Source organism: Rahnella sp. JUb53 (assembly GCF_004346065.1).
Classification (GTDB): domain Bacteria; phylum Pseudomonadota; class Gammaproteobacteria; order Enterobacterales; family Enterobacteriaceae; genus Rahnella; species Rahnella variigena.
Window position 1 is genome coordinate 807400 of sequence record NZ_SLYT01000001.1, and the last position, 57671, is coordinate 865070.

Below are 57671 nucleotides of genomic sequence, written 5' to 3' on the forward strand. Positions count from 1 at the left end.
TGCGGGTGGGATGTTGTCTGACCGTCTCGGTGGTATCCGCGTGACGCTGGTGAACTACATTGTGATGGCGATTTTCGCGGGCCTGCTGTTCCTGACCCTGCCGGTTGGCGGCGTGGGCGGTAACTTCCCGGCGTTCTTCGCCGTATTCATGGTGCTGTTCCTGACGGCCGGTCTGGGCAGTGGTTCCACCTACCAGATGATTGCGGTGATCTTCCGTAAACTGACTACCGATCAGGCTAAAGCACGCGGTACCAGTGATGATGAAGCATTGCGTGAAGCGGTGACGGATACTGCTGCGGCGCTCGGTTTTATCTCTTCAATCGGCGCGATTGGCGGGTTCTTTATTCCTAAAGCGTTCGGTACTTCACTGGCAATGACCGGTTCACCGGCTGGCGCGATGAAAGTCTTCCTGGTGTTTTACGTGGTCTGTGCGCTGATCACCTGGCTGGTGTACTGGCGCAAACTGAACAAAGGTTTTGCGACCAAACAAAGCAATAAGTAATCGCACTTTGCTAAATGACGGAAGGGGCTTCGGCCCCTTTTTTATATTCTGGACAACTGTAAATACTGAACCTAATCAGGTATAAGCCATAACGATTCAGACTTTTTAAAAACGGCGCAGGGCGTTATAAATAACGGGATAAATCATTTCTGATAAGGATCCGCGATGAATACTGCCCACCTTGTAGACCCCGAGCTGCGCCCGTTGCTGGCGGATATGCCGGAGCGCGAGCTCGAAGCCTCCGCTTTGCCCGCCATGCGTGAGCAGCGTCAGGCCGCGGCTCTGGAAAGTCTGTCACAGGATGACGGTCTGCCGGTGACGGTGACTCAACATCACATTTCAGGCGACGAAGATGCACCGGCGGTGCGTGTGCTGGTGATTTCGCCGCAACATGAGCGCAAAGGGCGGATGGGCATCCTGCATATTCACGGCGGGGGATATGTACTTGGCAGTCCGGAACAGTCGACGCCGCTGACGCGTCCGACGGCGGCGCAGCAGGATTGCGTGATTGTCTCGGTAGATTATCGTCTTGCGCCGGAAACACCTTTCCCCGGCCCGCTGGAAGACTGCTATGCCGCGCTGGTCTGGATGACCGCACAGGCAGATGAACTTGGCATCGACTCTGCGCATATCGGTGTCATGGGCGACAGCGCGGGTGCCGGTCTGGCAGCGTCGCTGGCATTGCTGACCCGCGACCGTGGTGGCCCAAAGCTGGCGTTTCAGAATCTGATGTACCCGATGCTCGACGACCGTACCGTCACCGCTCCCAACCCCAATCCGGTCACCGGCGAGTTTTCGTGGACGCGTCAGGATAACCGTTTTGGCTGGCACGCGTATCTCGGGCATGAAGCGGGTTTGCCGCATGTTTCATATTATGCAGCCGCTGCCCGCGCGGAAGATCTCAGCGGATTGCCTGCGGCCTGGATTGGCGTCGGTTCGATTGATTTATTCCTGGATGAGAATATTGAGTATGCCCGCCGGTTAATCCGCGCTGGCGTGCCGGCAGAATTCAGCATTTATCCGGGCGGATTCCACGGTTTCAACGGCGACCCGGCGTATGCTCTGGCCCGCCGTGCCCGCAAACAGCGTCAGGATGCTTTAGCCGGGTTTAATCCGCTGCGTCATACCCATGACTTTGGCTTATAATAGGCAACACTCAATCAGGCAAAACTACCAGCTGAATCAGACACTAAATTGGATATCAAACAACTTATCTATCTCTGTAACCTCGAGCGCGAACGGCATTTTGGCAGGGCGGCGGAAGCCAGCTTTGTCAGCCAGCCGACGCTGTCGATGCGTCTCAAGAACCTCGAAAAAGAACTCGACCTTAATCTGATCAATCGCGGTAATAACTTTGAAGGTTTTACCGCTGAAGGGCTGCGCGTCCTCAGCTGGGCACGCGAAATCGTCGCCGTCTATGAAGGGCTGAAACTGGAAGTCGAATCGCTGAAACAGGGTATGAGCGGTACCTTGCGTATCGGCGTCATGCCGCAATGCAGCGTGTCACTGGCGCAACTGATCAAAGCCGTCAGCGAAGCGCATCCGGGGCTGGATTACCGGGTTTCGGAAGTCAGCGCCGATCAGCTGATCGAAGCGCTGAGCAGTCATTCGGTAGATGTGGGGATCGGTTTCTTTGAGTTCTCGACGCTAAATGAGCTGCGTTTCCAGCTGGTGCCGCTCGACGATGGCGGTGTTGACGTGGTGTATCACCCGGACCATTTCCCGCAGTTGCAGGACATTGAACTGATGACTGCTGAACAGGCGGTTGCATTGCCGTTATGCCTGTCTGAACCGAGCCGTTATTTCCGTCGTTATCTGGATAATTTCTTCCGCCAGTCCGGGCTGGAATTGCATCCGACGCTGGAAAGCACCTCGATTTTCCAGCTGATGCAGGGCGTGTTTGTTGGCATCGGTTGTGCGCTGGTACCGCGCGGGCATCTGATTGATGAAATGCATCCTGCGCTGAAGCGTTGTCCGCTGGATATCACGCCGATGAGCCGTCACGCCGCGCTGGTGGTCGCCGAAGGGGGAAGGGCAACGCCGCTGGCTCAGCACTTCTTCACGGCAGCGGGTGTCTGGCTGGCGCAGCAGGCGCTTAACAAGTCATCAAATATGGCGCAATAAAGACGTTCTCTCCGGTATTCCTATTGATGTCATCAAACTTTAAGCCCAAGATTTGCCGCAATACTTATGTGAAATGGATGGAGTAAGACATGAAAACTTTGAAAGCGGTTGTTCTGGCGATGGCCTCTGCGGGTATTTTGCTTTCGGCAGGCGCACAGGCCTCAAATAATCTTCTCGGACAACTGCAGCAGGCTGCCAGCGACGGACTGAATGGCACCAGCAAAACCGGTTCAACGGGTACCACCTCTTCGCTGACCTCCCTGCTCAGCGGCGGCGACAGCGCACTGACCTCGACCAGCGCGAACAACGTCGCTGGTGTATTGCAGTATTGTGTGAAGAACAATGTGCTTTCCAAAGCCAGCACTGAAAACGTGAAAGACCAGCTTCTTAATAAACTTGGCATTGAGACAGCAGCGGGTGCTGAAAGTCAGGATTACCAGCAAGGGCTGGGCGGTTTACTGAAAACCGGTAAAGATCAGAGTGTGGATCTGAATAATCTCGGCAGCGGCCTGACGCAGGTGAAAGAGAAAGTAAAAACTAAAGCGTGTGATGTGGTGCTGAAGCAGGCGAAATCATTTATTTGATTGCAGAGGCCGCTGCAATGGCGGCTTTTAACTTAAACTTCAACTTCAACTTCAAGGTCGTGGGCGTCGGCCCACACCGACCAGAGACCCGGTAACGCGCGGGCCTCTGGACTCCGCGCTTTTTCACTGCGCGCTCCGCTGGCGCAAGGGACATGTTCTGCGGCATTGATGAGTGGCGCAAATCCAGGTGCTGCGCACTACCTTCTCTCGGTCTTCGAGCCACGGGTCTCGAAGCCGCTCCGTTCAGCTGGATTTTGAGCACGCCATTGAACTCTCTAAAACAGAGAAATTTTGTTTTTTGAATTTAAGATCCTGCGGGCGATTCAGAAAGCTTGCTGAATGAGAGGTTGCAGACCATAGGCTGCAATCCCGAAACGAAGGAACCGCGCAGCGGCAAGATTTCCAGCCTGTCGCTGCGGTTGCTGAAACATAGCCAGCGCGCGGATCACATGTTTGAAAAAGCGAGGGGAGTTCAGAGGGGAAAAGCCTTTCCCCTCTGGTCGGTTTCGGCACGAAAGGCCGTGTGATAACCGTTATTGAGAAACCGAAATTTACTCAATTCTATTTAAAGCTTTTAAAGCTTTTAAAGCTTTTAAAGCTTTTAAAGCCATTTAAAGGGATCCAAAGGGAACCCCTTTCACTCCGCATAAACCTTCTCTTTACTCTCACACAAATCTTCAATCAGACAACTCCCGCACCGCGGCTTGCGCGCAATACAGGTGTAGCGACCATGCAGGATCAGCCAGTGATGGCAGTCGAGCTTGAACTCGGCGGGCACCACTTTCAGTAATTTATCTTCGACGTCATCGACAGTTTTCCCCGGCGCGAACTTCGTCCGGTTGCAGACGCGGAAAATGTGCGTATCGACGGCGATGGTCGGCCAGCCAAAAGCGGTGTTCAGTACCACGTTGGCGGTTTTACGGCCTACGCCCGGCAGGGCTTCCAGAGCAGCGCGATCTTCCGGCACTTCGCCGTTGTGCTTTTCCAGCAGGATACGACAGGTTTTGATCACGTTTTCGGCTTTAGCATTAAACAGGCCGATGGTCTTGATGTATTCCTTTACGCCGTCCACGCCAAGCGCCAGAACGGATGCAGGGGTGTTGGCGACCGGATATAACTTTGCCGTCGCCTTGTTCACGCTGACATCCGTGGCTTGCGCGGAAAGCAGAACCGAAATCAGCAGCTCGAACGGGGTGGTGTACACCAGCTCGGTCGTCGGATGGGGATTGTTATCCCGCAAACGGCTGAGAATTTCGATGCGCTTTTCCTTATTCATGAACACTTCCCTTTAGCAGACTTTCTTCAGCCGCGACATGCTGCACGGCTTTGCGCGCTTTCATGCGCTGATCAATCAGGTATTTGGCGGCCAGCAGCAGGCCGAGGCCGATAAACGCGCCCGGCGGTAACATCGCCAGCAGGAACGGGTTGTCCAGATGCAGCACTTCCACGCGCAGCACTTTCGCCCAGCTGCCGAGCAGCAGATCTGCGCCGTTGAACAGCACACCGCTGCCGAGAATTTCACGCATCGAACCGAGCACAAACATCGCACAGGTCGCGCCCAGACCGGTCATCGCACCGTCAAGGGCAGCCAGATGGACAGGGCTGCTGGCCGCGCAGGCTTCGGCGCGTCCGACCACAATACAGTTGGTGACGATAAGCGGAATAAAGATCCCCAGCGCCTGATACAGACCGAACGCGTATGCATTGATCAGCATCTGCACGGTACTCACCACCGAGGCAATAATCAGTACGTAAATCGGGATACGGATTTCATCCGGGATCCACTTGCGAAACGCGGAAATCATGGCGTTGGTACAGGTAAGCACCAGCGTGGTCGCCAGACCTAAACCCAGGGCGTTGGTGGCGGTGGACGTCACGGCCAGCAGCGGACAAAGTCCCAGCAGCTGAACCAGCGAGGAGTTATTGGTCCACAGACCCTGAACGATTATCTTTTTGGCTTCACTCATCACGGGCTCCACAAGGGGTGAGGTGGGAAAGCTGAGACGGTACCGTCCCGATAAATAATGCAGTGCGTTTTACAGAACGCACAACGGCGCGCGGCGTGATCGTCGCACCCGTGAACTGATCAAACATACCGCCATCTTTCTTCACCGCCCAGCGTTCGTCGGTGGGACCGTTAATGGTCTGATTGGCAAAATGTTTGATCCAGTCGGAAATGCGCACTTCGATTTTGTCACCCAGTCCCGGCGTTTCATGCTGTTCCAGCACGCGGGAACCGTAGACTTTGCCATGAAAATCAGCGGCAACCAGTAACTGAATCGCACCGGAATAGCCGTCAGGCGCGGTGGTTTCTACCACAGCCGCCACCGGCTGACCGTTTTTACGCGCCAGATACATGCGGTGCGGGGTGGCAGTGCCGAGAGATTCATCGGTGACGTTGTAACATTCATTCTGCATGTCGTTATCGTACACACTGGCCGGGATCACCTGGTCAAACAGGGATTTTTGCTGTAACAGCGCCTGATGTTCAATCGTCGGCTTGGTCATCAGATTGACCAGCGCCGTCATGCCGGTCATCAGTGCGCCAAAGAAAGCCAGGATCAGGCCGTGGCGTCGCATTGTAGCTAACATAATTCTTCCTCAGCGATGCCCGTAAACACGTGGTTGTGTGTAGTGATCGATCAATGGCACGGTGATATTCGCCAGTAAAACTGCAAAGGCGATGCCATCCGGATAACCGCCGTAACTGCGGATCAGCCATACCAGCAAACCAATCAGCGCACCAAAAATCAGGCGGCCTTTCGGGGTGGTAGATGCCGTAACCGGGTCGGTCGCGATAAAGAACGCGCCCAGCATGGTCGCACCGGAGAACAGCCCGACCAGCGGCGAGGAATAGCTTTCTGGTGCCAGACCCCACGCGATACCCGCGCAGAAGGCCAGCATACCCAGCATGGCAACCGGAATATGCCAGCTGATGATTTTGCGCCACATCAGGAACAGGCCACCGGCCAGAAAACCGAGGTTAATCCACTGCCAGCCCAGACCGGCCAGTGTGCCGCTGAACAGGGGGGTTCCGAGGATCTGATCGGCGGTATGGCCGGAACGCAGACCGGTTTTAAACGCATCCAGCGGTGTCGCCTGCGTCACGCCATCAACGTTCATATTCAGCTGATACGCGGTCAGATCCTGACTGTTATGGCCGGTGAAAATGGTCAGCAGCGTGTCGGTGAATCCGACGTGGTGATGCTGTAAAACATCCGGCGGCAGCCAGGTGGTCATCTGCACCGGGAACGAAATCAGCAAAACAACGTAACCTACCATTGCCGGGTTAAACGGATTCTGACCCAGACCGCCATAAAGCTGTTTGGCAATGATGATGGCGAAAATCGTGCCGAGAACCACCATCCACCACGGACCCAGCGGCGGCAGGCTGACGCCCAGCAAAACCGCAGTCAGCAGGGCGCTGTTATCGCCCAGTCGTTTTTTCACCGGCTGTTTGCGCAGCTGCAATACAGCGCCTTCCGCCAGCAGGGCAATCACGATAGCCAGCGTCAGCTGAACCAGCGTGCCGTAGCCAAAAAACCAGACCTGAGCGATCAGGCCGGGAATACACGCCAGAATTACCATCATCATGATGGTGCTGGTGTTCTGGCGGTTATGCGTAAAAGGTGAACTTGCGATCCTGAAGGCCATTTATTCCTCGTTCGACATTGTCTGAGCGGCTTTACGGGCCTTAACTCGTGCGATCGCAGCAGCCACAGCGGCTTTGCGTGGATCGCTTTCTTGTTGTGATGTTTCTTTTTCTTCCGGTTCAGCGTCCTGCGCTTCACTCAGTGCAGCAGCTTTTTTGGCTTTAGCCCGGGCAATAGCCGCGGCAACAGCGGCCTTGCGTTTATCGTCTGCGGACGGCTCGGCAGGTGACGCTGTCACGTTTTCTTCACCATTTGCAGGTTGTGCCGCAGCGGCCTTTTTGGCTTTCACACGGGCAATGGCTGCGGCGACAGCGGCTTTGCGGTCATCCTCGGCCGTCGCCTGCGGGGCAACGGCCAGTTCGCTTTCTTTCGCTTCGACCACAACGCCGCTGTTTCCGGCTTTCTTCGCTTTAACACGGGCGATAGCCGCAGCCACGGCGGCTTTGCGATCGTCTTCCGCAGAAGGCGGAGTCTCAGGCACCGGCTCAGAAGCCACCGGGATTTCCTGCTCAGCGGCGGCTTTTTTCGCTTTCGCACGAGCAATAGCCGCAGCAAGCGCCGCTTTACGCGGATCGGCTTCGGCAGGCTGCTCTGCCGCTGTTTCAGCAGATGGCGCTTCTGTTGCCGGTGCTTCGTCCAGTTTCACTGCCGCTTTCTGGTGTTTCTCTTCACGCGCTAACTTCTCGCGTTCCATGCGCGCCTGTTTGGCTTCAAAACGTGCCTTGGCTTCGGTGGCGCGGGCAGTTTCTGCATCGATGGCGCGGATTTCGGCCTTTTCCTGACGGTAATACTGCACCAGCGGAATATTGCTCGGGCAGACGTACGCACAGGCACCGCATTCGATACAGTCGAAGAGATTATGCTTACGTGCTTTCTCGTGTTCTTCGCCTTTGCTGAACCAGTAAAGCTGTTGCGGCAGTAAACCAGCCGGACAGGATTCGGCGCAAAGGCTGCAACGGATACAGGCTTCTTCTGGTTCCGGCTCACCCAGTTCGGACTGAGAGGGTGCCAGCAGGCAGTTGGAAATTTTGACCACGGGGACATTGAGCGATGGCAGGGTGAAGCCCATCAGCGGGCCGCCCATAATCACCATCTTTTTGTCGCCCTGCGGCTGCAATGCGCCTTCACGCATCAGATGTTCAATCGGTGTGCCCAGACGCGCCCAGACGTTGCCCGGTTTTGCCATCGCTTCGCCGGTCAGCGTCACCACACGTTCGATCAGTGGTTCGCCGTCGATAATCGCGCGTTTGATAGCAAATACGGTGCCGACGTTTTGCATCAGCACGCCGATGGAAGACGAGTGATGGCCTTTCGGCACTTCAAGGCCGGTCAGGATTTTGGTCAGCTGTTTGGCACCACCGGAAGGGTATTTGGTCGGGATTACCCGCAGTTCAATGCGCACACCTTCGGCCTGTTCGGCTTTAATGGCGAGTTTAAAGGCGGTAATGGCTTCCGGTTTGTTGTCTTCGATACCGATCAGCACGCGTTCCGGTTGCAGCATGTGGCACAGAATACGCGTCCCTTCGAGGATTTCCGCTGCGTGCTCCTGCATCAGCCGGTCATCGGCGGTGATGTACGGCTCACATTCGGCAGCATTGAGAATCAGCGTGCGGGTAGACGTCAGGCCGCCTGCCAGTTTGCTGGCGGTCGGGAAACCTGCGCCGCCCAGTCCGGCGATACCGGCCTGACTGATGCGCTGATTCAGTTCGTCAGCAGAAAGCCGGCGATAATCGGCAATGAATTCACGCTCGCACCAGGTGTCCTGGCCGTCGGCTTCAATCAGCACACACAGTTCTTTCAGGCCGGAAGGGTGCGCGGTGATATGCGGCTCGATGGCGGTGATCATGCCGGATGTCGGCGCATGAACCGGCACGGTGCGGCCACGACCTGTGGTCAGCGGCTGACCTTTTAATACGCGGTCGCCAGCTTTCACGCACAGCTCGCCTTCAGGGCCAAGGTGTTGCTGAAGAGGAATGATAAAGCGCTCAGGCAGCGGCACGTTGCGCAGCGGAACGTGGCTCGACTGAGTCTTCATTTCCGGCGGATGAATACCGCCATCGAAGTCCCAGACTTTGTCTTTTTTGAGCGCGGCAAACAGATTAAACATGTTACTCCGCATGGATGACCTGAACCGGAATGGACTGTAAATCCCATTTCCAGTTTGCGGTGGTGGTTTTTATTGGCAGCATTTCGATGCAGTCCGTCGGGCACGGTGCGACGCACAGGTCACAGCCGGTGCATAAATCGGTAATCACGGTATGCACGGCGCGGGTGGCACCGACAATGGCATCAACCGGACAAGCCTGAATGCACTTGGTGCAGCCGATACAGTTGCTCTCGTCGATGTAGGCGACTTTGCGTACTGGTACCGCCGCAGCGGCATCTTCGCCCATTGGCTGGGGTTCGACGTTAAGCAGGGTCGCCAGTTTGAGCATTACCGCTTCGCCGCCAGGCACGCATTTGTTGATGTTATCGCCATTGGCAACCGCTTCAGCGTAAGGCTTACAGCCGGGATAGCCGCATTGCGCGCACTGGCTTTGCGGCAGAATATCGTCGATCTGATCGACAACCGGATTGCCTTCGACCGCAAAACGACGTGAGGCGTAGCCCAGCAGCAGGCCAAAAACCAGCGCCAGAGCGGTCAGCGCGCCAATCGCTTCCCATAATTCAAACATCAGAATTTCACCAGACCTGTGAAGCCCATAAAGGCTAATGACATCAGGCCAGCCGTGACCAGCGCAATCGAAGAACCTTTGAACGGAGCAGGGACGTCAGCCACCACCAGACGTTCACGAATGGCGGCGAACAGCACCATCACCAGCGAGAAACCGAGCGATGCGGCAAATCCATACAGCGCGGACTGCATAAAGTTGAACTGCTGGTTGATGTTCAGCAGCGCCACGCCGAGCACGGCGCAGTTGGTGGTAATCAGCGGCAGGAAGATACCCAGCAGACGATACAGTGACGGACTGGTTTTACGCACTACCATTTCGGTGAACTGCACCACAACTGCGATCACCAGAATAAAGGCCATGGTGCGCAGATACACCAGTCCCAGCGGCATCAGTATGAAAGTGTTGACGATCCACGAGCAGATATTCGACAGGGTGATGACGAACGTGGTCGCCAGCCCCATACCAATAGCGGATTCCAGTTTCTTGGAAACGCCCATAAACGGGCACAGGCCAAGAAACTTAACCAGTACGAAGTTATTTACCAGCACAGTGCCGACAAAAAGTAATAAATAAGAGGTCATGACAATTGCCCGGACATAATAAACATTAAAAACCTCAGGGTTATTCCGTGAAGGTTTCTTTTACCCGCAATGAGCGCTTAAAATAAGGCACAAAGACGGCGGCGGCCAATAAAGGTAACAATAAGTTACGCACGGCCAAATCATCAGTAACTGGCGAGAATGCAAAGGCTTTTACCGCCAGAAGCACCGTACATAATAACCAGATAATATACATTTTCGGTAAGGCTCTTGCGCGCTTACAGAATTGCCACAATACCGCGACGGTAAATGCCCCCATCGCCAGCGTGGTCACCACGGAGAAATACCATTGCAGGGTAAATGCCTGCGAGTTGGTGAATAAGTATTCACGCGATTCCGGCACAAATAATGCCATTGAAAACAGAAACAGCATTAATACGACGCTCAGCAGCGTCACAATCAGATACGCCATCGGGGCCAGTAACCACCCGCCAATACGTTTATAGCCCGGATTATTCGACATAAAAGCTTTTCTCACGCTGGTTTCGCCATCAAATCAGCACAGGGAGAGTTCCCCGACCTTCAAGGCGCAGTAGCTTAACCTGAGTTCGCGTCAGCCCATATCGTATTTATGTGATCAATACCTTAATCCTTCACGCCGTCTTTGCGTTGGCTGTCTTCACTCGCCCCGGTCACATACTTTTGTATGCTCCCGGGGACTTACTCAGTTGCCGCCTTGATACAGCCTGAATGTTTCAGGTATTAAAATCGGGGAGGTTTAATGCACCGGCACCAGAATTTCGGTGGCGACGATCACCACGATCAGACCGACCAGTACGGGAACGGAGGTGCGTTTAACCACTTCGAAAGGCGAGATTTTTGCCATGCCGGCCACGGCTACCACGACGCCGGAAACCGGTGAAATAGTGCGGCCGAGGTTAGACGCCTGCAACATCGGGATGACCAGGTATTCCGGGTTGATGCCCATTTTTGCCGCCAGTTTCGGGATGAGTTCGACGAAGGCATAGAACGAGGCATTACCGGAACCGGTTGTCATGGCGGCAAGCACGGTGATCACCACCAGAACCAGCATCATCACAATGCTGCCTGAACCAAAGTTTTGCGCCAGTCCGATCAGGCTGCTGATGAATCCGACGGTGCTCAGTCCTTGTGCGAATACGCCGGCTGCGACCAGCAGCATCACCACGTTGGCGAACGCATCCGCCATGCCGCGATAAGCGACGTCCAGACCGGCGAAGACGGCTTTGCCGTTACGGTTACGCAGCGTTTCTATAATGGCGGTCAGCAACATACAAATGACCAGAATAGTGATGATATGCAGATTCGGGCCCCATTTACCGTCGAAAATCAGCACACCGATAATCGGCGTGAAAGGCAAAATGGCATAGAAAGCAGGGGCATTCGTTTCGACCACGTCGTCTGCATTGGAATCAACGGCATCTACCTGCGCGGTGGTATCGCGTTTATCCAGATAGCGTTGCCAGAAGAAGTGCGCGACCGCCATTGCCACAATGGCCGCTATGGAAATCGGCAGGGTGACTTTAAAGGCGAAATCCACCAGCGGCATATTCGCGGCCTGCGCGGCCAGCACGACATCACCTGAAGTCGGAGAAAGAATAATTGCCGCAGGGGAAGCACAAATCGCCGCCGCCGCACCGCGACTGATGCCGACGTTAACCATAATCGGGAACAGGGTAGCCATCAGCAACACGCCCAGACCGGTCGCCGAAGACACTGCCAGAGACATCAGGCACGCCAGAATATAAGCCGCAACCATCAGGATGTAAGGCGAGTTGATCATCTGTAACGGACGCGACGCCAGTTTGACGACCACATCATTAGCGCCGATATGGGTCATATAGGCCGCGAAACCGCACAGCATCATGATCATCATGCCGAGATCGCCACCACGGCTCATCAGCAGAATTTTGACGTATTCGACGATATCCGTCGCGTTCCAGCCGGTACTCTTAGTGCCTTCCGGCAGGATACTGTGACCCATGATTGCGCTGATAATCAGCAGCAACAAACCACCGACCATCAGGACGCCGGTGGGTGAATAGCCTTTGATGATATAGCGCCCGACAAACACGGCGACCACCAGTCCGATCAGTAATTCCAGCATGATTGTATTCCCCGAGATTAAATGTGGATCCAAGTGAAAGGCGGGAACTTTGCCGAAATAACGGTAAGGGCGTAATGACGCTCATCAATTATGGGTGATGAAAGGCGGGGGATATTTAAATTTGTGATGATTGATGGGGATCACGGGGGGCGTACAAAACAATCTTCAACTTCAACTTCAACTTCAACTTCAAGTTCAAGGTCAACACCGTGGGCGTCGGCCCACACCGACCAGAGACCCGGTAACGCGCGGGCCTCTGGACTCCGCGCTTTTTTCACTGCGCGCTGTCGCAGATACGACGGACATGTTCCGGCGCATTGGTGAGTGGCGCAAAATGTCATCGCTGCGCGATCCCCGAATTTCAGGCTTCGAGCCTAAGGTCTCGAACCGTTCATTCGGCGCCATTTTTGAGCACGCCAATCAACCTTTTTAAAAGATGAAAAACAATCCCGCTTTTGAATTTAAGATCGTGTGGGCGATTCAGAAAGCTTGCTGAATGAGAGGTTGCAGACCCAAGGCTGCAATCCCGAAATGAAGGAACCGCGCAGCGGCAAGATTTCCAGCCTGTCGCTGCGATACCTGAAACATAGCCAGCGAGCCGAGCGCGCAGTGAAAGAGCCGGAGATTCCTAAGAGGCGCGGCGATAGGCGCCTCTTAGGGCCCGTTTGGGTGGCAACCCAAGGTGTTGACCTAGACCTAGACCTTAAGGCCAGTTCGGATGGCTAACCCAAAATCAAAGCTTCGGGATTTCCCGATAAAACCCGACTCCGATGAGGCGTCCAAACAGGAATGGTATAAATTTCCGCCCGCGCAACCACATTTCCAGCCGTGAAGGGGCACGCTTCCTTTGTTTCTGTCCTGCTTTACTGATCATAATCTGTAACGCCTGCGTCGCCCATGTCGGGAACGTCCGGCGGCGCTGGATGCGCTTCAAATGCCGCAGCGTAAGACGTCCGGCTTTCAGCGGTTCGGTGATGATATTCGCCGTCGCCACCGCATCCTGAATCGCCAGATTCACCCCGACGCCGCCAATCGGTGACATCGCATGGGCTGCGTCGCCGATGCACAGCAGCCCCGGTTTTGCCCACTCTTTCAGGCGGTCAATGCGGATCACCAGCAGGCGCACGTCGTCCCAGCTGAGAATATCGTCGGCTAAACGCGGGCGCTCAAACGGTGACACTTCCGCCAGCAGGTCGAGAAAAGGTGCGATGCCTTGTGCTTTGAGTCCATCCAGGCTGTCTTTCGGGATCGAATAACCGCACTGCCAGTAATCGCCACGGTCGATCATGATGAAGTTTTTCTTCGGGCCGCGATGCCCCATCGACCACTGCGGATCGTCTGGGCGCTTGTTGATTTTCAGCCACAGTACGTCACGCGGTGCACCATAACGGCGGATTTCCATCCCGGCCTGTTCACGCACGATGGAATTACGGCCATCACAACCCACCACTAAATCAGCGTCGAAATGCTGCGTTTCGCCGTTCACTTCTGCAAGAACGCCGGAAACCTGACATTTATCTTCCCGCAACGACAGCACCTGCGCGTTGTGGATCAGATGAAAGTTCGGCAGTTGTGCGGCCTTGCTGGCGATGAAATTAAGGAAATCCCACTGCGGCATAAACGCGATGAATTTGCACTGAGTGGGTAAATGGCTGAAATCTGCCAGCGTGGTTTCTTTGCCGTTGATTTCGCCGTACAGCTTTTCTGCACGCTGATGCGGCAGGGCGAGGAATTCATCAAGAAACCCCAGCCGCCAGATGATGTCGAGCGTTGAAGGATGGATTGTGTCGCCACGAAAATCACGCAAAAAGTCGCTGTGTTTTTCCAGCACGGTGACGTCAATTCCCTTACGTGCCAGAAGATATCCCAGCATTAATCCTGCGGGACCGCCGCCGACGATGCAGCAGGACGCTGCTGCTGCGGACTTTGTATTCGGTGCCATTACAACCTGCCTGACGGTATGAATTTACATGATAACAATTATCATTTGCGCCGATGTGCGTCAATTCATCCAGTGCTACATAGCAGAACATTTCATGCACAGCGTTGTAACAAAGTTTTTTTTGCCAGAGCCGTGGCAATGGGGCGGATTTTAAATTCCACTTCAACTTCAACTTCAACTTCAACTTCAACTTCAAGGTCAAGGTCAAGGTCGTGGGCGTCGGCCCACACCGACCAGAGACCCGGTAACGCGCGGGCCTCTGGACTCCGCGCTTTTTTCACTGCGCGCTGTCGCGGGTATGACGGACATATTCTGGTGCATTGGTGAGTGGCGCAAAATGTCATCGCTGCGCGATCCCCGAATTTCAGGTGTACTCGGCCTACGGCCTCGCCCTTCGGGCCGTCACTTCGTGACGTTGTCTCGCTCCGCTCGGCTCGAGCCTTGGGTCTCGAACCGTTCATTCGGTGCCATTTTTGATCACGCCAATCAACCTTTTTAAAAGATGAAAAACAATCCCGCTTTTGAATTTAAGATCGTGCGGGCGATTCAGAAATCTTGCTGAACGGAGCGGCTTCGAGACCTATGGCTCGAAGACCGAGAGAAGGAACCGCGCAGCGGCAAGATTTCCAGCCTGTCGCTGCGATACCTGAAACATAGCCACCGAGCGGAGCGCGCAGTGAAAGAGCCGGAGATTCCTAAGAGGCGCGGCGATAGGCGCCTCTTAGGGCCAGTTTGGGTGGCAACCCAAGGTGTTGAATTTGGTTTTGAAGTCGAAGTCGAAGTGAATTTAAAAACCGCCCCTTTGCAGCGGCCGCTGCACAAAAAATGGCATTAAGCGGCTTTTGCCTCAGAAAGCCGCATCAACCGGAACCCAACACCCACGCCAACAATCAGCATCAGACTGATAAACCCGGTAATCCCGTACCATCCGTACGCATGCCAGAAAAATCCGCCCAGCGTCCCGGCGACGCTCGACCCCGCGTAGTAGCTGAACAGATATAAAGACGAAGCCTGACCTTTAGCACGACGCGCACGACGGCCAATCCAGCCGCTGGCCACAGAGTGCGCAGCGAAGAACCCGCCGGTGACCAGGATCATGCCGATGAAAATCAGCCATACCGGAGAGAAGGCGGTGATCAAAATCCCCAGCAGCATGATGGCTGTCGAGCCGATCAGCACCGGGCCGCGACCATAGACACCGGTCAGTACGCCTGCCTTGGGCGAACTGTAAGTCCCCATCAGATAGACGATGGAAAGTATCCCGACAATCGCCTGACTCAGGTTATAAGGCGATGAAAGCAGACGATAACCGATGTAGTTGAACATGGTCACGAAACTGCCCATCAGCAGGAAACCTTCGGCGAAAAGTAACGGTAATCCGCTGTCACGCCAGTGCAGCTTAAAGTTGATCAGCAGTTTGCGGGGCTTGAGCGAGCTTGCGCGAAAATGCTTAGAAGGCGGCAGAATGCGCCAGAACATAATCGCGGCGGCGAGGGCGAAGAAACCGACGACCGCGACGGCGATACGCCAGGAAAAAAAATCGGTCAGCACGCCGCTGACTAAACGGCCACTCATGCCGCCGATCGAGTTCCCGCTGATGTATAAACCCATCGAGAAGGCGACCACGCTCGGGTGAATTTCCTCACTCAGATAAGTCATTGCTACCGCTGCCACACCGCTGAGCGATAAACCGATCAGCGCGCGCATGATGAGAATGCCGTCCCAGCTCTGCATAAAGGAACAAACCAGCGTGCAGCCTGCGGCGAGCAGTAACGCCACCACCATCACTGATTTTCGCCCGACGGCGTCAGAAACCGGCCCGGTAAACAACAGTCCGATTGCCATCAGACCGGTCGATAACGACAGCGACAGGCTGCTGGTGGCCGGTGAAACCCCGAAATCATGAGACAACACCGGCAAAATTGGCTGCACGCAATACAGCAACGCAAATGTCGCCAGACCCGCAGAAAACAGAGCCAGCGTAACGCGGATAAATTGCGGTGTACCACGTTTGATAAAAGGAGTTTTCAGACCGGAGCGGGCGACAGGCGAGTCAGGATTTAATTCGTCGTCATTAACATAATCTTGAGCAGGTGCAGCGGAAATCCGCCGGGAGGTTTTCACTGGAAATCCTTAATACGATGGGCTGTAAAACTAAATTTTAAAATGTATGAAAATTTTAACAGCGGTCGTTGTATTGTCTAATATATTAATCAATCGAAAACGATATGTTTAAAGTATCAATCAGGAACAACCGGACATCGTTATGAGTCACATTGAGCTGCGTCATTTACGTTATTTCATCGCAGTTGCGGATGAACTGCATTTTGGCCGGGCGGCGGAGCGTTTGCACATTTCCCAGCCGCCGCTGAGCCAGCAAATTCAGGCGCTGGAAGCGCATGTCGGCGCGGCGCTGTTTTACCGCAGTAACCGCAGCGTGCGCCTGACGCAGGCGGGTCAGGTGTTTCTGTCAGAAGCGCGCCAGATTTTACAACGTGTGGATGAGGCCTCGGCGCAGGCGGCGCGTATTCACCGCGGGGAATCCGGTAATCTGACACTCGGGCTGACGTCTTCGGCGCCGTTTTTACGCCGGGTTTCAAGTACGTTGCATCGGTTTCGCCTGACGTATCCTGACGTGAATATCCGCATCGAACAGCTCAACAGCAAACAGCAAATCGAACCGCTGCTGGAAGGAAAACTGGATCTGGGGATGATGCGCAACGGCGAGCTGCCGCCGGAGCTGGAACATCATCTGGTACTGACTGAACCCCTGATTGCGGTAGTCCATAAAGACCATCCGCTTAACGCGCTGGCCGAGGGCGAACTGACGTTTCAGCATCTGGCCGATCAGCCCTTTGTGTTCTTCTCTAAAGATGTCGGTACGTCGCTGTACGACGATATTCTCGGGCAACTTAAAGCGCAGGGCATTACGCCGTTTATCACCCAGGAAGTCGGGGAACCTCTGACGATTATCGGCCTGGTGGCGGCAGGGCTGGGCGTATCGATTTTACCGGCGTCTTATTTGCGGATTCAGGTGGAGGGCGTGCGCTATCTGCGCTTTGGCAATTTGCATGGCACAACGCAATTATGGCTGGTGAATCATGCGACACGTCCTCTTACGGCAGCGACCCGCGCGTTTATGGCATTGTTGCTCCACGATGACTGACGGACTTCTTGTACAGAACATGCTGTTTTTCCAGTCAATTCTGAGGGTCTTTTCACGCAATTTGTGCACCAAATCACATAACTAATCAAATAGTTGACGACATATAACAAAAACTCCAACATACCCCTAATCTTTATTTTGAAGCGCGAAAATAACAGGAGTTCCTTGAGTGATCCCCGACGGGCAACCAGGACATATCGACCAGATTAAACAAACCAATGTCGGTGCTGTGTACCGCCTGATAGATCAGTTTGGTCCCATTTCGCGTATCGAGCTTTCGAAAAAAGCACAGCTGGCTCCGGCCAGTATCACCAAGATTGTCCGCGAGTTGTTACAGGCTCATCTGGTGCTGGAAACGGAGTTTCAGGATCCCGGCAGTCGCGGGCGTCCGGCCATTGGTCTGGCACTGGATACGCAGGCCTGGCACTACCTTTCTGCCCGTATCAGTCCCGGAACCGTGACCTTAGGTTTGCGGGATTTGAGCAGTAAACTGGTGGTGGAAGAAGTGCTGCCATTGCCGGTTCAGGCTCCGGAACCGCTGCTCAAACGTATTATCTCAGAAATCGATCAGTTCTTTATCCGTCATCAGCGCAAACTCGAACGCCTTACCGCCATCGCCATTACCCTGCCGGGGATGATAGATGCACGCAGGGGCATTGTTCACCGTATGCCGTTTTACCATGACGTGTTTGATATGCCGCTTGGCGACACGCTTTCCGTACATACCGGTCTGCCGGTTTATGTGCAGCACGATATCGGTGCGTGGACGCTGGCGGAGTCACTTTATGGCGCCTCCCGTGGCTGTAAAAACGTCGTTCAGGTAGTGATTGATCACAATGTCGGTGTGGGCGTGATCACCAGCGGACGGGTTCTGCATGCGGGTAGCAGCAGTGTGGCGGAAATTGGTCATACTCAGGTGGATCCTTACGGCAGGCGTTGTTATTGCGGCAATCATGGGTGTCTGGAAACGGTGGCCAGCACGGACAGTATTCTCGAACTTGTACGTCAGCGTCTGACGGTACCGGTTCCAGCCAGCTTACTGCATGGGGTTTCGCTGACCATTGAGGCCGTATGCGACGCCGCTAACCGTGGTGATCAGCTGGCGCGCGATGTGATTATCAGCGTCGGTCAGAGCGTAGGGCGAATTCTCGCGATCATGGTGAATCTGTTTAATCCGGAAAAAGTGCTGATCGGCTCGCCGCTTAATTTATCTCAGGATATTCTCCATCCCGCGATAATGTCCTGTATTCAGCAGCAGTCACTTCCTGCATATAGCGAGAATATCAAACTCGAATCGACGCAATTCTATAATCAGGGAACTATGCCCGGTGCGGCATTAGTCAAAGACGCGTTATACAGCGGCTCCCTGATAATAAAATTACTGCAAGGCTAAGTTTTATATAACGTTAGGCTGTTTATCTTAATAAAATAGCTATAAGCCTTCCGGCATTTTTGCTCACCGAGTCGACAAAACATTGCGCTAACGCAAACCGCTCTCATCTCTCATCGCCTAGACTTTCTGTCGATACTTTGTCTCCTGCGATGTTTTCTTACCGGAGACTATCTTTCAATAAGACGGAGAGATCCCGGAGCCTGAATTCCATGTTAACGCATTTTTTCGTCACGGGTACGGACGCTCGTGTAGGTAAAACCATTGTCACACGTGCCTTGCTTCAGGCCTTAGCCGCGCAGGACCGCTGCGTTTTAGGCTATAAACCTATTGCAACTGGCAGCCAGGAGTTGGCCGACGGGGTTCGAAATAAAGATGCGGTAACTCTCCAGCAGTCATCTTCTATTTCTTATCCTTTTAATAAAATAACCCCTCTGGCGTTGGCGGATGAAGATATTTATGCCAGCCAGATCCCCGGGAATGTGTTTGAAATAATGACCAATGGTCTTAATTTCATGCGTGAAGAAGCAGATTCAGTGGTTGTTGAAGGATGTGATGGCTGGAGAACATTGATTACTCCGCATCTTTTTTATTCTGACTGGGTACGCCAGCAAAATATGCCGGTGGTATTAGTGGTCGGTATTCAGGAAGGCTGCGTCAGCCATGCATTATTAACAGCGCAGGCAATTATTGCTGATGGTTTACCGTTGATTGGCTGGGTGGCGAACCGCATTAATCCGTGCCTGGCTCACTATCAGGAAACGATTGACGCGATAAGCGCCAATATTTCAGCACCGCTTCTGGGGGAAATTCCGTATTTACCCCGCGCTGAAAGCCGCGATATGGCGAAGTTTATTGACCTGTCCAGCTTCAATCTCAAAACAATGACCCGCGCCTGACGGTGACGTTGTCACAAAATTTCGCCAGTTCGGAGGCTCTGAGTGCAAAACCCGGAGCCTTTTTTACGTCTATAATTTGAAATCTGCCTGAGTGCATTCATCAACACAATTCTTAAGAAAACAAAGAACATGGCCGTCAATCATTCTGAAGTCCAAACATCTGCTGTTAAATCTTCCCACCGTCCGCTGATCCTCATTGCCTGCATGTTGTCGATGTTTATGGCCGCGGTGGAAGTGACCATTGTCGCGACCGCGATGCCGACCATCATCGGTGACCTCGGTGGTTTTTCACTGCTTGGCTGGGTATTCGCCGTCTATCTTCTGACGCAGGCGATTACAGTGCCCATTTACGGGCGGCTGGCGGATTTGTACGGCTGCCGGAAAATGTTTTTCATCGGCACCACCTTGTTTCTTATTGGTTCGGTCCTGTGCGGCTTCGCGCCGTCGCTGGGCTGGATGATCGGTTTTCGTGCGTTGCAGGGGCTGGGTGCTGGCGCCATTACGCCCATTGCCACGACGCTGATTGCCAATGTCTACGGTCCGCAGGAAAGGGCGAAAGCGCAGGGGTATTTGTCCAGCGTATGGGGCGTGTCGGCGATAGTCGGGCCGCTGATGGGAGCGTTTATTGTTTCCCATTTTCCGTGGGCGGTGGTGTTTTGGGTGAACGTGCCTATCGGCCTGGTGGCAATGGCGATCCTGATCAAATACCTGCCGCCGGACGGTCAGCGTAAACCGCATCAGCTGGATCTGGCCGGGACCGCTTATCTCACGCTCGCCGTTGCTTCCTTATTACTGGCGCTGTTACAGGCTGAAGCGCTGGGCTACTGGGCGCTGGCGTTGCTGGCGTTTGCTGTTGTCAACGCCGGGTTACTGGTGCGTCAGGAGCGTAAAACGCCTGAACCGCTGTTCCCGCTGGCGCTGTGGGAGAGCAAAGTGATTATTGCCGGTAATGTCGGTGGTCTGATTATCGGCGCGACCATGATGGGGATCAGCGCGTTCCTGCCGACTTACGTTCAGGGCGTTCTCGGCGGAACACCGCTGGAGGCGGGCACCACGCTGGCGCTGATGTCCATCGGCTGGCCGCTGGCAAGCATGTTCAGCAGCCGCATGATGCAGGCAACGTCGTATCGTACCACGGCGGTGACGGGCGGATTGTTGCTGGTGGGCGGAAGTCTGGCGCTGTTATTGCTTTCGCCGTCGTCGGGATTGTGGATGGCGCGCATCGCGGCGTTTTCTATCGGCGCAGGCATGGGGCTTTCTAACACCACATTTATCGTTTCAGTGCAGAACAGCGCAGAACCGGCGATCCGCGGCATTGCTACCGCGTCGACGCTGTTCACGCGGATGCTTGGCTCAGCCATCGGGACGGCGGTATTGGGTGCGACGCTGAATCTTAATCTGGAATACCGGCTGCCACAGGTGAACGACCCGGTTCAGCAGCTGATGGAAAAAGCCACGCGCAGCGCGATGGACTCAGGACAGCTGAATATGCTGACCGACAGCGTGGCCGCTTCGCTGCACTGGGTATTCGTGGTGTCGGCGGTGGTTTCAGTGCTGGCGGTCGCCGCAGGTTTGCTAATCCCGTCTGGCGACCGCCCGCGCCGTGAAGCGCAGCGGGAAAGTTAAGACGTCTGACGCTGCTGTAGCCTGAATGCGATTAACATCAGCGTCAGGCTCAGCAGTACGGCAATCGACGCCATTGCCATCCCGTCGCCTACCGAACCCTGTTCAAACTGCCGCCAGACATACACGGAAACCGTCTGCACACCTGCCGGGGACAGCAGCAGCGACGTCACCAGTTCACGCGACGCCACTGCAAAGACCATCATCATTGATGCCAGTAAACTCGGGAACACCAGCGGCAGCAGGATCATCCGCAATGCCTGCGCGGCAGTCGCGCCGTGTACCCGTGCCGCCGCATCGAGATTACCGCCAATCTGCTTTAGCGCCGCGCTGACATACCGCACCGGATAAGGCAGCAGCAGACAGCAATACGACAACAGCAGGATCCCCCAGGTGTTATACGGCGTCACGGGCCAGAAACTGCGGTTCCAGGCCAGGATCAGCCCGACACCAACCACGATACCCGGCAGCGCGGCCGGAAAAAGCGAAAGTCCGTCAATCAACGCCGCCCCGCGAATTTTGCGTGCCACCACCAGCCATGACGCCAGAAATCCCGTCGCACCGGCGATCAGTGCCGTGCCCAGCGCCAGACTGAGACTGGTCGACAGCGCACCGAGCGCATCGCTATGCGCAGCAAACAGATTGCCAAAGTGCCGTAATGTGAAATTGGAAAGCGTCAGTCCGCCGGAAAGGGTGCCGGAAAATGCCGTTACCAGCGTGGAGACAATCGGCAGCGCCACCGCAATCAACGCCACGACGGTAAATAACGCCATCACCGGCAGCGTCCAGCCTGCCAGCGATTTTTGTGTCACATCAGCCGGTTTACCGGTCATGCTCTCGACATTTTTACCGGCCAGCACCGCGCGTTGTACGCTGTAAGCACAAAGTGCGATCGCCACCAGCAGCAGGGAAAGCACCGCAGCGCCCGGCATATCAATCGGCCAGTCGGCAAGCCGCTGTTCGATACCGGTTGTCAGCATCAGAATGCCGCTTCGCGAACCTAACGCACCGGGCACGCCGTATTCCTCTATCGACAGGGTAAATGCCAGCAGCAGACTGGAGGCAATGGCCGGTAAGGCCATCGGCAACGTGATGCGGATAAATCCCCGCCAGGGTCCTGCGCCATGAATACGCGCCACATCCGCCAGACGGCTGCCGCTGGCGGCCATGCTGCGCGAGACAGCAAAATAGACCACCGGAAAAACGTTGAGCGTCATCACTGCCACCATACCCGGCAGTGAAAACAGAAAATCATTGAGATGCAGCCACGGCAGCAATTGCTGTACGTAACCGTTGGTTTGCAGTGCCAGCATCCACGACAGCGCAGCGATATAAGGCGGTATTAAAAAGGGGATCAGAAAAACCACATCCCACAGAACGGCGCCGGGCAGGGCGAATAATCCGCGCAGCGCGCCCAGAGGCACGCCGATCAGAGCGCTGCATAACGCCACGCCCAGTCCGACTTTCAGCGTGGTGGCAAACAGTGCCTGCAACGAAGGTTCGCCAAAAACACGGGTAAATGTGCTGAATGGCGCCGAATAACTGCCGGTATCCAGATGCGGAAAAACCGCCTGCAAGACCACAAATGCCACCGGCACGGCGACCAGTAACAGCAGCGCGATGCCCGTTACGCCCGGTAAAAAAGCGTTTCTATTCATTGATCAAATCTCAGAAGCGGGCTGTTTTGGCGACAGCCCGTGAAAGGATTATTGCTGGCCGAACAGCTTCGCAAAACGCTCGAGAACGTCTTTACGGGATGCTGAAGCCTGTGAGGCTTCTGGCAGCAACTTCAATGACTTAAACAAGGGGCGTCTGGCATCAATGTCCGTGCGTGCTGGCATCAGCCACGCATCGGCGACCAGTTTCTGGCCTTCAGGCGAGAGCGCGTAATCGATGAATGCTTTGGCTTCTTTCTGCTGCTGGCTGGATTTGAGGATCATCATAGGACGCGGCGCGATAACCGTGCCGCTGCTCGGGAAAATCACTTTAACGGATTCACCGTCCTGCACGCTGCCATAAGACACATAATCCACTGCGCCGAATACCGCGGCTTTCGCCCCCTGCAATACCGGCGTCAGCGCCTGCGCATTCGGACCAGCGATAATCATGCCGTTGGCTTTCAAATCTTCAAACAGCTTCCAGGCCTGCTGTGCATGCGCATTTTGTAACCCGATCAGCAAATCTAACGAGGCACCAGAAAGCGACGGGTCCGGCGTGGTGACTTTGTCTTTGAATTCTGGTTTGGCTAAATCGCCCCAGTCTTTCGGTTCGGTAGTACCGCTTTTGGTGTTCCACACGATACCCAGCGCGGAAATACCCTGCGCGACGTAATACGGCGTTTTGAATTGTGCCGGAACCTGTTCTGCATTCGGGCTTTGATATTCCAGCAACCAGCCACGTTGCTCGAGGTCGGTTGCGGTATCCCAGGACGCTGAAATTAAGACGTCCGCGCGCGGATTAGCCTGTTCGGCTTCCAGCCGCGCCATGACTTTGCCGGTTGTTGCCTGGAACACATCGACTTTTACGCCGGTTTGTTTTTCATAGCCAGTTGCCAGTTTTTTTGCCAGTGAACCCGGCCCGGCGGTGTAGAGCGTCAGTGCCTGAGCACTGCCGGCTGCCATTGCGAGAGAAAGAGTCATTGCTGTCATTACGCCTGTTTTGGTACGGGAAAACGTTTTTGTCTGTGTGTTGTGTGTGCGGTTCATCATTTTCATTCCATCAAAGGTTAAGCAACAAAAGGTGAAACAACGGAAGGGTCAATCTGGTCAATGCTGGCGATGGCGCCATTGTCCATGCGCGCAATGCGGTGAGCGAGTGCATGAGCCTCGTGCTGATCGTGGGTGACATACACCGCCGTGGTGCCGAGCTGGCGCAACAATGTCGCCATCTCCTCGCACAGGCTTTCGCGCAGGTCGCGGTCAAGATTCGACAGCGGTTCATCGAACAGCAAAATACGCGGCTCGGCGACAATCGCCCGTGCCAGCGCCACGCGCTGCTGCTGACCACCGGAAAGTTCAGAAGGGCGGCGCGAGACAAAATCCGCCAGCCCGACGCGTTCCAGCGCGGCCATCACTTTCTCGTGTTGAGCCGCGCCACGGATCCCGCGCATTTGCAACGGAAACGCGACGTTCTGGCGCACGTTCATGTGTGGCCACAGGGCGTAATCCTGAAACGCCATCCCGAGATTGCGTTTTTCCGGCGGCACGCTGAGTTTCCCGCTGGCGACGATTTCGCCATCGAAACTGATCTGCCCCGACGCGGGATGGAGTAACCCCGCCAGCATTTTCAGCAGCGTGCTTTTCCCGCAGCCCGAAGGGCCAAGCAGGGCGAGGATCGTCCCTTCCGGCACGGATAAATTGACGTGATTGAGTACCGGGTTGCTCCCAAAGAAATGGGACACCTGATGAATAGCGATGGCTGGGGGAGAAGACATGCGCGCAGGCGCATTCCCGCCGGTATGAGCTGGAATGATCATGGTTGGTACTATCCTCTTTGGGATTTATTTGTGGGGGTGAGCGTAAAGGGGGAATGTGACGGACGGATGACACCTTTTGGAAAGGTGTGGAAATTGCCCTGGCGGGCGGCCGCCAATTCAACTTCAATTTCAAAACCGTGGGCGTCGGCCCACACCGACCAGAGACCCGGTAACGCGCGGGCCTCTGGACTCCGCGCTTTTTTTACTGCGCGCTGTCGCGGGTATAATGGACATGTTCTGGTGCATTGGTGAGTGGCGCAAAATGTCATCGCTGCGCGATTCCCGAGTGTCAGGTGTCGAGCCTCTGGTCTCGAACCATTCACTCGGTGCCATTTTTGAGCACGCCAATCAACTTTTCTAAAAGATAAAAGACATTTTGCCTTTGAATTTAAGATGGTGCGGGCGGTTCAGAAAGCTTGCTGAACGGAGCGGCCTGGAGACCAGAGGCTCCAGGACCGAGTGAGGGAACCGCAGAGCGGCAAGCTTTCCAGCCTGTCGCTGCGGTACCTGAAACATTGCCAGCGAGCGGAGCGCGTGTTGCAAAAGCGAAGGGAGATCCAAGAGGGAAAAAGCACTTTTCCCTCTTGGGCGGTTTCGGCGCAGCGCGTTAAGTGATCGCCGCACGTAAGAAACCGAAATGTTTTCGATCTGCTTGAGCAGTGTAAGCCGCCATTGCAGCGGCCTTCTGCAAGCAAATCAGCGACTGCAAAGTTTGTAATACACCTCATTCCACCGGATCTGATTCTTAAAGTCCGGCAGCGTCGTCTCGTTATCAATCACCAGCAACTCAATATTGCTCAGCTCCGCATATAACCGCAACGCGTCAATATCCAGCGCCTGCGAGAACACGGTATGGTGCGCGCCGCCGCCGAGGATCCAGGCTTCTGCCGCCGTGGCCAGTGATGGCTGGGCTTTCCAGATCGCGCGGGCGACGGGCAGTTTTGGCAACGGATGAGGCTGCTCTACGGTATCTACCAGATTGACCAGCAGACGGAAACGGTCGCCCATGTCGATGACGCTGGCGTTAACCGCAGGGCCTGCCGGCGTGGAGAAGATCAGACGCGCCGGATCCGCTTTGCCACCTATGCCGAGATATTGTGCATCGAGTAACGGTTTTTCTTCTTTGGCAATCGACGGACACACTTCCAGCATGTGCGAACCGACCACCAGGTCATTACCCGGCTTGAAGTGGTAGGTGTAATCTTCCATGAACGACGTGCCGCCTTTCAGGCCGCTGGCCATCACTTTCATGATGCGCAGCAATGCCGCAGTTTTCCAGTCGCCTTCGCCGCCAAAGCCGTAGCCTTTTTGCATCAGACGCTGTACCGCCAGCCCCGGCAGCTGTTTCATACCGTGCAGATCTTCAAAGTTAGTGGTGAATGCGCCGAATTTACCTTGCTCCAGGAAACGCGTCATCCCCAGTTCGATTTTCGCTGCATCCAGCAGGTTTTCACGACGTTCGCCGTTAAGTTTAACCGCATCGGTCAGGCGATAAGTGGCTTCGTATTCTTCCACCAGCGTGTCGATATCGCCTTTGCTGACTTCGTTGATGACGCTGACCAAATCGCCAATGCCGTAAGCATTGATGCTGTAGCCGAACTGGATTTGTGCGGCCACTTTGTCACCTTCTGTCACGGCAACTTCACGCATGTTGTCGCCAAAGCGCGCCACTTTCAGATGCTGACTTTCGTTTTTCGCGGCAGCGACCCGCATCCATTGGGCGATGCGGCGATGTGATTCGCCATCCTGCCAGTGTCCCGCGACCACAGTGTGTTGCTGACGCATACGGGCACCGATGAAGCCAAATTCGCGACCGCCGTGTGCGGTCTGGTTCAGGTTCATGAAGTCCATGTCCATGGTGTCCCACGGAATTTCAGCGTTGAACTGCGTATGGAACTGCAACAACGGCTTATGCAGAATGCTTAAGCCCGCGATCCACATTTTGGCCGGAGAGAAGGTGTGCAGCCAGGTGATGATCCCCACGCAGGCATTGTCGTAGTTGGCGTCGCGGCACAGCGCCGTGATTTCATCCGGCGTGGTCACCAGTGGTTTGAGCACCAGTTTAACCGGCAAACCGGCTTCGCTGTTCAGGCTACTGACCACCTTCTCGGCGTTCTCTTTTACCTGACGCAACGCTTCCGGTCCGTACAGATGCTGACTGCCAATGGCGAACCACACTTCGAGATGTTTAAACGCGTCCATTTATTACTCCTGAATATCGTAGGTGTGAAATAGCAATTTATGTGACAGACATTAATGTGCCGGTTTCGCTGCAAACAGCGGTTCAGTGGTGGCACACCATTGCTGATAACGTTCGTACAGGCGCTGATATTGCTCGACGCGCTGCGGATCTGGCAGCAGCGTACGCTCGATGCTGCAGGCCATTTTTTCCTGTGCGGCCGGAACGTCGCTGAATTCCCCGGCGGCGACGGCAGCAAAAATTGCCGCACCCAGCGCACAACACTGATCGGAGGCGACGATTTGCAGCGGACGGTTCATCGCGTCGGCGCAAACCTGCATGATGACCGGTGATTTACGTGCGATACCGCCGAGCGTGAGGACGTTCTCCACCGGAATATCCTGCTGTTCGAAACATTCCATGATGGCGCGTGCGCCAAAGGCGGTGGCAGCGATAAAGCCCCCGAACAGTTCCGGCGCTTGCGTACCCAGATTGATATCGGTGATGACGCCTTTCAGACGCTGATTGGCAAACGGTGTACGGCGACCGTTGAACCAGTCGAGCACCAGCGGCAGATGATCGAGTTTCGGACTGGCCGCCCACGCTGCGGTGAGATCGGACAGCAGATTTTTTTGCAGGCTGGTCAGTTGCGGTGCCATTTCAGGATGCGCTTTAGCGGCCTGAATCAGTGGCCAGCTCAGCAGACGACTGAACCAGGCATACATATCACCGAAAGCGGATTGTCCGGCTTCCATCCCGATCATGTCCGGCACCACGCTGCCTTCGACCTGACCGCAAATCCCGGCAATCGCGCGGTCGTTTACGCGTTCTTTGTCGGCGATCAGAATGTCGCAGGTGGAAGTCCCGATCACTTTCACCAGCGTATAAGGCTGTGCGCCCGCGCCGACTGCGCCCATATGGCAGTCGAATGCACCGCCGGAAAGCACCACGGAAGCAGGCAGGCCAAGGCGTTCTGCCCATTCAGTGGTCAGCGTGCCAACAGCCTTTTCGGCGGTAACGGTGTCAGTAAACAGCGGATAGGGCAGGTTTTCGACCAGCAAAGGATCGAGAGCGGCAAAGAAATCTTTTGGTGGCAAACCGCCCCATGACGGATGCCAGAGCATTTTGTGTCCGGCGCTGCAACGACCACGCACCACTTTGTCCGGCGCCGTGGTACCGGAAAGCAGGGCAGGCACCCAGTCGCACAGTTCAACCCAGGAAGCCGCGGCTGTTTTAACGGCAGCGTCCGCACGGGAAACATGCAGGATTTTCGCCCAGAACCATTCTGAGGAATAAACGCCGCCGATATAGCGGGAATAGTCGGGGAATTCACCGCTGCGGCACAGGCGGTTAATTTCTTCGGCTTCTTCGATGGCGGTGTGATCTTTCCATAACACGAACATGGCGTTCGGGTTTTCGGCGAACTCCGGCTTCAGCGCCAGAATGTTGCCTTCGTTATCTACAGGAGCCGGTGTAGAACCGGTGGAATCCACACCGATCCCCACCACGCGCGCCGCCCGTTCACTGCCCAGACGTTGCACGACGTTTTTGATTGCCTGCTCCATCGCTTCTATATAGTCGAGCGGATGGTGGCGGAACTGGTTTATTGCCGCGTCACAGTAACGGCCTTCAGTCCAGCGCGGATAATAAACCACGTCAGTTTCCATCTCCGCACCGGTCTGACAATCCACAGCCAGTGCCCGGACAGAATCGCTGCCAAAATCAAGACCAAGAGCAATCGCACCTTGCGTCATTCTTTCTCACTCCTTCAGGTTTGCCGTAGTCATTACGGCGGCGAATCGAATTGCTCTAACAGTAGGAGGATGCAAAAAAGTGAGTGAGGAGGCGTTAGCTGGAAGTATGCACAAATCTGCTCCCAATGATGTTTCTGTGAGGTTGGTCAAATGTTAGCGTTTGGCTAAAATCGCTATATCTATGTACAAACCTGCTGTTTTCCCGCCGTGTGATAGCGCTCTACATTCCGCTGCAAAATTACCGCTAAAACTTAACCCGTCTTACAAGAGAGTGTGACGTAAATCCGCTATACACAGGACTTCGCCGCACTTTCACTTTGTTTCCTTACGCTACTGATAACGTTTTCATGATTGCGGCAAACCAACAGATTTGAGACTGCGATTGTGAAAAACAACAATAAAAGTCGGAGAACATCATGCATAAATTCACTAAGGCATTAGCGGCGGTAGGGTTAGCAGCCGTTATGTCACATTCAGCTATGGCAGCCGAAAATCCAAAGCTGGGTTTCCTGGTTAAACAGCCTGAAGAGCCGTGGTTCCAGACTGAATGGCGCTTTGCAGATAAAGCCGGTAAGGATCTGAACTTTGAGGTCATCAAAATTGCTGTGCCGGACGGTGAAAAAACGCTGAATGCCATCGACAGTCTGGCGGCGAACGGCGCGAAAGGTTTTGTTATCTGTACGCCGGATCCGCGTCTGGGGCCTGCCATCATGGCGAAAGCGCGCAGCTATGACATGAAAGTTATCCAGGTGGATGACCAGTTCGTGAATGCCAAAGGCAAGCCAATGGAAGAAGTGCCATTGGTGATGATGGCCGCCACCAAAATTGGCGAACGTCAGGGACAGGAACTGTATAAAGAAATGCAAAAACGTGGCTGGAAAGTCGCAGATACCGGCGTGATGGCGATTACCGCTGATGAGCTGGACACTGCACGCCGCCGTACTTCCGGTTCTATGGATGCACTGAAAGCTGCCGGTTTCCCGGAAAAACAAATCTATAAAGTTCCGACCAAATCCAACGATATTCCTGGCGCACTGGATGCCGGTAACTCCCTGTTAGTCCAACATCCTGAAGTGAAGAACTGGCTGATCATCGGTATGAACGACAACACCGTTCTCGGTGGCGTGCGGGCAACAGAAGGTCAGGGCTTCAAAGCCGCTAACGTGATCGGTATTGGTATCAACGGTGTGGACGCCGTGAATGAGCTGTCAAAAAGCGCGCAAACCGGCTTCTACGGTTCCCTGTTACCTAGCCCGGATATCCACGGTTATAAAAGTATCCAGATGTTGAACGAATGGGTCACCAAAGGCGTTGAACCACCGAAATTCACCGAAGTCACTGATGTTGTCCTGATCACCCGCGACAATTTCAAAGAAGAGCTGAAGAAGAAAGGTCTTATGTGATCTTCAGATGTGGTTGAAACAAGCAATACCCCTAAATAATTCGAGTTGCAGGAAGGCGGCAAGTGAGCGAGTCCCGATGAGCTTACATAAGTAAGTGATTCGGGTGAGTAAGCGTAGCCAACGCATCTGCGACTTGAAGTATGAAGGGGAGAGACGCTGCTGCATGGCGGACGACAGGAAGTTTTACGAACTGTTTTCTGTTGTGCAGTGGCGTGCATTCAACTTTACTTAATTTCCAGGTAGCCACTATGACTCAGCAATCTTCAAACAAGACGCCTTTGCTGACACCGTCACTGACGGAGTTTGATGCGGCCACGCCGTATCTGGAATTCCATGACATTGGCAAAACTTTTCCAGGCGTGAAAGCGCTGGACGGGATTTCTTTCAATTGTTATGCCGGGCAGATCCATGCGCTGATGGGCGAAAACGGCGCGGGTAAATCGACGCTGCTTAAAATCCTCAGCGGCAACTATCAGCCTTCACAGGGCAATATTCATATCAGAGGGCAGCAGGTCGCTTTCAATAACACCACCGATGCGCTCGATGCCGGTGTAGCGATCATTTATCAGGAATTGCATCTGGTGCCGGAAATGACGGTGGCAGAGAACATTTATCTCGGACAGTTGCCCAGCAAACACGGTTTTGTGAACCGCAAATTGCTGCGCTATGAAACCAAAATTCAGCTCGAACACCTCGGGCTGGATATCGATCCCGATACCCCGCTGAAATATCTCTCCATCGGCCAGTGGCAGATGGTGGAAATCGCTAAAGCGCTGGCGCGTAACGCCAAAATCATTGCATTCGATGAGCCGACCAGTTCACTTTCAGCACGTGAAATCGAACAACTGTTCCGTGTTATCCGTGAGTTGCGGGCAGAAGGGCGTGTGATTTTGTATGTGTCACACCGTATGGAAGAAATTTTTGCATTAAGTGACGCCGTCACCGTTTTCAAAGACGGCCGCTATGTGCGTACCTTTGACGACATGACACAGGTGGATAACAGCAAGCTGGTGCAGGCGATGGTCGGCCGTAATCTGGACGACATTTACGGCTACGCGCCGCGTCCGCACGGCGAAATACGTTTGCAGCTGGATCAGGTTAAAGCACCGGGCGTGAAAACGCCGATCAGCCTGAGCGTGCGTCAGGGCGAAATCGTCGGCCTGTTCGGGCTGGTAGGTGCCGGTCGCAGTGAGCTGATGAAGGGATTATTTGGCGGCACGCGCGTCACCGGCGGCACACTGCGCCTCGATGGCAAAGTGATGAACATCCGCAAACCGGCAGACGCGATCCGCCAGGGCATCATGCTGTGCCCTGAAGACCGCAAAGCCGACGGCATCATTCCTGTTCACTCGGTACGTGACAACATCAACATCAGCGCCCGCCGGAAAACGGTGAAAGCGGGTTGCCTGATCAACAACGCCTGGGAAGCGAAAAATGCGCGCAAGCACATCGAGGCGCTGAATATTAAAACGCCGAGCGATCAGCAGCTGATCATGAACCTTTCCGGCGGTAATCAGCAAAAGGCCATTTTAGGGCGCTGGTTGTCGGAAGACATGAAAGTCATTTTGCTCGACGAACCGACGCGCGGGATTGACGTCGGCGCCAAGCATGAAATTTACAACGTGATTTATTCACTGGCCAAACAAGGCATTGCGGTGCTGTTTGCGTCCAGTGATTTACCGGAAGTGCTGGGTCTGGCGGACAGAATTGTGGTGATGCGCGAAGGCGCTGTCTCCGGCGAACTGTCCCACGATGAAGCCACCGAAGAAAAAGCGCTGGGGCTCGCCATGTTGCGGACACCAGACCTTGATTCTGCCCCTGACGCTGCCTGACTGAGGAGCAAAAATATTATGTCGAGTATGACAACCAATTCAGCCAAACCGGATCAACCTTCAGCGGCATCGCGCAGCGGACAAGGCCTGATGCGTATCTGGGACAGCTACGGCATGTTAGTGGTGTTCGCGGTACTGTTTCTCGCCTGTTCGATTTTCGTGCCTAACTTCAGTTCTTTCATCAACATGAAAGGGCTGGGGCTGGCCATTTCGATGTCTGGCATGGTGGCCTGCGGGATGCTGTTCTGTCTGGCTTCCGGTGACTTTGACTTGTCTGTCGCCTCCGTTATCGCCTGTGCGGGCGTGACAACCGCGGTGGTCATTAATATGACTGAAAGCCTGTGGATTGGCGTCGCTGCCGGTTTACTGCTTGGGATGCTGACCGGTTTACTCAACGGATTTGTTATCGCCCGCCTGAAAATTAACGCGCTGATCACCACGCTTGCCACCATGCAGATTGTGCGCGGTCTGGCGTACATCATTTCTGACGGTAAAGCGGTGGGCATCGAAGACGAACGTTTCTTCGCACTCGGCTACGCCAACTGGCTGGGACTGCCCGCACCAATCTGGCTGACGGTCGGTTGTCTGATTATCTTTGGTCTGCTGCTTAACAAAACCACGTTTGGCCGAAACACGCTGGCGATTGGGGGTAATGAAGACGCCGCGCGTCTGGCCGGTGTACCGGTGGTGCGCACTAAAATCATTATCTTCGTTCTGTCCGGTCTGGTATCGGCGGCGGCGGGGATCATTCTGGCTTCGCGTATGACCAGCGGCCAGCCAATGACGTCGCTGGGTTTTGAGCTGATCGTCATCTCCGCCTGCGTGCTGGGTGGCGTTTCGCTGAAAGGCGGCATCGGTAAAATTTCCTACGTGGTATCGGGGATCCTGATCCTGGGTACCGTGGAAAATGCCATGAACCTGCTGAATATATCTCCGTTCTCGCAGTATGTGGTACGTGGTCTGATCCTGCTGGCGGCGGTTATCTTCGACCGCTACAAACAGAAAGCGAAAAAGACCGTTTAACGGGGTTTTGTGATAACGCTTTCACAGCTTGTTACCCGCGGCATTTAACGCTCAGACCGGTTAAATGCCGCAAAAACGCGTGGTCGTTCACAAAAAAGTAACATTTATTGGCAGCGTTTTCATCGCTGATTAGAATAGATAAAAAGTCCATAGCCACGTGAAGTTTCGGGAGGTTCGATGTATCACCGTATGATTCAGGATCAGCAGCAAAACCCGCTATTACCGGGTTACAGTTTCAACGCCTATCTGGTCGCCGGTATGACACCGATCCTTGCTGACGGGCCACTGGATTTCGCCATTGATCGTCCGGGTGGCATGAAAGGTTACATTCTCAACCTGACCGTAAAAGGGCAGGGCAAAGTCTTTGACGGCGAAGATACGTTCTACTGCAATCCCGGCGATCTGCTGTTATTCCCGCCGAAAGCCCGTCATCTCTACAGCCGTTCTGCTAACGCCGATTCCTGGTATCACCGGTGGGTGTATTTCCGCCCGCGTGCCTACTGGGCCGACTGGCTGGAGTGGCACACTAAAACCCGCGACGTCGGGCGTCTCTCCTTACCGAATAACACCTTATTACTGGAATTCGACCGCCTGTTTGCCAATATCGAGCAAACCCAAAAATCAGGCCGTCGTTTCTGCGAAGAGTTAGGGATGAATCTGCTGGAACGTCTGTTGCTGCGCGCAATGGAAGAAGATCCGCAAAGTCCGCAAAAAATCATGGATCCGCGGGTTATCGAAGCCTGCCAGTTCATCACCGGAAATCTGGCCGGAGAGTTGCGTATCGACGAAGTGGCGCGTCATGTTTGCCTGTCGCCATCACGGCTGGCGCATCTTTTCCGCGAGCAGGTGGGGATCAACATCCTGCGCTGGCGTGAAGATCAGCGGGTGATCCGCGCCAAACTTTTATTACAGACGACTCAGGAATCTATAGCAACGATTGGCCGGGTGGTGGGATATGACGATCAGTTGTATTTCTCGCGGGTATTCCGCAAACGGGTAGGGGTCAGCCCAAGTGATTTCCGCCGCAGAAGTGTTGAGATTAACTATCCGGCTAAACCGTACAAGTCACATCCGTGGCCGGAGCAGGAAAACGCGGTAGCATATCATTTTTGAGTTTTTGCATAGTGGGCCGCTGCAAAAGGGGCGGCCGTTTAAGGTCAACAACACCTTGGGTTGCCACCCAAACCGGCCTTAAGGTCAAGGTTAAGGTCGTGGGCGTCGGCCCACACCGACCAGAGACCCGGTAACGCGCGGGCCTCTGGACTCCGCGCTTTTTTCACTGCGCGCTATCGCGGGTATGACGGACATGTTCTGACGCAATCGTGCGTGGCGCAAAATGTCATCGCTGCGCGATTCCCGAATTTCAGGTTTCGAGCCATAGGTCTCGAACCGTTCATTCGGTGCCATTTTTGATCGCGCCAATAAACTTATCTAAAAGATAAATCCATTCCATTTTTGAATTTAAGATCGTACGGGCGATTCAGAAAGCTTGCTGAACGGAGCGGGCTGGAGACCAGAGGCTCCAGGACCGAGTGAGGGAACCGCAGAGCGGCAAGCTTTCCAGCCTGTCACTGCAGTAACTGAAACATAGCCAGCGAGCGTTAGCACGTGTTGAAAAAGCGAAGGGAGATCCAAGAGGGAAAAAGCATTTTTCCCTCTTGGTCGGTTTCAGCGCGAAAGGCCGAGTGATAACCGTTATTAAGAAACCGAAATTATCTCAGTCGGAAGTTAATTTATCCCGCGAGTTTACTCGGCAAAGAAGCTCTGTTTCAACGCCCGCTCCACACCCCGCAGTTCCGCCAGTCCCCGCAGACGTCCAATCGCCGAATACCCCGGATTGGTTTTCTTGTGCAAGTCATCCAGCATCTGATGGCCGTGATCCGGACGCATCGGGATAGCGCGCAAATTACCTGCGCGGCGGCGGGTTTGCTCTTCGGTCAGAATGGCTTTGATGACTGCGACCATATCCACATCACCGTCCAGATGGTCGGCTTCATGGAAGCTGCCCGGAACATCTTCGCGAAGCGTTGCGCGCAGGTGGATGAAGTGAACGCGGTCGGCGTAATCGGTCATCATTTTCACCAGGTCATTATCTTCACGCACGCCGTAAGAACCGGTGCAGAAGCAGAAACCGTTATGGATACTGTCGACGGTTTCTTTCAGCCACTGCATATCTTCAATGGTGGAGATAATGCGCGGCAGGCCGAGAATAGGGCGCGGTGGATCATCCGGATGAACCGCCAGACTTAATCCGCATTGCTCCGCCACTGGCACAATACTGCGCAGGAAGTGCGCCATGTTTTCACGCAGTTTGGCCTTATCGATACCGTCGTACGTCGCCAGACGGGCACGGAACTGATCCAGCGTATAACCTTCTTCTGCACCCGGCAGACCAGCGATGATGTTAGACACCAGCTGGTCTTTCTCTGCCTGCGTCATCGCCGCAAAATATTCTGCCGCCTGTTTTTGTTCTTCCGCGCTGTAATAAGACGTTGCGCCTTCACGTTTGAGCAAATGCAATTCAAAGGCCGCGAAAGCGATATGGTCGAAGCGCAGGGCGCGTGAACCGTCCGGCAGCAGATAACCCAGATCGGTACGCGTCCAGTCCAGAACCGGCATGAAGTTATAGCAGACCGTATAAATCCCACATTCCGCCAGATTACGAATAGATTGCTGATAGTTAGCAATGTGCTTCTCAACATCTCCGCTACGGGTTTTGATTTCCTCATGTACCGGAATGCTTTCGACAACCGACCACACCAGACCCTTGGCTTCAATGATCGCCTTACGCTTTTTAATTTCTTCTACCGGCCAGACTTCACCGTTAGGAATATGGTGCAGGGCGGTGACCACGCCAGTGGCGCCAGCCTGACGCACATCATCAAGCGAAACCGGATCGTTCGGGCCGTACCAACGCCATGTCTGTTCCATGTGTTTTCCTTAAAATTGTTAACTGACTCTCTGAATGTAGTTGACGCATGGCCGGTGATAAGTTCAATCTTAATGCGCGGTCTGGTCAGGTGGTCTGCTGGTCAGGCCATCAGACCGACATATGATTCAGTATCAAACCGATGATTAATGTGACCGGGATAACAGATCTGCGATTCAGCAAGAACACGGAGACAATAATGGAATTACCAACCCTGAAAGTGGAACGGCTGTATCGCCAGATTTCAAACGTACTGATTAACTGCATCAACACCGGTCAGTTCGCGCCGGGGGCGATGATCCCGTCCGAACGTGACCTGTCCAAACAGCTGGGCGTCAGCCGTTCTTCCATCCGCGAGGCGCTGATTGCACTGGAGATCACCGGCTGGGTGGAAATCCGCACTGGCAATGGTGTCTACGTCAGCGACCCGCTGCCACAGGCAACGCCAGCCGCACAGCAAACGGTCAGTCATGAAGAAGAATTCAGCCTGCAGTCGCTGGTGAAAGCGCGACAGGTGTATGAAGCGATGACGGCGGAACTGGCGGCGATTAACGGTACCGATGAGCAGCGTGTGAAATTAAAAGAAATTGCCGATGAGCTGAACAAGCTGAATGCCAATAATGACGCATTTCTTGAAGCCGACCGTCGGTTCCATCTGATGATCAGTGAAATGACCGGCAATGAAGTGCTGCACGATATGATGGGCTACCTGTGGGATAAACGCCGCTCACGCCGGTTTATGCGTCTGGAAAGCCATTATACCGAAGTGGATTTTGCCCGTGAAATGAATGCCGACCATCAGGGGATCCTGGACGCGATTCTGGCGAAAGATGGCGCGGGGGCGAAAGCGCGGATGGCAAGGCATTTACAGCATGTGTATGACCAGTTATTTGCGGAGTGATAGTGTCAATGCCGGACACAGGCGGCTTTTAAATTCAAAACCAACACCAACACCTTGGGTTGCCACCCAAACTGGCCTCAAGGTCAAGACCGTGGGCTCGCCACCCACACTGGCCCAAAGGGTTTTAAACGAAACCCTTTGGAATCCTGCGTTTTTTTAACTGCGCGCTCTGCTCGCTGGCTATGTTTCAGGTATCACAGTGATAGCCGCAAAATCCCGCCGCTGCGCGGTTCCCTCCCTTCGGGTTACAACCCGCGTAAAAAGACACGCGGTTTTCCACCTCTCGTCCGGCGGTATTTTGGAACCGGCCTCAGGCCTTTACTTCACAACCTTACTTGTTCTGTTTTGTTTTTAAAAGCCAAGGGCGGTTCAGAAATATTGCTGAACGGAGCGGCTTCGAGACCTTTGGCTCGAAGACCGAGAGAAGGCACCGCGCAGCGGCAAGATTTCCAGCCTGTCGCAGTGGCACCTGAAACATAGTGTCCAGCGATAGCGCGAAGTGAAAAAAGCGCGGAGTCCAGAGGCCCGCGCGTTACCGGGTCTCTGGTCGGTGTGGGCCGACGCCCACGGTCTTGACCTTGAGGCCAGTTTGGGTGGCAACCCAAGGTGTTGAACTTGACCTTGACCAAAGTCGGTGTGGGCCGACGCCCACGGTGTTGACCTTAGGCCGTTTGGGTGGCAACCCAAGGTTTTGCCCGTGTGGGCGGCAAGCCCACAAAATAGCATCAGCTCGGATACGGCACCCATCCACCGCCATTCAGGCGAATATAGATTTTCCCCTGATATTCCATTACCACCGAGTTTTCATTTTCAGACACCAGCGGGGTTTGCGGCAGGTTCGACGCGAAGGTTTTCCAGTCCATGGTCGGCGTGGTAAAGACTTTGCCATCGACTGCGCGGGCGACCATTTCTGAAATCGCCTGATAGCTGCTCTGGCTTTCGATTTTCATCGGCGACGGCGCATGTGGTGCCTGCATACCAAAGAACTTCACACCGACCGGGATGTGAGTGATACCCGGACTCGGGATATCACGCAGGCCGGAAATCTGCATCTTATCGCCCACCAGCGCCGCGCCATGTTCAGGCACCACCACCAGCATCACTTTACGACCCGATTTATCCAGCTGATCCATAAAGGTGTTCAGCTGGTTCAGCAGTGTCTGTGCGCGGTTATGGTAGTCCGCACCTTTATTGCTGCCGACGTACCGGTTGCCGTCATGCAGCGGGATCAGGTTGAAGAAGGTTGCTGTCCGTGCGGTGCCGGCTTTTTGCTGATTCTCAAGCCAGCGGGAGAACAGTTGCCCGTCGTTGAAAATGGGTGAACCGTCGAAAGAGGTCAGTTCATAACCCAGACCCGCCTGCGACATCAGCGGGGCTTTCATATCCGCGTCATCACGCAGATTGCCGATGTAATTACCGAACACGCCGGTGTGATCCATCGCCAGTTGCGAGGTAAAGCCCAGGCGCGCCAGATCGTCAAACAGGTAACATTGCTGACCGGCTGGCTGGTACAAATCGTGGTGGGATGGCTGACCGCAGCTCGCCCGCAGCAGGCGAATCGACGCCGGGCCACTGTATGCGGTGGCAGAGTTAAAATTGCTGAAGACAAAATCAAAGCGCGACCACAGCGGTGAATTCGAAAGATTCACCGCGTCCAGATCAGCCCAGGCCAGCGAACAGATATTGATCACCAGCAGATCGAAAGGCTGCGCATCGGCTGGCAGGGCATCAGGAAACTTCGTCGCCTTGCGGCGTTCGTTTTGATAGAACTGATCCAGATACGCATTCAGGTTGGCATTGGTCGGCGGACCCGTGACGGTATTATCGGTAGCGGATGGCGCGACTTGTGCCGGAGCCGCCGCGGTATTTTGTGCCACAACCGGTGCCGGTGTATACGTAAACAACGGCGTGATCAGACCGCTGAGATTTACCCATAACAGGGCTATCACCGTGAATGTCGTCAGGCGTAACCACTGTGAAATAAACAGATAACCGACCAGCAGGGCGAAACCGACTGCAATCCACTGCCAGTTGATGAAACGGTCAGCCAGTTCAAGCAGATAACTGACGCTGAAACCTGCGACGTCAGCTCCCTGATTGACAATGGAACGCCAGCCCGGCAGCCACGTATCATGATAAAGCAGCGCAAGGCCGAACGGCAGGGCAACCCATTGTCGCCAGCGATGCAGACGCAGGGAGCGAAGCGGGAATAATAATACCGCCGCAAAAACCAGATTACTCAGCGCGTCAAAATTCAGATAACCCTGTGAAAGCAGAACAAATTTCAATAAGAAATAGTAGTTCCAGGCACCAAGACCGCGCCAGGATTGCCAGATCCGCAAGCGCGGAGAAGAAGAGTGCGATTCGTTCATGATGAAGTTTTGGATTTCCCTGTAGCCGCAGAATTTTCAGGCAAAGTCGCGGAGCGTTTGCGGTTCTTATTGATGCTGCTGATGGTTATGGGGGTTAAATAACGCGGCGAAAGAAATCGCGTCGCAAAGCGGTTTCTCCAGCGCGGCAAACGGCTGCGCAGGGCATATCCCAGCGGAAGAAAAATCACCGCCGCCAGAATGAAAATTTCGATAATGTCCTGAATGTCCATTTCTCTTACTCCGGCGTGTTAATAACGGGCGTATCGCTCACGGCCAGCGTGATGGGAACGGGCTGATGAACGGGCGCACGTTTCAAAGGTTCAGATTTATGCGCCACAAAAGGCTGTGCTTCCGACACCGGATTTGCCATCGGCGGTTTGGCGGCCAGACGGCGAACTTCTGTCTGAATATCCAGCTCGTGACTCCAGAAAGTCTGACTGCTAAAGACTTCTTTCACCGGCAGATTAAACAGGAAGGCCAGAACGTTTTCGACATCACTGACCTGACAGTTCGACAGGAACAAATACAGATGACGTTCTGTCACGGTCAGAATATCGCCGTCGCGGCGCAGCGAACAAAGCGACATCGCCTGCTGCGGGCTGATCCCGGCGGCAGGGCGCAGTGAAATTAAAATCCCGCGTGATTCGGTCGCCAGCGCGGCGTGATCCCAGATATCGCGCATCACGTCGCAGAACACCGGCAGCGGCAGATATCCCTTATGATGCGTTGGTAAACGGCTGTCCAGCAGCACGTCAATGTCCTGCGGGACGTGACGGGTAAACGTCAGATTTTGCAGGTCATCCAGTAAGGTCAGAAAGTTGGAAAGGCGTGCAGCGTGCGGCACCACCAGATTGGCACCGCAGGCCTGAAACAGACGCTGGTCGACATAGCGCAGGGAAGAATTCATCTCGCGCACCACAATTTTCAAACCATTGCCGCGCTGAATGCGCAAAAGGTGGATCTGCCGTGCGAGCACTTCCACTTCATCGTTACCCGCCAGCGCAAAAATAACGGTGGCAGAACGGGCGTGCGTGGCTCTTTCGGTCAGCGCGTCGTTGCCATCGAAGAGGAACCAGCGCCCGGAAAGTGCTGGCGCACCTTCCAGCACCGAACGCTCTGCCAGCAACATCCACTGATCATCACCGGTTTGGGCTGAAGCTGAAGGAGCACCGTCTTTCTGGATCTCCCAACCGTTCGTGCGCGGGAGGAGAGGATAAAGCGTATTCGCTTCGGCACCCAGACTGTCATGCCACCAGGAGATGCCCCACTGGTTTGGGTTCACATCGGTTTTTAAATCAGCAAGGCCATATATATTGTGGTGGAATAAATGTAAGCGGGATTTAACCGCATTAATGCCATCGCCGAAGCAGATAATAAGCAGCGTCGCCCCTTTACTATTAGCACCTGACTGAATTTCACTCAGCCAGCGGGAAAGTTGTTTATCTTTTACTTCCTGACAGCGCACGGCAGGAAGTAATAAAATCATTAAAGAAGCAGGGGGGGCAGGCAGGCGATTAATATCGGCGGGCAATCCCAGAAACGCTTTTTTTCCTTCCGCGTGCTGATAATAAAACGTTTGCCTGGGGTATTTATGCAAATGGGTAAGAAGGATATTGTCATCAGCTAGTCTATTTTTATCACCAGAGCAAATTAAATTGTGCTGTGGAAAAAACAGGCTGACAGGGATTTCTCCCCGCTGAGCTTCAAGTACCTGACCACTCAAACGATATGCCGCTTCCTGACTGTCGGTGTTGACCCAGTAAAGCCCCTGAGCCTGCATCTGGCCTAAACCATTCCAGAATTGCTTCATACCCAATGAAAAGGAGAGTGCCATATTGTTAATCTGCTTCTGTCCGGTTTTGATTAAAAGTCTGCTGGGACACACTGATAAATGTGAGTATAATAAATTCTATCATTGCTACATTAAATAATCATAATTCTTCACAATAATGTTTGATACTAAAATGCCTAATCATGCCGGGCAATTTTTGGCTGTGCTGAAGTATCAGCATTTGGATTGAAGCAGGGAGAGAAACGGTGGCGGCCAATATTGCAGACTCAGAAGAATCCGAACCGTCCAGCGATGATGATTTTTATGCGCTGAGTCACCTTTTTTCTTTGTCAGAATTACATTACGTAGATATAGCCCGTAAAGAAAAAATTCCGCAACTAATGTCCCGCTGGCCATTATTGGCTGAGTTGGCGCAATTCGCTGAACACGGCGCGGAGAAAAAATAATATGGCTGTCATCGCGTTACAGGGTTTTCGTGGCGGTACCGGGACCACTTCGGTGACCGCAGCGCTGGCCTGGGGGCTCGCACAACTGAATGAAAAAGTGCTGGTGATCGACTTTTCACCGGAAAACGTGCTGCGGTTGCATTTTGGTATGCCTTTCGCTCAGTCGCGTGGCTGGTGTTCCGCGCACCAAGCCGGAGAAGCCTGGCAACAATCAGCGATGCGTTACCACGCCCGTCTCGACTTTCTGCCTTACGGTCATGTTTCAGGTGAAGATGTCAGTGAGGCCGATTTCGACTGGCAAAAAGCGCTCACGCAGCTCAAAAATACCGGCGTCTATGACTGGATCCTGATTGATTCTCCGGCGGCTGATCCTCTGCCTGCGCAGTCGCTGGCCGACAGCACGGTGGTACTTCTGCACGCCGATACCCAGTCGCATCTTCGTTTACACCAGCACGCCTTAGCGCCAAACGGGCGCTATCTGCTCAATCAGTTCGTTCCCTCCAGCCAGTTACAGCAAGATATTTTGCTGTTATGGCAAGAAACCTTGCCAGCATTGATCCCGGTGATTTTACATCGTGATGAAGCCATGGCGGAATCGCTGGCGGTGAAACAACCGGTCGGGGAATGGAAAGATAACAGCAAGATCGCCCGTGAAATGAATACGCTGGCGAACTGGTTTCTGCTCAATCTTCGTCAGCCGCAAGCGGTGCGGAGTCCGGCAAAATGAACGGCCTGTTGAACCTGTTTTTTGTGCCGCCCGTTATGCAGGAATTGCAGCACCGTTACCGCCGTTACCGGCAGGCAAAATCTTCACGCATTGCTTCCGGCATGATGATTTTTTGTGTGGCGCTGTGCTGGCTGTTTCTGCGTTTTGAATCACCTGCCTGGCAGCGTGTGGGCGCGCAGAGAACCCGCTGGTATCCGCAAATTTCGCCTTCGCGGGTGCGTATTGCCGATCCGCTGCGTTATCTCGTTCAGAGCCTGTGGTTGCTGATCATCATCCCGGCAGGAAAAACCCGTGGCGGCATCGTTTATAGCCGGTGGCCGCAACGGCTGCGGGAAAGGATCCATTTCTGGCTGGAATCGTTGCCAAAACGGGTGACGCAAAGCCCGCTGGAAACCCGTATCACACGTCGTATCGGAAAAATGCACCGCGCCGGCAGGCGCGTTCTGATGCTGATGGCCGGGCTGGTGGCCTTTACGCTGGCCATGTTCTGCATTTCCCAGCCATTTGGTTATCTCGCCCAGTTTATTTTCGTGGTGCTGCTGTGGAGCATTGCGATGATTATCCGGCGCATTCCGGGGCGTTTCCCGGCGCTGATGATGATTGTTCTGTCGCTGACCATTTCCTGCCGCTATTTATGGTGGCGCTACACCTCAACCCTGAACTGGGAAGATCCGCTGAGCCTGATTTGCGGTTTACTGCTGCTGGGCGCGGAAACCTACTCCTGGACCGTGCTGGTGCTCGGTTATATCCAGACCATCTGGCCGCTTAACCGTAAACCGGTGCCGATGCCTGAGGATGTCTCGACCTGGCCGTCGGTTGATCTGATGATCCCCACCTATAACGAAGACCTCAGCGTAGTAAAACCGACGTTGTATGCGGCGCTCGGGCTGGACTGGCCGCGGGAAAAACTGACTATTTACCTGCTTGATGACGGCAACCGGCAGGAGTTCGCCGATTTTGCCCACGAAATTGGCATCAAGTATATTGCGCGTAAAACCCATGAGCATGCCAAAGCCGGTAACATCAATAACGCGCTGAAACAGGCAAAAAGTGAACTTGTGGCGATTTTTGACTGCGACCACGTGCCGACCCGTTCTTTCCTGCAAATGACCGTCGGCTGGTTCTTCAAAGATAAAAAACTCAGCATGATGCAGACGCCGCATCATTTTTTCTCACCGGATCCGTTTGAACGAAATCTGGGACGTATGCGCCGCACACCGAACGAAGGCGAGTTGTTCTACGGTCTTGTGCAGGACGGCAACGACCTGTGGGATGCCAGCTTTTTCTGCGGTTCCTGCGCGGTATTACGCCGTGATGTGCTCGATGAAATCGGTGGTATCGCGGTGGAAACCGTCACCGAAGATGCCCATACCTCACTGCGTATGCACCGACACGGCTACAGTTCAGCCTATATCCGTATTCCGCAGGCGGCGGGGCTGGCGACTGAAAGCCTTTCCGCCCACGTCAGTCAGCGTATCCGCTGGGCGCGCGGGATGGTGCAGATTTTCCGCCTTGATAATCCGCTGTTCGGCAAAGGGCTGAAACTGGCACAACGGCTGTGTTATGCCAACGCCATGATGCACTTCCTGGCGGGGATCCCGCGGCTTATCTTCCTGACCGCGCCGCTGGCATTTCTGTTATTACACGCCTACATCATTTATGCCCCGGCGATTGCGATAGCACTGTATGTTCTGCCGCACATGATCCACGCCAGCCTGACTAACTCCCGCGTGCAGGGGAAATACCGCCATTCTTTCTGGAATGAAATCTACGAAACCGTGCTGGCGTGGTATATCGCACGACCCACTACCGTGGCGCTGTTTAATCCGCACGCCGGTAAATTTAACGTCACCGCCAAAGGTGGCCTGAACAAACACGCCTACGTTGACTGGAAAATCAGCCGCCCGTATCAGATTCTGATGCTGCTTAACCTGGCCGGATTATTCTTCGGCATTTACCGCATTATTTATGGTCGCCCCGATGAAATCCTGACCGTGCTGGTGAGTATGGCGTGGGTGATTTACAACATGATTATTCTCGGCGGGGCGATTGCGGTGGCGTTTGAATCGAAACAGGTGCGTCAGGCGCATCGTGTCGAAGCCAGAATGCCAGCCTCGCTGATAAAACCGGACGGCCACATTTATGTGTGTACCGTGCAGGATTATTCGGACAACGGCGTCGGGCTGGAAACTGAAAGTGCCAGCCAGTTTAAAGCTGGTGACAACGTCACGTTACTGTTGCACCGTGGTCAGCAGGAATACACTTTCCCGATGCAAATCAGTCGTGTGTTTGGTACCAGCATGGGAATGCAGCTTCTGCCGCTCACCACGCAACAACATATCGATTTCATTCAATGTACTTTTGCCCGTGCTGACAGCTGGGTATTGCGCGAAGACAGTTTCCCTGAAGACAAACCGATGGAAAGCCTGCGTGAAGTGCTGGGGCTCGGTATCCGCGGCTACCTGCGGATGCTGGATATTGCACCGCAACGCTTCCGTCCGCTGGCCTCGCGCACCCGGTCGTTTGGCGGCTGGCTGCTGTCTTTCGCGCCGCGAAATCCGCCGCTGTCCGTTCAGCCTGATGAACCCAACCTGATGATGACCAAATAATGAAAAGACTTCCTCTAACAATTTTGATGGCATCCGCCCTGATGTCATTGGCGGTGGGTTCAGTGGCTCCGGCCTTCGGTGCGCCAGCACCAGCCAGTGCAGGCAATCAGCCCGTTACCGCAGTTTCTGCGAACATTATGACGTCGTCGGCTCCGACGCAGGTGACGTTACCGGTGGTCGCACCGGCGGTGGATCCGATGATCATTCCGGGCGCGCCAGTGCGCAGTGTCACGCTGCCGTTTGCGGATGTGGCGCCGACGCCGGGTGCGATTACCCTGCGTGGCATTCAGCCTAACGGTCAGATTGAATTCGGTGTGCGCAGTGATGAAGTGGTAACACAGGCGATGCTGAATCTGGAATTCACACCGTCACCGTCGCTGATCCCCGTACAGTCACATCTTAAGGTGTATCTCAATGACCAACTGATGGGCGTTGAAGTGATCAACAAAGATCAGCTCGGCAAGAAAAACCACTTACAGATGGCGATTGATCCGCGCTATGTCACAGACTTCAACCGCATCCGTCTGGAATTTATCGGCCATTACCAGAATGTGTGTGAAAACCCGGCCAATACCACGCTGTGGCTGGAGATCGGTAAGGGCAGTTCGCTGAGTCTGCAATACCAAAAACTGCCGCTGAGCAACGATCTGGCGCATTTCCCGGTGCCGTTTTTTGATGCGCGTGACAGTCGTCCGCTGGATTTGCCGATGGTCTTTGCCGCGTCGCCGGACGCCACCCAGCAACAGGCGGCGGCAATTCTTGCCTCCTGGTTCGGGACCAAAGCGCAGTGGCGCGGTCAGTCGTTCCCGACGCTGTATAACCAGATGCCGGACAGTCATGCCATTGTGTTTGCCACCAATGACAAGCGCCCGGATTTCCTCAAAGCGTTGCCGCCGGTGAAAGGGCCGGTGGTGCAGATGGTCAGCCGCCCGGATAATCCTTACGTGAAAATGCTGCTGATTTTAGGGCGTGACGATAAAGATTTGCTGACGGCGGTAAAAGGCATCGCGCAGGGCAACATCCTGTTCCGTGGTGAAGCCATCGGCGTGGATAATGTTGACCAGGCTCAGCCACGTCAGCCGTACGATGCGCCAAACTGGGTGCGCACCGACCGCCCGATGAACTTCGGTGAACTGAAACAGTACGCTGAACAGTTGCAGTCAGACGGTATTCAGCCGAACCCGATTACACTCAATATCAACCTGCCGCCGGACTTGTTCCTCATCAACAGCACCGGTATCGATATGCGGCTGAAATATCGTTATACGTCGCCGCAGCTGAAAAATACCTCACGCCTGAGCATCAGCCTGAACAACCAGTTTGTGCAGGACCTGACCCTGAAAACCGGTCACGATCAGGATTCACAACTGCTGCGTCTTTCCTTGTTACAAGGGCTGCTCGATGGCAGCAAAGACCTGAACATTCCGGCGCTAAAACTCGGTGCTGTGAACCAGATGCGCTTTGATTTCGACTACACCTCGCTGCTGGCCAGCGGCACGGAAGGTCGCTGCGAAACCTACACCACGGTGCCAAATCATGTGGTGATTGACGACAGTTCAACCATCGACTTCTCCGGTTACCGTCACTTTATGGCGATGCCGGATTTACGTGCGTTCGCCAATGCCGGTTTCCCGTTCAGCCGCATGGCCGATTTGTCCCAGACGCTGGTGCTGGTTCAGCCGCAACCGCAGCCGGTGCAGCTGACTACGCTGCTTGATGCGATGGGTAATATTGGCGCGCTCACCGGGTATCCGGCGCTGGGTGTGGGGCTGACGGAAGATACTGCTAAAGCCAAATCGACCGATGCGGATTTACTGGTGATCGGCAGTCTGCCGGAAAGTCTGCGTGACGACAGTATGCGCGATGACAAAAAAGCCAATTTGCTGATCACTGCCGCACGCGACGCCGTGAATACGCCCATCCGCCAGACTCCGCTGCCGGACAATACGGCACCGGCGAGCGACGCTCAGGTGGATACCCGTGCGCAAATCACGGCGCAGGGCCCGATAGCCGCAGTCGTCGGTATGCAGTCACCGTATTTTGACCAGCGCAGCGTCGTGGCGCTGATGGCGAACAGTCCGCAAGGCTTTGAATTGCTCAACACCTCGATGCAGGACACTAAACAACGCGCGCAGGTCTTCGGATCGGTCAGCGTGGTGCGTGATTCTGGCGTCAGCAGTCTGAGAGTGGGTGACACTTACTACGTCGGTCATCTGCCATGGTGGGAACGTGTGTGGAATGCGCTGGCGACCCATCCGGTTCTGCTGGCGGTGATGGCGGTTATCGTGGTGTTGCTGGCAGCGATTCTGTTGTGGACCGGCCTGCGTTCTCTGGCGCGTCGTCGTCTGTCTGATGATGACCAGGAATAAGCACGTGAACACCTGTCACAAAATGCGTTTTCCTCTCAACCGGCTGGCCCTGACGTTAGGGCTGGCTCTGCTGGCTGCGCCGGCGATTTCAGCGCCGGTGGTTTCTCCCGAGCAGTGGCTGCTGGAGCAGGTGCGGGTCGGGGAAGCCAGCCATCAGGATGATTTAGTGCGCCAGTCGCTGTTCCGCCTCGAACTGATGGAACCGCAAAATCCTAAGGTGCTTTCAGCCCGTTTGCGTTTGCTTCTGCGTGAAGGCGATCAGGCCAAAGCGCAGCAGCAACTGGAAAAAATCAAACAGGTGGCGCCCGGCTCCGACGATTACCGGCAGGCAGAACTCAGCCTGAAAATCGCCTCGCCAGAGATGCAGCAAAAATTGCAACAGACGCGTCTGCTGGCGACGGCAGGGCGACTGGATGAAGCCAAAGCGCAGTACGACGAACTTTTTGGCGGCCAGCCGCCGACGCTGGATCTGGCCGTTGAATACTGGCAACTGATCGCCCGCCTCCCGGGGCAAAAAGCCCGCGCTCAGGCGCAGCTTCAGGCGCTGAATAACCAGTATCCGGGCGATGTTCAGCTGCGTCTGCAACTGGCGCAGATGGCCTTTGAGCAGGGTGATGACGCCAGAGCAGTGGGGCTGATCAAACAGGTTGCTGCCACCAACGAAGGGCGTTCTCCCGCCGCCGATTTATGGCTGGCGCGCATTAAAGACCAGCCGGTAGGAAATGCCAGCGTTGACGCCCTGCAGCAGTTTATTGCCACCTTTGATACCGGTCCGCAGGTGATTGCGGCGCAGCAGGAACTCCAGCGTCAGCAGGGGTTACTGGCCGATCCGCGTTATCAGGCGCGTATCCGTGGTCTGGCGCAAATCGACAAAGGCGGTTCAACCGGCGCGATCGCACCGCTGAAACAGGCTTTACAGGCCACGCCAAATGATGCCGAAGTGCTGGGCGCGATGGGGCTGGCCTATTCCCGCGCCGGTAACCGCCAGCAGGCACTGACGATGTTCCAGCGGGCTAAAGCCGCAGAAACTGATGGCTATAATGCCGGAAAATGGAACAGCCTGATCCAGACCAACAGCTACTGGCTGAAAATCGATCAGGGCGATAAGGCGTTAAAAGCCGGTCAGCTCGAACAGGCCGAAACGGCTTATCAGCAGGCGCAGCGCCTTGATCCGCGCGACCCGTGGGCACCCGTCGGGCTGGGTGATGTGGCGGTGGCGCGTAAAAACGATCCACAGGCCGAACAGGCTTATCGCCGTGCGCTGATGCTGGAGCGTGACAACAGCAGCGCCCAGCGCGGACTGGCAAATATTTATCAGCGACAGTCGCCGCAAAAAGCCCTCGATTACATCAATTCATTACCGGCGGCATCACGGGCAAAACTCAGTGACAAACAGCGCGGTTTGCAAAGTGACATTGTCACTGAACAGGCAGAAAAATACGTCGCCGAACGCAACTGGAATCAGGCAGCGAACCGTTATGCCGAAGCGCTGAAATTCAATCCGGATGATGTCTGGGCAACATATCACTACGCCGGCACGCTGAGGGAAGCAGGCGAACCGGCCAAAGCCGATGCTGTTTTCGCACAGTTTGCGGCGAAGCATCCTTCCGATCCGCAACTAGTTTACGCCTATTCGCTGTATCTCTCTGGTTCAGACCGCGATGATGCGGCATTGCGTCATCTGCACACCTTGCCGGAAGCCAGATGGGACGAGAATATGCGCGAAATGGCGCAGCGCATCCGGCTGGACAAAACGCTCACTGCAATTGATGCCTCGCTGGCTGCGGGAAATACCGCGCAGGCGAAACAGGAATTACAGCAGGCCAGTCTTCAGGGGCTGAGCCTCAATCAGCAGCGTCGTGTGGCAATGGCGTGGCTGGATGTCGGTGAAACCAGCAGAGCGGCATCCTTGTTACAACCGCTGAAAGCTGCCGCCGCATCACAACCCGCAGGACAGGATAAGGCGCTGATTTATCGTAACGCTGCCAATGTTGAACAACAGCTCGGTCAGCCGCAGCTGGCGCGACAGGATTATGAACAGGCGATGGTCGCCAGCGGCATCACCGATAAATTGCCGCAGGACGACGACGGTTATACGCGGCTGACGCGAAACAATGCGGGGGATGACTGGCTTAAACGCGGCATCCGTTCTGACGCACATGATTTGTACCGCCAGCAGGACGTGAATTTTACCGTGGATACGGATTCCTGGACCTCAAGCGGGACGCCGGGTAAATCCGATCTCACTGCCAACACCACCATGTTCCAGGCCGATATGCCGGTTTATCAGGGGCGCGGATTCCTGCGTGCCGACTGGGTGCGTATGAATGCCGGAACGTTCGACAATGAAAACGGCAACTATGAGGCGAGCTTTGGTACCTGTAGCGATCAGAACTGCCGACGCTACCGCAGCCAGACAGCCAATGGTCTCAGCCTGGGCGCGGGCTGGGAAAATGACAAATGGAAAGGGGATCTGGGCACCACGCCGCTCGGCTTCCCGGTGGTCAACTGGGTCGGCGGACTGGCTTACAGCGGAGACTGGGACCAGATTGGCTGGACGACCACCGTTTCGCGGCGTCCGGTCTCCAGCTCATTACTCTCGTTTGCCGGCGCAAAAGATCCGGGCACAGGCACCACCTGGGGCGGCGTTATCGCCACCGGTGGCAGTCTTGGTTTGAGTTACGATCAGGGGCTGGCAAACGGCGTCTGGGCTGACCTGAGTGCGCATCAGCTGACCGGTAAAAATGTCGAAGACAACACCCGTGAGCGTCTGATGGGCGGGTATTACTACAAAGTCATCAATGAGGATAACCGCCGCGCGACCGTTGGGCTGAGTTCAATGGTCTGGCATTACCAGAAAGATCTCAGCGGTTATACGCTGGGACAGGGCGGCTATTACAGTCCGCAGCAATATTTCTCGGTTTCCGTGCCGGTCAATTATCGCCAGCGTACTGAGAACTGGTCATGGCAGCTGGGCGGGTCGGTATCCTGGTCGCGCTCTTCGACCAGTGACCAAAAGCGTTACCCGATACAAAATCTGATCCCGGATTCGTTACCGGATAAAAGCGCCATCGAAACCGGCAGCAGCGGTTCTGGCTTCGGATATACCGTGCAGGCACTGCTTGAGCGCCGTGTCAGCTCCCACTGGACGGTCGGCGGCGGTATCGATATTCAGCAGGCAAAAGATTACACGCCAAGCCATTTCCTGCTGTACGCGAGATATTCGATGAGCGGCTGGCAGGGGGATCTGGATATGCCGCCGGAGCCGTTAGTGCCGTATGCGGACTTTAAGTAATGCCAGACCGGGCATTAGGGCGGTTTTTCGCTGGCGCGAGGCTTTTCTCGCTTACAGAACGTTTGCAGCGGTGGCTGGATCGAGATGATTTCGGTTTCTTAACAGCGGTGATCACTTGTCGTGCTGCGCCGAAACCGCCCAAAAGGGGCCATGACGGGCCCCTCTTGGATCTCCCTCGTCTTAAACTGCGCGCTATCGCTGGAACGACGAACATGTTCTGGTGCATCAGTGAGTGGCGCAAAATGTCATCGCTGCGCGATTCCCGAATTTCAGGTGTCGAGCCTCTGGTCTCGAACCATTCATTCGGTGCCATTTTTGAGCACGCCAATCCACTTTTCTAAAAGATGAATAACAGTCTGCCGTTGACTTTAAGATCGTGCGGGCGATTCAGAAATCTTGCTGAACGGAGCGGCCTGGAGACCAAAGGCTCCAGGACCGAGTGAAGGCACCGCGCAGCGGCAAGATTTCCAGCCTGTCACAGCGGTAACTGAAACATAGCCAGCGAGCGGAGCGCGCAGTTAAAAAAACGCAGGATTCCAAAGGGTTTCGTTTAAAACCCTTTGGGCCCGTGTGGGCGGCGAGCCCACGACCTTGACCTTAATGCCAGTTTGGGAGCCGACCCAAGGTCTTGCCCTTAGTGGTCAGCGAAACGCGAGATTAAACAGCGCCCTGTTTATAAGCATCTTCCCCCCATCTCACCATCCCCTCCAGCAACCGCTTTAACAACACCTGTAATTCAGCTGCCTTATCAGGCGCAAAAGCGAATGGCTCGATCTCCTCCATGTAATTCACCTGCGCCAGTTCCAGCTGAACGGCGTGAATATCCAGGTCCGGCTGGCCGTAGGCACGGGTGATATAGCCACCTTTAAACCGGCCATTCAGGACATGACTGAACCGCGATTGCTGGTTACAGGTGCGTTCGAGGATTTCACTCAGCGCCGGTGAACAGCTGGCGCCGCTGTTGGTGCCGAGATTTAAATCGGGAAGCTGACCGTCGAAAAGACGTGGGATGACTGATGCAATGGAATGCGCGTCAAACAGCAGTGCGTAGCCGAATTCCTGCTTCATGCGCGCCAGTTCTGACTGGATTTTCTGGTGATACGGCTGCCAGATCTGTTCAAGATATTGCTGGCGCCGGGCATCTGCTGGCACCATACCCGGTTTGAACGTAGCGCGGCCATCAAAGAGCGTATCGGGATATAAGCCCGTCGTGGCAGTGGTATACAGCGGTTTATCGTCTGAAGGCCGGTTCAGGTCGATAACAAAACGAGAATACTGTCCGACCAGAATGCTGGCACCGAGCGCCCGCGCAAAGTCGTACAACTGCGGAATATGCCAGTCGGTATCTGAAAGCGGCAGCGCGGCATCACTCAGACCGCTGGCGACCTCCGGCGTCAGGTGCGTTCCGGCGTGGGGAATGCTGATCAGTAAGGGCGCGGTACCTTGCGTAAACTGGTAAGGTTCGGCGATAACAGTGTCAGTTGACAGGCTCATGAACGAAACTCTCCCCGGACTTCTCCACGAAAGACAACGGTGCAGGGCAGCTGCCCGCCCAGCCAGTAAACCAGCTCAGCAGGACGCGACAGCGGCCAGTGTATGAAATCAGCGACTTTTCCGGCTTCCAGCGTGCCATGCGTATCCTGTAACCCCAGAGCTCGTGCGCCGTGGCTGGTGATCCCGGCCAGCGCTTCTTCAGGCGTCAGGCGGAACAACGTACAGCCCATGTTTAGCATCAGACGCAGAGAAAGTGCAGGGGATGTCCCCGGATTGGCATCACTGGCCAGTGCCATCGGCACGTGATATTTGCGAAACTCATCCACCGGCGGACATTGTGACTCGCGCAGTAAATAATAGGCACCGGGCAGTAAAACAGCCACGGTGCCGCTGGCAGCCATTGCCTGTGCATCTTCGGGTGTGGCGTATTCCAGATGATCGGCGGATAACGCATGGTGCCGTGCCGCCATTGTGCTGCCGTGCAGCGAAGACAATTGTTCGGCGTGTAATTTCACCGGCAAACCCAAAGCCTGCGCGGCGATAAATACCCGCTCAACCTGTGCCGGAGAAAAGGCCAGATGCTCACAAAACGCATCCACCGCATCGGCCAGATTTTCACTGGCGACGACTGGCAACAGCGTATCGCAGATGAGTTCAATGTAGTCATCGGCACGCCCTTTGAATTCTGGCGGCAGGGCATGAGCTGCCAGACAGGTGGATTTCACCTCGACCGGCAACATATCGCCTAATCTGCGGATCACCCGCAACATTTTGAGCTCACTTTCTACGCTCAGTCCGTAACCCGACTTAATCTCAACGCAGGTCACGCCCTCTGCCAGCAGCGGCTGTAAGCGAAACAGCGCCTGCGCCAGCAGCTGATCTTCGCTGGCTTCACGAGTGGCGTTGACGGTCGATAAAATCCCGCCGCCAGCTGCCGCGATGTCGGCATAACTTACGCCGTTCAGCCGCTGTTCAAACTCTGCGCTGCGGTCTCCGCCGAACACCAGATGCGTATGACAATCGACAAAGCCGGGCGTGATGATGCCGCCCTCAAATTCATGCACCTTTGCAGCGGGAAAATGGGGGCAATGGTCGTCGCTGCCGGTCCAGACGATTTTTCCGCCGGTAACCGCAATTACGCCGTTTTCGATCAGGTTGTAATGCCCGTCCTGCATAGTCACCAGCGTGGCACCGCGCCATACACTTTCGCAGTCAGAGGGGGGGGCGGAGGAAAATTGTGGAGAGAGGGCTACCGGCATGACAAAGACTCCAGGCTGAATTCATCTTGTATAGACAACTAAAGTCAACCTAACGCATAACCCGTAAACCGGCAAGGCAGCCAGCAATAATTTTTTCTAATGACGAGATGTCCTCCAAAATTTGAGCGAAGAGTTGAATGAAGAGTTGTATGAAGATTTGTATGAAGAGATAGCGGCGGTTCAACGCCGCTATTAAGGTGTGCCGGGGTCAGCCGTGGCTGGAGAAACGGCCGAATAACTGATAGCGGGAACCCGGATAAATCAGGCGTGCTGAGGTGACCACTCGGCTGCCGCTCCAGGTACGGCGGTGGATCAGGAGGCAGGGCTCATGTTCGCCCAGTTGCAACAATTCGCGTTGTTCATCGCTGGCGCTGATCGCTTCCACGCGATGTTCACCTGCGGTCAGCGGCGCGATTTCCATCAGATAGGTATAAGGCGACTGCTTGTTCAGCACCTGCTGCAAATAGTCTGGCGCAGTGTCGGGATTCACAAACCGGTCTTCGATTTGCACGGGTATATTGTTTTCGTAATGCACAATTTGCGAATAAAACAGCAGGGCACCGGTCGCGATCCCCAGCTGAAGCGCCTGATCGGCATCGGCCAGCCGGGCCTCACACACCAGGATCCTGCTGTCATGCCGATGCCCCCGCCGGGCGATTTCATCGGCAATGTTATGCACTTCCAGCATCGGGGTATAAGCCTTGGCTTCAGCAACAAAGGTGCCGACCCCCTGCATGCGGATCAAAAATCCTTCGCTGGTCAGCTCCCGCAGGGCGCGGTTGATGGTCATGCGGCTGACGCCAAGCTCGTTCACCAGTTCGCTTTCCGAAGGCACGCGCTGGTGCGGTTTCCAGACACCGGCACGGATCTGACTGATGATTGCCTGTTTCACCCGCTGATAAATCGGCGCGGGCGTATCGCTCATGGCGCCCGCCAGTTCGGACAATGTCTGCCGGGACACTTCCTCTTGCGCGGTACCCGTCTGCGACAGTGGCGTGGTCTCCGGCATGTCATTTACCTCACTCAACTTTTCTCTCCCTCAATTTTTATCTCACCCGACATTTATCTCAGCCCACTTTTATCTCAACCAACAAGTGTACTGGCGTGTCGTGAATGTTTTTTCAGTCTGCACGTTAGTTTCCCCCAGAGGAAATTAAACAAAATGGGCGTGACGGAAAACTAATTTTATAAAAAAAGGACAGTTGCAAGTTTACAGCGCAATCAGGCATATGTATATGTATAGACAAGTCGCTTAAAAGTTTCGCAATTGTTTCATGAAAATTGCGCTTATGTTTTTTCTTGCTGACCAGGAATGCTGTTATGCCTGCTTATTTTGCTTCTCGCGCCTTACTTGCCCGGGGCTGGGCACACAATGTGCGTCTGGACGTAGATGTTACCGGATACCTTTCTGCTGTAACGCCTGACAGTGATCCGCAGGGCTGCCAGCGCCTCAACGGCCCGGTTGTGCCGGGAATACCTAATCTGCATTCCCATGCGTTTCAGCGGGTGATGGCCGGGCTGGCAGAAGTCGCCGGCGATCCGCAGGACAGTTTCTGGACCTGGCGTGACCTTATGTATCGCATGGTGCAGCGTCTTACACCCGAACAGGTCGGTGTGATCGCCCGCCAGCTGTACATCGAAATGCTCAAGGGTGGCTATACGCAGGTGGCTGAATTCCACTACCTGCATAACGACATCAACGGGCAGCCCTATGCCGATCGCAGTGAAATGACCGCGCATCTGAGCCACGCCGCCACACAGGCGGGCATCGGTCTGACGATGTTGCCGGTGCTTTACAGTTATGCCGGATTTGGCGCTCAGCCCGCGCAGGCAGGGCAAAAACGTTTCATACAGGATGCTGACAGTTATCTGAAGCAACAGGACATTATCCGCAAACAGCTGAACGGCAATCCGCTGCAAAATCAGGGGCTATGTTTCCATTCCCTGCGCGCTGTGACGCTTGAGCAAATGCAACAGGTGCTGAACGCCGGTGACAAAAATATGCCTGTGCATATCCACATCGCTGAGCAGCAAAAAGAGGTGAATGATTGTCTGGGCTGGAGCGGTCAGCGCCCGATCAGCTGGCTTTATGACAATCTCGATATTGATGCCCGCTGGTGCCTGATCCACGCCACTCACGCTGACCGCTTTGAACTGGCGAGCATGGCAAAAAGTGGGGCGGTGGCAGGGCTGTGTCCGACCACTGAAGCGAATCTTGGCGACGGGATTTTCCCTGGTGTGGATTATCTGACTCACGCTGGCCGCTGGGGTATTGGCTCTGACAGCCATGTATCACTCAATGTGGTGGAAGAATTGCGCTGGTTTGAATACGGGCAGCGTTTACGTGACCAGCGCCGCAACCGCCTGACCACTCCTGCACAAAATTCAGTGGGCGACGTGTTGTATAGCCAGGCATTGCAGGGCGGTGCACAGGCCTGCGGGGCAGCCATCGGACAGCTTTCGGCGGGGTATCGCGCTGACTGGCTGGTACTCGACGGCAACAGTCCTTATCTGGCTGCGGCAAAAGACGGCGAACTGCTTAACCGCTGGTTGTTTGCCGGTAATGCCGGGCAAATCCGCGATGTCTATGTCGGCGGTATCGCGCGCATTACTGACGGGCAGCACGAGCAACAACAGGCTGCGGCTGCGGACTTTCTGCACCTGCTGAATCAGCTGGCGGAGAATGCCGTATGACAGACTGGCAGCATTTCACCTTTGACAGTCTGCCGGTCAGCGCGTGGCGCAACGGCGGTGGTGAGACCCGCGAAATCATCAGCTATCCGCCGGGTAGAAGTGATTTTGACTGGCGTATAAGCATTGCCACTATCGCACAGGACGGCCCGTTTTCGGCCTTTCCGGGTATTGACCGCTCTATTACTTTGCTCAGCGGTGATGGCGTGTATTTACAGGCATTGCCGGACATCGACCATGCTCTCACTGTTACCGGCGAACCCTTTTCATTTAGCGGGGATATCGCGCTCAGCGCCCGTCTGGCGGGTGGTGTGACGACTGATTTCAACGTGATGACACGCCGTACGGTTTGCGCCGCGCGGGTCGTGCCTGTCAGGGAAAGCCTGTACCTCAGCCTTGAAAAAGGCGGGGTAATTTATGTCATCAGCGGGATATGGCAACGTCAGGATGGCACGCTGATCCGGGCGGGTGAGGGTTATTACTGGTCTGAACCGGCAGAACATCGCAGGGAGTCACTGACTCTGAAACCCGTTGAACAAGTGGACGGGTGCCTGTTGTTGTGGGCATCGATGATTGCACCGGAACACGTTTCTGTACCTTAGTTTTTAGCATTGTCATGAATACATAAACACCCGGCAGACAGCGTTCTTAGCCGGGTTTACTTCCCGCTTTACTTGTCTATACAGGAATAGATTATGGCTTCTTCATCCACTGAATTCACCCTTTGCCGCCTGCAACCGGGTCACGTTGACTTGCCGATGTTGCGCAGGATTTATCAGGGCAATGTTCGCCTTGAGCTGGCTGAGGAGGCGCGTGCAGGCGTGCTGGCATCGCAGGAGACGGTCACCCGCATCGTGGAATCTGGCAAAGTGGTGTACGGCATTAACACCGGTTTCGGCAAGCTGGCGCAAACGCGTATTCCGGCAGAGCGTCTGGCGGAACTGCAACGCAATCTGGTGCTGTCTCACAGTGTGGGTATCGGCAAGGATCTGGCTGACAATGTGGTGCGTCTGGTGATGGCGACCAAAGTGCTGAGCCTGTCACGCGGGCATTCCGGTATCCGCATCGAAGTGATTGATGCGCTGATTACGCTGTTTAACGCTGGCGTTTATCCGTGCATTCCTGAGAAGGGTTCCGTCGGGGCTTCCGGTGACTTAGCGCCGCTGGCGCATCTTTCCCTGATGCTGATTGGTGAAGGTCAGGTGACAGCAAAAGGTGAAAGAATGTCAGCCACGCAAGGGCTCGCCACCGCCGGTCTGAAGCCTTTCGAACTGGGTCCGAAAGAGGGGCTGGCGCTGCTCAACGGTACGCAGGTTTCTACCTCGCTGGCCCTGTCCGGTTTGTTCGAAGCCGAGCGTGTCTTCTCTGCAGGGCTGGTGGCGGGTGCGCTGTCGCTGGAAGCCATCAAAGGTTCGGTCAGACCGCTTGACCCGCGTATTCATGAAGCCCGCGGTCAGTTGGGACAGGTAAGCGTGGCGGCTGCACTGACCACTTTGCTGACTGGCAGTGACATTGTCACTTCTCATGCGGATTGTAGTCGCGTTCAGGATCCGTATTCCATCCGCTGCGTACCGCAGGTCATGGGCGCCTGCCTCGATAACCTGCACCATGCCGCACGCATCCTGCGTATCGAAGCCAATGCGGCGTCCGATAACCCGCTGGTGTTTTCCGAAAACGGGGATGTGATTTCCGGCGGTAACTTCCACGCCGAGCCGGTGGCGTTCGCCGCTGACATCATCGCACTGGCTGTTGCCGAAATCGGTGCGATCTCCGAACGCCGCATGGCACTGCTGCTGGATACGGGACTTTCCGGTCTGCCGCCTTTCCTGGTCAATGACGGCGGGGTGAACTCCGGCTTTATGATTGCGCAGGTGACGG

The 57671-nt window shown here is 54.8% G+C and carries 45 protein-coding genes and 1 other RNA gene (2 of these 46 only partly in view); 22 read left to right on the top strand and 24 right to left on the bottom strand.

Annotated elements, in window-relative coordinates; all coding sequences use genetic code 11:
• From EC840_RS03765 to EC840_RS03780, 4 genes are all read left to right on the top strand, one after another.
• Window positions 1-502, top strand: the 3' portion of a protein-coding gene (locus tag EC840_RS03765; RefSeq protein ID WP_132964013.1) for a NarK family nitrate/nitrite MFS transporter. 917 nt of this gene lie to the left of the window's left edge; 502 of the gene's 1419 nt are visible here — the last part of the coding sequence; the start codon falls outside the window, past its left edge; its stop codon occupies window positions 500-502.
• Window positions 503-667: 165 nt separating this feature from the next.
• Entirely contained in the window at window positions 668-1648 is a 981-nt protein-coding gene (locus EC840_RS03770) for an alpha/beta hydrolase (protein WP_132964014.1), read from the top strand.
• 48 nt (window positions 1649-1696) lie between these two features.
• On the top strand, window positions 1697-2626 hold the full coding sequence (locus EC840_RS03775) for a LysR family transcriptional regulator (RefSeq protein WP_112290148.1): 930 nt from the start codon (window positions 1697-1699) through the stop codon (window positions 2624-2626).
• Window positions 2627-2715: 89 nt separating this feature from the next.
• Window positions 2716-3210: a DUF2501 domain-containing protein gene (locus tag EC840_RS03780; RefSeq protein WP_129638192.1), complete on the top strand. Its 495-nt coding sequence runs from the start codon at window positions 2716-2718 to the stop codon at window positions 3208-3210.
• A gap of 637 nt (window positions 3211-3847) precedes the next feature.
• Here EC840_RS03780 and nth read toward each other — a convergent pair.
• From nth to EC840_RS03835, 11 genes are all read right to left on the bottom strand, one after another.
• Window positions 3848-4486: an endonuclease III gene (gene nth, locus EC840_RS03785; protein ID WP_112291523.1), complete on the bottom strand. Its 639-nt coding sequence runs from the start codon at window positions 4484-4486 to the stop codon at window positions 3848-3850.
• Entirely contained in the window at window positions 4479-5177 is a 699-nt protein-coding gene (locus tag EC840_RS03790; RefSeq protein WP_132964015.1) for an electron transport complex subunit E, read from the bottom strand. The genes nth and EC840_RS03790 overlap by 8 nt, the downstream gene beginning before the upstream one ends.
• Window positions 5170-5802: an electron transport complex subunit RsxG gene (rsxG, locus tag EC840_RS03795; protein ID WP_120163993.1), complete on the bottom strand. Its 633-nt coding sequence runs from the start codon at window positions 5800-5802 to the stop codon at window positions 5170-5172. The genes EC840_RS03790 and rsxG overlap by 8 nt, the downstream gene beginning before the upstream one ends.
• Before the next feature lie 9 nt (window positions 5803-5811).
• A complete protein-coding gene (gene rsxD, locus EC840_RS03800) occupies window positions 5812-6864 on the bottom strand; it encodes an electron transport complex subunit RsxD (RefSeq protein WP_112291518.1) in 1053 nt (350 codons plus the stop codon).
• Entirely contained in the window at window positions 6865-8970 is a 2106-nt protein-coding gene (gene rsxC / locus EC840_RS03805) for an electron transport complex subunit RsxC (RefSeq protein WP_132964016.1), read from the bottom strand.
• 1 nt (window position 8971) lies between these two features.
• Window positions 8972-9538 (bottom strand): electron transport complex subunit RsxB, encoded by a 567-nt coding sequence (gene rsxB, locus EC840_RS03810; protein ID WP_112291515.1) that lies wholly within the window; start codon window positions 9536-9538, stop codon window positions 8972-8974.
• A complete protein-coding gene (gene rsxA / locus EC840_RS03815) occupies window positions 9538-10119 on the bottom strand; it encodes an electron transport complex subunit RsxA (protein ID WP_095922116.1) in 582 nt (193 codons plus the stop codon). Before rsxA ends, rsxB begins: the two co-directional genes overlap by 1 nt.
• A 40-nt stretch (window positions 10120-10159) precedes the next feature.
• The gene (locus EC840_RS03820) at window positions 10160-10600 is read right to left on the bottom strand and encodes a DUF2569 domain-containing protein (protein ID WP_112291513.1); all 441 of its coding nucleotides are present in this window, start codon (window positions 10598-10600) and stop codon (window positions 10160-10162) included.
• Window positions 10601-10855: 255 nt separating this feature from the next.
• Complete coding sequence (dcuC, locus tag EC840_RS03825) at window positions 10856-12223, bottom strand: anaerobic C4-dicarboxylate transporter DcuC (RefSeq protein WP_129638195.1); 1368 nt, start codon at window positions 12221-12223, stop codon at window positions 10856-10858.
• 733 nt (window positions 12224-12956) lie between these two features.
• The gene (locus tag EC840_RS03830) at window positions 12957-14165 is read right to left on the bottom strand and encodes an FAD-dependent oxidoreductase (protein ID WP_132964017.1); all 1209 of its coding nucleotides are present in this window, start codon (window positions 14163-14165) and stop codon (window positions 12957-12959) included.
• Between the two features lie 371 nt (window positions 14166-14536).
• Window positions 14537-14618, bottom strand: a non-coding RNA gene (locus tag EC840_RS03835) — RtT sRNA.
• 223 nt (window positions 14619-14841) lie between these two features.
• Between EC840_RS03835 and EC840_RS25230 the strand changes: the two genes are divergently transcribed.
• Entirely contained in the window at window positions 14842-15000 is a 159-nt protein-coding gene (locus tag EC840_RS25230) for a hypothetical protein (protein WP_165929004.1), read from the top strand.
• On the opposite strand, the gene EC840_RS03840 is transcribed toward EC840_RS25230, so the two are convergent.
• Window positions 14997-16196, bottom strand: a complete 1200-nt coding sequence (locus EC840_RS03840; RefSeq protein ID WP_243701013.1) for an MFS transporter — start codon at window positions 16194-16196, stop codon at window positions 14997-14999. The genes EC840_RS25230 and EC840_RS03840 overlap by 4 nt on opposite strands.
• Window positions 16197-16431: 235 nt before the next feature.
• Here EC840_RS03840 and EC840_RS03845 point away from each other — a divergent pair, with 235 nt between their 5' ends.
• From EC840_RS03845 to EC840_RS03860, 4 genes are all read left to right on the top strand, one after another.
• Window positions 16432-17331 (top strand): LysR substrate-binding domain-containing protein, encoded by a 900-nt coding sequence (locus EC840_RS03845; RefSeq protein WP_112290474.1) that lies wholly within the window; start codon window positions 16432-16434, stop codon window positions 17329-17331.
• 169 nt (window positions 17332-17500) lie between these two features.
• Window positions 17501-18724 carry an ROK family transcriptional regulator gene (locus EC840_RS03850; protein ID WP_112290476.1) on the top strand — a complete coding sequence of 408 codons (1224 nt, stop codon included), beginning with the start codon at window positions 17501-17503 and terminating at the stop codon, window positions 18722-18724.
• 209 nt (window positions 18725-18933) lie between these two features.
• Window positions 18934-19620: a dethiobiotin synthase gene (gene bioD / locus EC840_RS03855; RefSeq protein ID WP_112290477.1), complete on the top strand. Its 687-nt coding sequence runs from the start codon at window positions 18934-18936 to the stop codon at window positions 19618-19620.
• A gap of 129 nt (window positions 19621-19749) precedes the next feature.
• Window positions 19750-21246, top strand: a complete 1497-nt coding sequence (locus EC840_RS03860) for an MDR family MFS transporter (protein ID WP_132964019.1) — start codon at window positions 19750-19752, stop codon at window positions 21244-21246.
• On the opposite strand, the gene EC840_RS03865 is transcribed toward EC840_RS03860, so the two are convergent.
• From EC840_RS03865 to EC840_RS03885, 5 genes are all read right to left on the bottom strand, one after another.
• Window positions 21243-22901 (bottom strand): iron ABC transporter permease, encoded by a 1659-nt coding sequence (locus tag EC840_RS03865; protein ID WP_132964020.1) that lies wholly within the window; start codon window positions 22899-22901, stop codon window positions 21243-21245. The two genes, EC840_RS03860 and EC840_RS03865, sit on opposite strands and share 4 nt — an antisense overlap.
• A 48-nt stretch (window positions 22902-22949) precedes the next feature.
• The gene (locus tag EC840_RS03870) at window positions 22950-23891 is read right to left on the bottom strand and encodes an ABC transporter substrate-binding protein (protein ID WP_207914738.1); all 942 of its coding nucleotides are present in this window, start codon (window positions 23889-23891) and stop codon (window positions 22950-22952) included.
• Between the two features lie 77 nt (window positions 23892-23968).
• Window positions 23969-24718, bottom strand: a complete 750-nt coding sequence (locus EC840_RS03875; protein ID WP_132964022.1) for an ABC transporter ATP-binding protein — start codon at window positions 24716-24718, stop codon at window positions 23969-23971.
• 696 nt (window positions 24719-25414) lie between these two features.
• Complete coding sequence (gene araA, locus EC840_RS03880) at window positions 25415-26920, bottom strand: L-arabinose isomerase (RefSeq protein ID WP_132964023.1); 1506 nt, start codon at window positions 26918-26920, stop codon at window positions 25415-25417.
• A gap of 51 nt (window positions 26921-26971) precedes the next feature.
• On the bottom strand, window positions 26972-28651 hold the full coding sequence (locus EC840_RS03885; RefSeq protein ID WP_132964024.1) for a ribulokinase: 1680 nt from the start codon (window positions 28649-28651) through the stop codon (window positions 26972-26974).
• A 416-nt stretch (window positions 28652-29067) separates the two neighbouring features.
• Between EC840_RS03885 and EC840_RS03890 the strand changes: the two genes are divergently transcribed.
• The 4 genes from EC840_RS03890 to araC all read left to right on the top strand — a co-directional run bounded on the left by EC840_RS03890 (window position 29068) and on the right by araC (window position 34022).
• Window positions 29068-30054, top strand: coding sequence for an arabinose ABC transporter substrate-binding protein (locus EC840_RS03890; RefSeq protein ID WP_112288541.1), 987 nt, complete (start codon window positions 29068-29070; stop codon window positions 30052-30054).
• Window positions 30055-30302: 248 nt separating this feature from the next.
• Complete coding sequence (gene araG, locus EC840_RS03895; protein WP_112288540.1) at window positions 30303-31886, top strand: L-arabinose ABC transporter ATP-binding protein AraG; 1584 nt, start codon at window positions 30303-30305, stop codon at window positions 31884-31886.
• A gap of 18 nt (window positions 31887-31904) precedes the next feature.
• Window positions 31905-32909, top strand: a complete 1005-nt coding sequence (araH, locus tag EC840_RS03900; RefSeq protein ID WP_120164009.1) for an L-arabinose ABC transporter permease AraH — start codon at window positions 31905-31907, stop codon at window positions 32907-32909.
• A 177-nt stretch (window positions 32910-33086) separates the two neighbouring features.
• Window positions 33087-34022, top strand: a complete 936-nt coding sequence (gene araC, locus EC840_RS03905) for an arabinose operon transcriptional regulator AraC (protein ID WP_095922099.1) — start codon at window positions 33087-33089, stop codon at window positions 34020-34022.
• 633 nt (window positions 34023-34655) lie between these two features.
• Here the strand turns inward: araC and uxuA are convergent.
• Window positions 34656-35840, bottom strand: coding sequence for a mannonate dehydratase (gene uxuA / locus EC840_RS03910; RefSeq protein WP_132964025.1), 1185 nt, complete (start codon window positions 35838-35840; stop codon window positions 34656-34658).
• A gap of 197 nt (window positions 35841-36037) precedes the next feature.
• On the opposite strand from uxuA, the gene EC840_RS03915 reads away from it, so the two are divergent.
• Window positions 36038-36739 (top strand): FadR/GntR family transcriptional regulator, encoded by a 702-nt coding sequence (locus EC840_RS03915; RefSeq protein ID WP_112291999.1) that lies wholly within the window; start codon window positions 36038-36040, stop codon window positions 36737-36739.
• 725 nt (window positions 36740-37464) lie between these two features.
• On the opposite strand, the gene bcsG is transcribed toward EC840_RS03915, so the two are convergent.
• Genes bcsG through bcsE form a run of 3 tightly spaced genes read right to left on the bottom strand, consistent with a single transcriptional unit; the run spans window position 37465 to window position 40945 of the window.
• Window positions 37465-39111 carry a cellulose biosynthesis protein BcsG gene (gene bcsG, locus EC840_RS03920; RefSeq protein WP_132964026.1) on the bottom strand — a complete coding sequence of 549 codons (1647 nt, stop codon included), beginning with the start codon at window positions 39109-39111 and terminating at the stop codon, window positions 37465-37467.
• Complete coding sequence (gene bcsF, locus EC840_RS03925; protein ID WP_132964027.1) at window positions 39108-39341, bottom strand: cellulose biosynthesis protein BcsF; 234 nt, start codon at window positions 39339-39341, stop codon at window positions 39108-39110. The genes bcsG and bcsF overlap by 4 nt, the downstream gene beginning before the upstream one ends.
• Window positions 39342-39346: 5 nt before the next feature.
• On the bottom strand, window positions 39347-40945 hold the full coding sequence (gene bcsE / locus EC840_RS03930; protein ID WP_132964028.1) for a cellulose biosynthesis protein BcsE: 1599 nt from the start codon (window positions 40943-40945) through the stop codon (window positions 39347-39349).
• Between the two features lie 203 nt (window positions 40946-41148).
• Here bcsE and bcsR point away from each other — a divergent pair, with 203 nt between their 5' ends.
• The 5 genes from bcsR to EC840_RS03955 are packed head-to-tail and all read left to right on the top strand — an operon-like array spanning window position 41149 to window position 50349.
• Complete coding sequence (bcsR, locus tag EC840_RS03935) at window positions 41149-41349, top strand: cellulose biosynthesis protein BcsR (RefSeq protein WP_112290777.1); 201 nt, start codon at window positions 41149-41151, stop codon at window positions 41347-41349.
• Window position 41350: 1 nt separating this feature from the next.
• Window positions 41351-42076 carry a cellulose biosynthesis protein BcsQ gene (bcsQ, locus tag EC840_RS03940; protein WP_129638206.1) on the top strand — a complete coding sequence of 242 codons (726 nt, stop codon included), beginning with the start codon at window positions 41351-41353 and terminating at the stop codon, window positions 42074-42076.
• On the top strand, window positions 42073-44685 hold the full coding sequence (bcsA, locus tag EC840_RS03945; protein ID WP_132964029.1) for a UDP-forming cellulose synthase catalytic subunit: 2613 nt from the start codon (window positions 42073-42075) through the stop codon (window positions 44683-44685). The genes bcsQ and bcsA overlap by 4 nt, the downstream gene beginning before the upstream one ends.
• Window positions 44685-47054 (top strand): cellulose biosynthesis cyclic di-GMP-binding regulatory protein BcsB, encoded by a 2370-nt coding sequence (gene bcsB / locus EC840_RS03950; protein WP_129638208.1) that lies wholly within the window; start codon window positions 44685-44687, stop codon window positions 47052-47054. Before bcsA ends, bcsB begins: the two co-directional genes overlap by 1 nt.
• Before the next feature lie 22 nt (window positions 47055-47076).
• Complete coding sequence (locus EC840_RS03955) at window positions 47077-50349, top strand: cellulose biosynthesis protein BcsC (protein WP_132964108.1); 3273 nt, start codon at window positions 47077-47079, stop codon at window positions 50347-50349.
• Window positions 50350-51006: 657 nt separating this feature from the next.
• Here the strand turns inward: EC840_RS03955 and hutG are convergent.
• The 3 genes from hutG to hutC form a co-directional block, all read right to left on the bottom strand.
• A complete protein-coding gene (gene hutG / locus EC840_RS03960) occupies window positions 51007-51843 on the bottom strand; it encodes an N-formylglutamate deformylase (protein ID WP_129638209.1) in 837 nt (278 codons plus the stop codon).
• On the bottom strand, window positions 51840-53102 hold the full coding sequence (gene hutI, locus EC840_RS03965; protein ID WP_132964030.1) for an imidazolonepropionase: 1263 nt from the start codon (window positions 53100-53102) through the stop codon (window positions 51840-51842). The genes hutG and hutI overlap by 4 nt, the downstream gene beginning before the upstream one ends.
• A 208-nt stretch (window positions 53103-53310) precedes the next feature.
• Window positions 53311-54111, bottom strand: coding sequence for a histidine utilization repressor (gene hutC / locus EC840_RS03970; protein WP_132964109.1), 801 nt, complete (start codon window positions 54109-54111; stop codon window positions 53311-53313).
• Between the two features lie 311 nt (window positions 54112-54422).
• On the opposite strand from hutC, the gene EC840_RS03975 reads away from it, so the two are divergent.
• The 3 genes from EC840_RS03975 to hutH form a co-directional block, all read left to right on the top strand.
• A complete protein-coding gene (locus tag EC840_RS03975) occupies window positions 54423-55796 on the top strand; it encodes a formimidoylglutamate deiminase (RefSeq protein WP_132964031.1) in 1374 nt (457 codons plus the stop codon).
• Entirely contained in the window at window positions 55793-56395 is a 603-nt protein-coding gene (locus EC840_RS03980; RefSeq protein ID WP_132964032.1) for a HutD family protein, read from the top strand. Before EC840_RS03975 ends, EC840_RS03980 begins: the two co-directional genes overlap by 4 nt.
• A gap of 93 nt (window positions 56396-56488) precedes the next feature.
• Window positions 56489-57671: the 5' portion of a histidine ammonia-lyase gene (gene hutH, locus EC840_RS03985; RefSeq protein WP_132964033.1), read on the top strand. Its footprint extends 368 nt past the window's final position; only the first 1183 of its 1551 coding nucleotides appear in the window; its start codon is at window positions 56489-56491; its stop codon lies off the right edge, out of view.

Coding starts and splice junctions, on each gene's coding strand:
- bioD (WP_112290477.1), top strand. CDS start 18,934: ATGTTAACGCATTTTTTCGTCACGGGTACGGACGCTCGTGTAGGTAAA.
- araH (WP_120164009.1), top strand. CDS start 31,905: ATGTCGAGTATGACAACCAATTCAGCCAAACCGGATCAACCTTCAGCG.
- bcsB (WP_129638208.1), top strand. CDS start 44,685: ATGAAAAGACTTCCTCTAACAATTTTGATGGCATCCGCCCTGATGTCA.
- hutC (WP_132964109.1), bottom strand. CDS start 54,111: ATGCCGGAGACCACGCCACTGTCGCAGACGGGTACCGCGCAAGAGGAA.
- EC840_RS03820 (WP_112291513.1), bottom strand. CDS start 10,600: ATGTCGAATAATCCGGGCTATAAACGTATTGGCGGGTGGTTACTGGCC.
- EC840_RS03915 (WP_112291999.1), top strand. CDS start 36,038: ATGGAATTACCAACCCTGAAAGTGGAACGGCTGTATCGCCAGATTTCA.
- rsxG (WP_120163993.1), bottom strand. CDS start 5,802: ATGTTAGCTACAATGCGACGCCACGGCCTGATCCTGGCTTTCTTTGGC.
- EC840_RS03980 (WP_132964032.1), top strand. CDS start 55,793: ATGACAGACTGGCAGCATTTCACCTTTGACAGTCTGCCGGTCAGCGCG.
- bcsG (WP_132964026.1), bottom strand. CDS start 39,111: ATGAACGAATCGCACTCTTCTTCTCCGCGCTTGCGGATCTGGCAATCC.
- hutG (WP_129638209.1), bottom strand. CDS start 51,843: ATGAGCCTGTCAACTGACACTGTTATCGCCGAACCTTACCAGTTTACG.
- rsxC (WP_132964016.1), bottom strand. CDS start 8,970: ATGTTTAATCTGTTTGCCGCGCTCAAAAAAGACAAAGTCTGGGACTTC.
- EC840_RS03830 (WP_132964017.1), bottom strand. CDS start 14,165: ATGGCACCGAATACAAAGTCCGCAGCAGCAGCGTCCTGCTGCATCGTC.
- rsxD (WP_112291518.1), bottom strand. CDS start 6,864: ATGGCCTTCAGGATCGCAAGTTCACCTTTTACGCATAACCGCCAGAAC.
- bcsE (WP_132964028.1), bottom strand. CDS start 40,945: ATGGCACTCTCCTTTTCATTGGGTATGAAGCAATTCTGGAATGGTTTA.
- uxuA (WP_132964025.1), bottom strand. CDS start 35,840: ATGGAACAGACATGGCGTTGGTACGGCCCGAACGATCCGGTTTCGCTT.
- bcsA (WP_132964029.1), top strand. CDS start 42,073: ATGAACGGCCTGTTGAACCTGTTTTTTGTGCCGCCCGTTATGCAGGAA.
- hutI (WP_132964030.1), bottom strand. CDS start 53,102: ATGCCGGTAGCCCTCTCTCCACAATTTTCCTCCGCCCCCCCCTCTGAC.
- araC (WP_095922099.1), top strand. CDS start 33,087: ATGTATCACCGTATGATTCAGGATCAGCAGCAAAACCCGCTATTACCG.
- dcuC (WP_129638195.1), bottom strand. CDS start 12,223: ATGCTGGAATTACTGATCGGACTGGTGGTCGCCGTGTTTGTCGGGCGC.
- EC840_RS03845 (WP_112290474.1), top strand. CDS start 16,432: ATGAGTCACATTGAGCTGCGTCATTTACGTTATTTCATCGCAGTTGCG.
- EC840_RS03860 (WP_132964019.1), top strand. CDS start 19,750: ATGGCCGTCAATCATTCTGAAGTCCAAACATCTGCTGTTAAATCTTCC.
- rsxB (WP_112291515.1), bottom strand. CDS start 9,538: ATGTTTGAATTATGGGAAGCGATTGGCGCGCTGACCGCTCTGGCGCTG.
- EC840_RS03865 (WP_132964020.1), bottom strand. CDS start 22,901: ATGAATAGAAACGCTTTTTTACCGGGCGTAACGGGCATCGCGCTGCTG.
- rsxA (WP_095922116.1), bottom strand. CDS start 10,119: ATGACCTCTTATTTATTACTTTTTGTCGGCACTGTGCTGGTAAATAAC.
- EC840_RS03890 (WP_112288541.1), top strand. CDS start 29,068: ATGCATAAATTCACTAAGGCATTAGCGGCGGTAGGGTTAGCAGCCGTT.
- EC840_RS03790 (WP_132964015.1), bottom strand. CDS start 5,177: ATGAGTGAAGCCAAAAAGATAATCGTTCAGGGTCTGTGGACCAATAAC.
- EC840_RS03870 (WP_207914738.1), bottom strand. CDS start 23,891: ATGACAGCAATGACTCTTTCTCTCGCAATGGCAGCCGGCAGTGCTCAG.
- araA (WP_132964023.1), bottom strand. CDS start 26,920: ATGGACGCGTTTAAACATCTCGAAGTGTGGTTCGCCATTGGCAGTCAG.
- bcsQ (WP_129638206.1), top strand. CDS start 41,351: ATGGCTGTCATCGCGTTACAGGGTTTTCGTGGCGGTACCGGGACCACT.
- araG (WP_112288540.1), top strand. CDS start 30,303: ATGACTCAGCAATCTTCAAACAAGACGCCTTTGCTGACACCGTCACTG.
- EC840_RS03975 (WP_132964031.1), top strand. CDS start 54,423: ATGCCTGCTTATTTTGCTTCTCGCGCCTTACTTGCCCGGGGCTGGGCA.
- EC840_RS03780 (WP_129638192.1), top strand. CDS start 2,716: ATGAAAACTTTGAAAGCGGTTGTTCTGGCGATGGCCTCTGCGGGTATT.
- nth (WP_112291523.1), bottom strand. CDS start 4,486: ATGAATAAGGAAAAGCGCATCGAAATTCTCAGCCGTTTGCGGGATAAC.
- bcsF (WP_132964027.1), bottom strand. CDS start 39,341: ATGGACATTCAGGACATTATCGAAATTTTCATTCTGGCGGCGGTGATT.
- EC840_RS03885 (WP_132964024.1), bottom strand. CDS start 28,651: ATGACGCAAGGTGCGATTGCTCTTGGTCTTGATTTTGGCAGCGATTCT.
- EC840_RS03875 (WP_132964022.1), bottom strand. CDS start 24,718: ATGATCATTCCAGCTCATACCGGCGGGAATGCGCCTGCGCGCATGTCT.
- EC840_RS03955 (WP_132964108.1), top strand. CDS start 47,077: ATGCGTTTTCCTCTCAACCGGCTGGCCCTGACGTTAGGGCTGGCTCTG.
- EC840_RS03770 (WP_132964014.1), top strand. CDS start 668: ATGAATACTGCCCACCTTGTAGACCCCGAGCTGCGCCCGTTGCTGGCG.